Genomic DNA, 50,818 nt, shown 5'->3' on the forward strand with positions numbered 1-50,818 from the left:
CGCACGGTGCAGGGCGTCGAGGGCCTCCCCGAGGGAGGAACCGGGGGCGACGTTGAACGACAGGGTCGCGGCCGGGAACAGGCCCTGGTGGGTGACCGAGAGCGGGACCAATCGGCGCTCGACCCGCACGAAGGCGGAGAGCGGCACCGCCGCCCCGGCCTCGCGGTAGCCGGAGCCGAGGCCGTTGGCGGCATCGCCCGCGGTCAGCGCCCGCGAGGTGCCGGGGGTGACGTAGATCCGGTCGAGGATGTCGGGCGCCTGGCCGAGGGCCGGATCGACCCCGAGCACCACCCGATACTGGGTGAGCGCACCGTAGACGATCGCGATCTGGCGCTGGCCGAAGGCGTCGTAGAGGATCTGGTCGAGGGCGTCGACGGTGATGCCGTAGCGCGCCGCCACCTTGCGGTCGATGGTGAGCGCCAGCTGCAGGCCTTCGTCCTGCTGGTCGCTCGCCACGTCGGCGAGCGCCGGCTCGTCGCGGAGCGCGGCGACGAGGCGCCGGCTCCAGACTCGCAGCGTGTCGCCGTCGAGGGCCTGGAGGGTGTACTGGTACTGGGTGCGCGCGGCCCGGGTCTCGATGGTGAGGTCCTGCGCCGCCTGGAGGTGGAGGGCGATGCCCGGCACCGCCGCGACCGCCCGGCGAAGGCGTTCGATGACGATCGCAGCCGGGTCGCGCCGGTCGGCCGGGCCGATGTCGAGGTAGAGCCGGCCGGTATTGAGGGTCGGGTTGACGGTGCCGGCGCCGACGAAGCTCGACACCGCCCGCACCGCCGGGTCCTGGCTCACGATCGCGGCGACGCGGCCCTGGCGCTCGGCCATGGCCGGGAAGGCGATGTCCGGGGCCGCGTCGGTGGTGCCGACGAGGAGGCCGGTATCCTGCTCGGGAATGAAGCCCTTCGGGATCGCGGCGTAGGACCAGGCGGTGGCCGCGACGGTGACGGCGAACACCGCGAGCGTGGCGCGGCGATGGGCGAGGACCGTGTCGACGCCGCGCAGGTAGAGGCGCGTCAGCGCCTCGAACCCGGCCTCGCTCCAGCGGTAGAACCGGCCCGGCCGGTGGTCCGGCGGATCGCGGGTGAGGAGCTGCGCGCACAGCATCGGGGTCAGGGTCAGGGAGACGATCCCTGAGATCACCACCGCGAGGGAGAGGGTGACGGCGAACTCGCGAAACAGCCGCCCGACGAGGCCGCCCATCAGCAGCAGCGGAATGAACACCGCCACCAGCGAGACGGTGAGCGAGACGACGGTGAAGCCGATCTGGCGCGCGCCCTTCAGCGCGGCGGGCAGCGGCGCCTCGCCGGCCTCGATATGGCGCACGATGTTCTCGACCATCACGATGGCGTCGTCGACGACGAAGCCCGACGCGACCGTGAGCGCCATCAGCGAGAGGTTGTCGAGGGAATAGCCCAACAGCGCCATCGCCCCGAAGGTCGCGACGAGCGAGACGGGCAGCGCGACGCTCGGGATCACCGTCGCCCAGAGCTTGCGCAGGAACAGGAACACCACCAGCACGACGAGGGCGACGGTGAGGACCAGGGTGAACTGCACGTCGGCGATGGCCGCGCGGATCGAGACGGTGCGGTCGGTGACGACCGCGATCTTGAGCGAGGGCGGCAGGGCGGCGCGCAGCCTGGGCAAGAGGGCGTGGATCGCGTCGACGACCTCCAGCGTGTTGGCGCCGGGCTGGCGCTGGATGTCGAGCAGGATGGCGGGCCGGCCGTCGAACCAGGCGGCGAGGTCGGTGTTCTCGACCCCGTCGCGGGCGGTGCCGATCTCGTGCAGGTGGACCGGCGCGCCGTTGCGGTAGGCGATCACCACGTCGCGGAACGCCGCGGACTCGAGGAGCTGGTCGTTGGCGCCGACCTGGAAGGCCTGGCGCGGCCCGTCGAGGCTGCCCTTGGGCAGGTTGACGGAGGCGGCCGCCACGGCGCGCCGGACATCCTCCAGCGACAGGCCGAGCCCGGCGAGGCGGGCGGGGTCGACGCTGAGGCGCACGGCGCGGGTCTGGTCGCCCTCGACCGTCACGGCGCCGACGCCCGGCACCTGCGACAGCTTCTGGATCACCTCGGTCTGGGCGGCGTCGCTGACCTCGTGCAGCGGCAGGATCTCGGAGGTGAGCGCGAGGATCAGGACCGGCGCGTCGGCGGGGTTGACGAGGCGGTAGGTCGGCGGGCCCGGCAGCAGGCCGACGGGCATCCAGCCGGAGGCGGCGTTGATCTGGGCCTGGACGTCCTGGGCGGCGACGGCGATCGGGCGGGCGAGGTCGAATTGCAGCGTGATCTGGCTGGTGCCGGCGGCGCTGGACGAGTTCATCCGGGTCAGGCCGGTGATCTGGCCGAGGTAATGCTCCAGCGGCGCGGTGACCGACGTCTCGATCACCTGGGGCGAGGCGCCCGGATAGGTGGTGGTGACCTGGATGGTCGGGAAATCCACGGCCGGCAGCGCCGAGACCGGCAGGGCCCAGTAGCCGATGATCCCGAGCAGGATCAGCGCGAGGGTGAGCAGCGCCGTCGCGATCGGGCGCAGGATGAAGGGCGCCGACATGGGTCGCGGCTCTCAGCTCGGCCTGCGGGAGGCGGGCTCGGCCGGACGGGGCGGCGGCTCCGGCTTGTCGACGAGGGTGACCGGGGTGCCGTTCTCGAGCCGGTAATGCCCCTCGGTCACGACCCGCTCGCCGGCCTTGAGCCCCTTCTCGACGAGGACGCGGCCGCCGCTCGCCTGGCCGGGGGTGATGCTGCGGGTCGCGACGTGGAACCCGTCCTTGCGCCCGTCCTTCTGCCCCTCCAGCGCGACGAAGACGAAGTCGCCGCGCGGGCCGTGGCGCAGGGCGGTCAGCGGAATGGTGACGCCCTGGGGGCGGATATCGACGGTGATGCGGCCGTTGACGAAGTTGCCGGGCCAGAGGGTGAGCTGGGCGTTGGGGAAGCTCGCCTTGAGCTTGATCGTGCCGGTGGCGGGATCGACCTGGTTGTCGACGAGCTCGACCGTGCCGGCATCGAGCAGGGTGCGCTCGTCGGCGGCGAAGACCCGGACCGGCGCCCTGACCTCGCCGAGGCTGAGGCGGCTCCTGGCGACGGCGCTGGCCGGCAGGGTGAAGACGACCGAGATCGGCTGGAGCTGGGTCACCACCACGATCGCCGCGGCATCGCCGGCGCGGACATAATTGCCCTGGTCGACGAGGCGCATGCCGGTGCGGCCGGTGAGCGGCGCCGCGATGGTGGTGTAGGCGAGCTGGGTCCGGGCATAGGCGATCTGCGCCTCGTCGCTCTTGATCTGGGCCCGGTACTGGGCGACGAGCGCCCGCTGCTGGTCGACCTGCTGCTGGCTGGCGAAGCTCTTGAGGACGAGGGCCTCGGAGCGCTGAAGGTCGAGGAGGGCGCCGTCGAGCAGGGCCTGGTCCTTCAGCCGCGTCGCCTCCTGCTGGTCGAGTTGGGCCTGGAGCGGGCGCGGATCGATGATGGCGAGGGGCTCGCCGGCCTTCACGTCCTGGCCCTCGCGGAACAGGATCCGGGTGACCTCGCCGTCGATCCGCGAGCGCACGCTAATAGTGTTGTAGGCCTGCACCGTGCCGATGCCCGACAGGGTGATCGGCACCTCGCCGCTGCGCGCCGCTTCCACGGCGACGCGGGCCGGGTCGGCCGGGGCCGGCCGCGGCTCCGCCTCGCGCCCGGGCTCGCCGGGGGAAGGCCGCCGGGCGGCCCATCGCTCCTGCCACTGCGTCTGAAGCTGCTCCCGGACCGAGGCGAGGACCGGGACCGCCTGCGGCCACGCGACGAGCGTGCCGACCGCAACGGTCAGGCCGGCAACGAGACCCCAGGCGAAACCGCGCATCGTCTGATCCTGGAAGACAATTGGGCTGGAACGTGGGCTGGAACGATCGGCATCCGCCTGAGCGCTGGCTTCGATTGCAGTGTTTTGAAGCAACCTATGATAGCGTGCTCGACTGTCTTCCTGATCCCTTGGGGAATGCTACAGTTCATACTCACCTTACGCAAGTCAATTGTCGTGAAATTTTCGTTCTTCGCCGGAACGAGAAACATTTCAGACACGATTTGTTTGTGATTGCCCGATGTCGCCGGATGGTCGCCGCTGCCGAGCAGGACGACACCCGAGTGAACTGGACCGGGCCGGCCCGATCGCCGGGTTCGGCCTCGAAATGCCGGTGAACACCGTGCGACCGGCTTCGAAGGTGCACCATCCAGCGTTGGAGGGCGGTTTTTCCTTAGGGCCTAACGATCGAACCCGCGCGCCGGCGGAACGCCGAGACGATCGGGACAGCAGGTCGTGTCCCTGATCGGCAGGACCGTCTGATGGCAAACCCTGGAGGGTCCGCGCCGGGGCCGACACGCTCGCATTTTCCCCGGCCTGGAGCAGCGCCTGATCACGCTGCAACCGGGGGTATCCGAGGCGCGGTTTCCTGAAAGACGGAGGACGACAGCTCAGCCAGCTCCACCCACGTCGTCGGAGCGATGCGAACCCTAACCCAGCTCGAAGCCACCGGGACCCTTCATCGACGCGGCGCCGTTCGCGTCCGGCTGCGGCCCCAGCCCGATCGGCGATTCGGACGGCAGCCAGTGCCGCTACCGCCGCGATGCGCAGAGACGCGTGCGGATCCGAGCCGCACCCGAGCTTCATACACTTGCATCTCAGAAATTACATCTGTTAGAACGGGTCTGGGAAACGCAAGCCGGAGTGCCGATGAACGGCCCCACCCATCACGCCCTCTTCCTCCACGGTCCCTACGACGCACGCCTCGCGCCCTATACGCTGCGCGACGGCCGGCCCGGCGAGACCCTGCTCGATGTCGCGGCGGTCGGGCTCTGCGGCTCCGACCTGCACTACTTCAAGGACGGCGGCATCGGCGCGGCGACCATCGCGCAGCCCTTCGTGCCCGGGCACGAATTCTGCGGCCGGCTGACCTGCGACGACCCGGAACTCGGCCTGTCCCGCGGCACTCTGGTGGCGGTCGATCCCAACAAGGCCTGCGGCCATTGCGAGTACTGCGAGCGCGGCCACCCGAACCTCTGCCCGAACGTCGAGTTCATCGGTGCGCCGCCCTTCGACGGCGCCATGACCGAGCAGATCTGGGTGCCGAAGAGCCAGGTCGTGCCGTTGCCGCCGCATTTCACGCCTCTCGACGGGGTGATGCTTGAGCCTCTCGGGGTCGCGATCCACGCGGTCGACCTCGCCAAGCCGCGCCTGCTCGAGCGGGTCGCGCTGATCGGGCTCGGGCCGATCGGCCTCTTGATCCTGCAGGTGCTCAAGGTGGCCGGGGCCGGCGAGATCCTGGCGGTCGACCCCCAGGAGCACCGGCGCGACCTGGCCCTCCGCCTCGGCACGACTGCCGTCGGCGCCTCGGTCGAGGACATTCGCGGCTGGACGCGGAACGAGGGCTGCCCGCTGGTGATCGAGGCGACCAACGCCCCCGAGGGGTTTCGCGATGCGGTGCGGGCGGCCAAGATCGGCGGCCGGGCCGTGCTCGTCGGCATCCCGGACGGCGACGTCTACACGATGCCGGCCGCCGAGGCCCGGCGCCGCGGCCTCAAGATCAAGTTCGCCCGCCGGATGGGCGAGGTCTATCCCCGGGCGATCGCGCTGGTGGAGAAACGCCTCGTCGACGTCGCCAGCCTGGTCAGCCACCAGGTCGGCCTCGACGGGGCGGCGGCCGCCTTCGGACGCCACGCCCAGAACACCCCCGGCGTGGTCAAGACCCTGATCTACCCCAGCGGACAATAACCCAATACAAAAAACGCCATAACCGACGACGTCATAACAACAACGCCATGACGAGGGATCGATGAGGAAGCGCATGAGAGGCACCGCCGCGGCCCTGGCCGTCCTGGCGGGCGGAACCGTCGCGGGAGCGACCCTGTGGCAGGCCCCGGCCCGGGCCGCCGACTGGCTGGAGGGCGCCGCCGCCCCCCTCAAGGGGACGGCCGTCACCACCACCTTCCTCGACCGGCCGGGCTACCGCGCCATCATCAAGCTCTTGCCGGAATTCGAGAAGAAGACCGGCATCAAGGTCAACTACGAGATCGTCCCGTACGAGAACGCCCGCGAGAAGCAGGTCCTGAACTTCACCTCGCGCGGCGACCTCACGGTGGCGCTGGTCGACCTCGTCTGGATCGGCGAGTTCGCCGAGAACGGCTGGATCGAGCCGATCGACGGCCTCAAGGGCGACGCCAAGATCACCGATCCGAACCTGAACCTCCAGGGCTTCTTCCCGCTGCTCCTCGACGCCTTCGGCTCCTGGGGCGGCAAGGTCTACGGCCTGCCCTTCGACAACTATTCGGGCCTCCTGTTCTATAATTCCTGCAAGCTGAAGGAGGCCGGCTTCGACAAGCCGCCGGCGACCTGGGAGGCGCTGCTCAAGGACTACGCCCCGAAGCTGACCAAGGCCGACAAGAACCAGTACGCCTTCGCGCTGCAATCGCGCCGCGGCGAGACCCAGTCGGCCGACAGCTTCATGCGGGTGCTGTGGCCGTTCGGCGGCTCGCTGCTCGACAAGAACTTCAAGTCCAACCTGAACAGCCCCGAGAGCCAGGCCGGCCTTCAGTTCCGCCAGGATCTGATGAAGGTCATGCCGCCGGGCGTCGTCAGCTTCGACCACAACGAGGCGGTGAACGCTCTGGCGCAGGGCCAGGTCGCGATGATCACCGAGTGGTCGGCCTTCTACGGCACGCTCACCGACCCCAAGACCTCGAAGCTCGGCGATTGCCTCGCCGTGGCGCCGGAGCCGGAAGGCCCGGCCGGGCGCCTGCCGGCGCTCGGCGGCTTCTCCCTCGCGGTCGCCTCGCAGGCATCGGACGCGGAGAAGAAGGCGGCCTGGCTGTTCATCCAGTGGGCCACCTCGGAGGCGATCGCCCGCCCCTACGTCGAGGCCGGCGGCGTCTCGGGCCGCTCGGCGATCTACCAGCAGCCCGACATCAAGGCGTCGTACAAGTTCGTCGAACCGATGGTCGCCTCCTGGCAGAAGGGCGTACCGCAGTACCGCCCCCGCTTCCCGGCCTGGCCGGCGATCTCCGAGGTCGTGGCCGAGTGGGGCTCGAAGATGATGCTCGGCGAGACCACCCCGGCGGCGGGCGCCAAGGAGATCGGCACCCGCATGGAGGGGATCCTGGCCAAGGAAGGCTACTACTCGGGCAAGAAGGCGCTGCTGCAGTAGGGCGGCGGACGCGGCGGGGAGCCTGCGCTTTGACAGAAGAGCGCGGGTTTCCCCTCCCCTCTCTGCGGGGGAGGGTGCCCTGCGAATGCAGGGCGGGAGAGGGGACGCCGCTTCCGGAGAAATCGCGCGCGTCATGAAGGACGCCACCTGGAACAGCGTCGCGCTGCCCCTCTCCCGGCCTGCTCCGCAGGCCACCCTCCCCCGCAGAGGGGGGAGGGAAGAAACCCGAGCCACTCTTTATTCCCCGGACAGCCATACGCACGCGGGGAGAAGAGACATCCCGGCCCGCTTCAGGAGAAACGCCCGTGTCCACCCCCTACCGCCAAGCCCTCGCCGAACTGGAGCAGGTCTTCGACCGCCTCGACGACGCGGCCGTGGACGCGGCCGTCGCGGCGATCGCCGGCGCGGGACGGATCGCGCTCCACGGCGTCGGGCGCGAGGGGCTGCAAGTGCGCGGCCTCGCCATGCGGCTGTTCCACCTCGGGCTGAAGGCGAGCGTGGTCGGCGACATGACGACCCCGCCGATCGGGGCCGGCGACTTGCTCGTGGTCTCGGCCGGGCCCGGCGGTTTCGCGACCATCCAGGCGCTGATCGACATCGCCCGCGCCGCCGGCGCGGCCGTGCTGGTGGTGACGGCGCAGGCCGGCGGCGAGGCGGCGCGGCACGCCGACCACGTCCTCGTCGTCCCGGCCCAGACCATGGCGGACGACCGGGCGGACGATGGCGGCGGCACCTCGATGCTGCCGATGGGGTCGCTCTACGAGGGCGCCCTGTTCGTGCTGTTCGAGATCATGATCGTGAAGCTCCGCGCGCGAATCGGCGTCAGCCCCGAGGCGATGCGCGCCAACCACACCAATCTCGAATAATCCGCCTCGAATAACCCGCCTCGAATGACCGCACCTCTCGCAGAGACCCAGGCGACGCCCCCCGCCGACCCGGCCGCGCAGCGCCTAGCCGGCTCCGGCCGGCTCAATCCCGGCTACGGCCGGCTGACGCCGTTGTGGTTCCTGCTGCCGGCGGTCGGGACGCTCCTGGTGATCGGGATCTACCCGACGCTGTTCGCGCTCGTGACCTCGTTCCGGCGCTACAACCTCGCCCGCCCGCGGGACGGCTTCCCGTTCGTCGGATTCGAGAACTACCTCGGCGTCCTCGGCGACCGGTCCTACTGGGACTCGCTCCTCCTCACCGCCAAGTTCTTCCTGACCGTGATGCCGGTCGAGCTCGCGCTGGGCATCGCCATCGCGTTGATGCTGCACCAGCCGGGCCTTCCCTTCCTGCGGGCGCTCGCCCGGGTCTCCCTGGTGGTGCCGCTCGCCACCACCTTCGCGGTGGTCGGGCTGATCGGGCGGCTGATCTTCAACCGCGACTTCGGGGTCGCCAACCAGCTCCTCGGCTTCGTCGGGCTCGGCGGCGTCGACTGGCTCGGCTCCTCGGCCGGCGCCTTCGCGGCGATCGCCGTCATGGACATCTGGCAGTGGACGCCGTTCTGCGCCCTGATCTTCCTCGCCGGCCTGTCGATGGTGCCGGTGGAGATCGAGGAAGCGGCGCGCCTCGAGACGCCCTCGCGGCTCGCGCTCCTGCGCCACGTCCAGCTGCCCTACCTGCTGCCCGGGCTCACCTCGGTGCTGATCCTGCGCTCGGCCGACATCCTGAAGCTGTTCGACATGGTGTTCGTGATGACCCGGGGGGGGCCGGGCTCAGCCACCGACCTGATCTCGATCTACATCCAGCGGATCGGCTTCCGGATCTTCGACATGGGCACCGCCTCGGCCCAGGCGATCCTGCTCCTCGTCGTCACGATCATCCTGAGCCGGCTCTACATCCGCCTCCTCTACAAGGAGATCGACGCGTGACCGGTCGCTCCGCCCGCCTGCTGCACGCCCTCGGGCTCCTCGTCACCCTGGGTTTCACCCTGTTCCCGTTCTACTGGATGGTGTCGTCGAGCCTGAAGGAACAGGCCGCGCTCCTGGCCTCGCCGCCGGTCTGGCTGTTCCGCCCGACGCTCGCGAACTACGCCGAGATCTTCGCCGACCAGAAGGTCTCGGGCGCGATCCTCAACTCGCTGATCGTCGTCTGCACCACGACCTTCCTGGCGGTCTGCCTCGGCACGCCGGCGGCTTACGCGCTCGCCCGGTTCGAGTTCCGCGGCAAGCGCGACCTGTGGTTCTGGTTCATCTCGAACCGGATGATCAGCCCGATCGTGCTCGCGCTGCCAGTCTACCTGCTGGCGCTCCAGGTCAACCTGCTCGACACGCACCTCGTCCTGATCCTGATCTATCTCACCTTCAACCTGCCGATCGTGATCTGGATCTGCACCGACCAGTTCCGGTCGATCCCGCGCGACCTCGAACAGGCGGCGCGCCTGGAGGGGGCCGACCAGTTCACGATCTTCCGCCGGATCTACCTGCCGCTCGGCGTGCCCGGTATCGCGGTCTCGGCGATCTTCAGCTTCATCTTCTCGTGGAACGAACTGCTCTACGCCCTGGTGCTCACCCGCCGCCAGGTCCAGACGGCGCCCGTCGTCGCGACGAGCTTCATGTCCGGCTACGAGCTGCCCTGGGGCAAGATCATGGCGACCGGCACCGTCATCGTGCTGCCGGTGACGTTGTTCGCGCTCGCGGTCTCGCGCCACATGGTCCGCGGCCTCACCATGGGGGCGACGAAGTGACGAATCCAGGCGAAGTGACGACACCTAGCGAAGCGACGAGCCCTGCCGTCGGCATCAACCTGTCGTTCTGCGTCAAGCGCTGGGTCACGCCGGCGCTCTGGGCGCCGCTGGTGCGGGACGCGCTCGGCCTCGACCTCGTCCAGCTCACCTTCGACCTCGTCGATCCGCTCTGGCCCGACGCGGTGCTCGACGCTGCGGCGGACGACATCCGCGAGACGGCGGCCCGCCACGGGATCACCGTCCACAGCGCCTTCGTGGGTCTCGCCCATTACAGCTTCAACCAGCTGCTCCACCCCGATCCGCGCCTGCGCGACGTCGCCGAGCACTGGCTCGCCCGCGCCTACCGCTTCGCCGCCCGGGCCGGCATCCCCCGCGTCGGCGGTCCCCTCGGGGCGGTGGCGGCGCGGCCCGACGGGCACGAGCCGGAGGCGATCCCGCAAGCCGATTACCGCGACCTGATCGCCCGCATGCACCGCCTCGCCGAGGTCGCGGCCGCGGCAGGTCTCGCCGAACTGCTGGTCGAGCCGACGCCTTTGCGCCGGGAATGGCCCTGGACGGTGGAGCAGGCCGTCCGCATGGCCGACGACCTCGCGGGCGCAGCCCTGCCCTGGCGCTACTGCGTCGACTGGGGCCACGGCACCTACGAGCCGCTCTACGGGCGGGACCGGGCCGCGATGGAGCCGTGGTTCGCGGGGCTGGGGAACCGGATCGGCGCGGTCCACCTCCAGCAGACCGACTACCAGCTCGACCGCCACTGGGACCTGACGAAGCCGGGCCGGGTCGATCCGCCCGCGGCCATCGCCCTGCAGCGCCGCGCCGGCCTCGGCCACGCGCCGGTGTTCCTGGAGGTGTTCTATCCCTTCGAGCAGGACGACGCCTCGGTGCTCGACGCGGTGCGCCGCTCGGCTCTGCTGCTGCGCCAGGCGGCCGCGTGAGGACGGCGCCCGAGGCCGAGGCCGACCACGAAGGCGAGCATGTCCGCGCTCGGGTGGCCTGGTACTACTTCATCGCCGGCCTCAAGCAGCAGGAGATCGCCGACCGGCTCGGCATCACGCGCCTGAAGGTGAACCGGATCGTCGGCCAGGCCCGGACCGACGGCTCGGTGCGGATCGAGCTGCGGATGCCGCTCGCCCATTGCGTCGCCCTCGAGGCGCGGCTGCGGGACCGCTTCGGCCTCGCCGAGGCCGTCGTGGTGCCGGCGGTCGACGACCCGGCCGCCCAGCAGCGCGTCATCGGCGAGGCGGCGGGCGCCCTGCTCGACCCCCTGCTGACCGAGGGGCGCGGCCTCGGCGTCGGCTGGGGCAGCACGCTGTCGGCGGCGGCCCGGCGGATCAGCCCGCGGCGGCTCCCCGGCGCCTGGGTGGCGGCCCTGATGGGCGGCCTCACCCGCGGCTCGGGCACCAACACCTTCGAGGTGGCGACGGAATTCGCCCGGGCGCTCGGGGCCGAATGCTACTACCTCCCGGCCCCGATCTACTGCCCGTCGAGCGAGAACCGGCTCGCGCTGCTGACCCATTACGGCCTCGCCGAGGCGATGCGGCGGGCCCGCCAGGCCGACGTCGCCCTGGTGGCGGCCGGCGACCTCTCCGACCTCTCGCTGCTGGCCCGCACCCAGACCGTGTCGGAGAACCGCGCGGCGCTGGCGGCGGCCGGGGCCGTCGGCGACCTGCTCGGCGTCTATCTCGACCGCGACGGCCGGCCCGTCGACCATCCCCTCAATACCCGGGCGGTCGCCCTGCCGCCGGAGGATCTGCGCGAGGTGCCGTGCTCGATCCTCGCCGCCGGGGGCCTGCACAAGGCGGGCATCGTGGCGGCGGTGCTGCGGGCGGGATACGTCAACCGGCTGGTCACCGACGAGGCGGTGGCGGAGGCGATCCTGAACGAGGAGGAGCGCGCGTGAGCGGGATGAGCCAATGCCAGCATGCCGTGCGGTCCACCCGATGAGGTCTCCCCTCGTCCTCGCCGTCGATGTCGGCACCTTGTCGGCCCGGGCCGGTCTGTTCACCCCGGACGGGCGCTGCGTCGCGACGCGCCAGGCCCCGTTCCGGCTCCTGCGCCCGGCCGAGCACCATGCGGTCTACCGCATGGGGGAGATCTGGGCGGCGGTGGGCGCCAGCGTGCGGGACGCGCTGGCGGCGGAGCCCGGCGCGGCCGCGCGGGTCGCCGGCCTGGCCTTCGACGCCACCTCGTCCCTGGCGCTCACCGCCGCGGGCGCGCCGCCGCTCGACGGCGAAGCCGACGTCGTGTGCTGGATGGATCACCGGGGCGAGGCGGAGGCGCTGGAGATCGACCGCACCGGCCACCGTTTCCTCGACCATGTCGGCGGCGCCGTCTCGCCGGAGACGAACCTGCCGAAGCTGCTCTGGCTCAAGCGCCACCGCCCCGAGGCCTGGGCCCGGCTCACCGCCGCCCGCGACCTGTGCGACGAACTCGCCTTCCGGGCGACGGAGATCGACCGTCATTCGGTCTGCGGGCTGGCCTGCAAGTGGCCCTACCTGCCCAACGAGGCCGAGCCCTGGTGCCGCGACCTCCTCGATGCGCTCGGCCTCGACGACCTCACCCGCCTCGGGACCCTCGCGGCGGCGCCCGCCCATGTCGGCGCGGTGCACGGGCCGCTCTGCGAGGAGGCGGCGCGCCACCTCGGCCTGCCGCCCGGGCTGCCGGTGGCGGTCGGGCTGATCGACGCCGAGGCCGGCGCCCTCGGGGTGCTCGGCCGCGACTGCCGCACCCGCCTCAACCGGGTGCTGCCGATGATCGCCGGCACCTCGACCTCGTTCATGCCCTTCGCCCCCGACCCGCGCCACGTGCCGGGCGTCTGGGGACCGTTCAAGGACGCGGTCTTCCCCGGCCTGTGGATGCACGAGGCCGGGCAGAGCCTGTCGGGCGCCGCCCTCGACGCGGTGCTGGCCCATCACCCGGCGAGCCCCGGGCCGCCGACGCCGGAGCGCCACGCGGCGGCCGCAGCGGCGGTGCTGGCCCGCCTCGACGCCGAGGGACCGGCCTTCGCGGCCCGGCGCCACGTCGTGCCGGACTGGCTCGGCAACCGGGCGCCGCTCGGCGACGGGCGGGTGCGGGCGCTTCTCACCGGCATCGGCGAGGAAACGAGCGAGCGCTCGTTCCTGGAGGCCTATTACGCCACCGCCCGGGCGCTCGCACTCCAGACCCGGCACATCCGCGAGCACCTGAACCGCCACGGCTACGCTATCGACACGGTGGCGCTCGCCGGCGGGCACCGGCACAACCCGCTCCTGATGCGCCTCTACCGCGACGCTTTGGGCTGCACACTGGTGGTCGGCGCGGCGGCCGAGCCGGTGCTTCTCGGCACCGCCATGGTCGCGGCGACCGCCGCGGGGCTCGTCCCCGACCTGTTCGCCGCCCTCGACGCGATGGCGCCCGAGCAGGCGGCGCTCACCCCCGACCCGGCCTGGGCGCGGGCGCACGAGCGCGCCTACCGCACCTACCTGACCCTGTTCGAGGTCCGCAACGCGGTCGAGCGCGACGCGCTCTGCGCCGAAGCCGACCTCGCCGACGACCACGGATAGAGACCCCATGGCCTTTCTCAGCCTCGACGGCATCGTCAAACGCTACGGCGACCACACCGTGGTCGACGGCGTCGGCTTCCGCGCCGAGAAGGGCGAGTTCATCGTCTTCGTCGGCCCCTCCGGCTGCGGAAAGTCGACCCTGCTGCGGATGATCGCGGGCCTGGAAGAGATCACCGCCGGCACGCTGGCGATCGACGGGCGCGAGGTCACCCACGTCGAGCCCGCCGCCCGCCAGGTCGCGATGGTGTTCCAGTCCTACGCGCTCTATCCCCACATGAGCGTCTTCGAGAACATGGCCTTCGGCCTGCAGATGGCGAAGATGCCGGCCGACGAGATCCGCCGCCGGGTCGAGGAGGCGGCCACGATCCTGCAGATCGGGCCGCTGCTCCAGCGCAAGCCGCGCCAGCTCTCCGGCGGCCAGCGCCAGCGCGTCGCGATCGGCCGGGCGATTGTGCGCCACCCCAAGCTGTTCCTGTTCGACGAGCCGCTCTCGAACCTCGACGCCGAGCTGCGCACCCAGATGCGCATCGAGATCGCCCGGCTGCATCAGAAGCTCGGCGTGACGATGGTCTACGTCACCCACGACCAGATCGAGGCGATGACGCTGGCCGACCGGATCGTGGTGCTGCGGGCCGGCCGCATCGAGCAGGTCGGCACGCCGTCCGAGCTCTACGATGCTCCGGTCAACACCTTCGTCGCCGGTTTCATCGGCTCGCCGCGGATGAACTTCCTGCCCGCCACCGTGACCGAGGCGGCGGGCGGGCGCCTGACCCTGGCGCATCCGAGCTTCGTCGGCGGTCATCTCACCGCCGCCTCCCGCCGCGGGCCGGAGGCGGGGGCGAAGGTCGGCGACCGCGTCACGGTCGGGCTGCGGCCCGAGCACCTCGCCCTCGACGCCGCCGCCCCCTCGCTGCGCCTGCGGGCGGAGCTGACCGAGAATCTCGGCGGCTCGACCCAGATCTACGCCCGTCCGGCGGAGGGCGACGCCCTGTCGATCGTCGCGCCCGGACGCCCCGCCGTCGCCATCGGCGACGAGGTGCCGCTGCGGATCGCGCCCGAGCAGATCTACCTGTTCGACGGCGCCGGGCTCGCGCTCTGATACCAAATCCGGAAGATCACTTCCGGATCTGGTATCACAAGCCCGCGCGGCGCCTGAGCGAAGCCGAAATCCGCATTGCGCCTGCGATCCGACAGGATCGCCTGAAGCAATCAGTCGGATTTCGTATGACAGCGGGGAGAGTCCCCGCTCCCCTCCCCCGACGCCGTGACATCGAGCCATGACCCGACCCGCCCGCTTCCTCGGCATCGACATCGGCACCTCCTCGGTGAAGGCGGTGCTCCTCGACGAGAACCAGACCTGCCTCGCCGAGGGCGGCGCCCCGGTGGCGATCGACCGGCCGCGCCCGCTCTGGTCGGAGCAGGACCCGGAAGCGTGGTGGCAGGCGACCCTCGCGGCGGTGGCCGCAGCGCGCGCCCGGGCGCCGGGGGGCGAGCTCGGTGCGGTGCGCGCCGTCGGCCTGTCGGGCCAGCAGCACAGCGCCACCCTGCTCTCGGCCTCCGGCGCGGTGCTGCGCCCGGCGATCCTGTGGAACGACGGCCGCTGCGGGGCGGAATGCGCCGAGCTCCTCGCCCGGGTGCCGGACTTCACGGTGCGCTCGGCCAACGTGCCGATGCCGGGCTTCACGGCCCCGAAGCTGCTCTGGGTCGCCCGGCACGAGCCCGAGATCTTCGCACAGGTCGCCAAGGTGCTGCTGCCGAAGGACTACGTCCGCTGGCGGCTCTCCGGGGCCTTCGTGTCGGAGATGTCGGACTCCGCCGGCACGCTCTGGCTCGACGTGGCGGCGCGGCGCTTCGACGACACGCTGCTCGCCGCCTGCGGCCTCACCCGGGCGCAGATGCCCGACCTCGTCGAGGGCTCCGAGATCTCGGCCCACCTCTCGGCCGACCTCGCGGCAGCCTGGGGCCTGGGCGCTGACCGGATCCCGATCGCCGGCGGGGGCGGCGACAATGCCTGCTCGGCGGTGGGGATCGGGGCGGTGCGGGCCGGCGACGGCTTCCTGTCGCTCGGCACGTCGGGGGTGCTGTTCGCGACCACAGACCGGATGGTCTCGCTGCCCGAGCGCACCCTGCACGCCTTCTGCCACGCCCTGCCGGAGCGCTGGCACGGCATGGCGGTGGCGCTCTCGGCCGCCGCGTCCCTGTCCTGGCTCGCCGGGATCGTCGGAGAGACCGGCCAGGTCGGCGCCCTGATCGCCCGGGCCGAGGCCTTCGCGGCCGATGCGGACCGGCGCGCCCACGCGCCGGTCTTCGTGCCCTATCTCACCGGCGAGCGCACGCCGCACAACGACCCCGGCTTGACCGCCTCGTTCACCGGCCTCAGGGCCGAGCACGACCTCGACGCGATGGTCTACGCGGTGCTCGAAGGCGTCGCCTTCGCGATGGCGGATTGCCTCGACGTGCTGCGCGAGGCCGGGGCGGCGCCGCGCCACTGCGTGGTCGTCGGCGGCGGCTCGCGCACGCCGTTCTGGAACCAGCTCATCGCCGACACCCTCGACCTCAACCTCGCCTGCCCGCGGGGCGGCGAGCTCGGCGCCGCCTTCGGGGCGGCCCGGCTCGGCATGCTGTGTGCGGGCGGTACCGAAGCGGAGGTCTGCACCCGCCCGCCGATCCGGGCGGTGATCGCGCCGGACCGGACCTTCGCCGGGGAGAGCGCCACGCGGCGGCGCCGCTACCTGGCCGCGGGGCGGCTCTGAGCCGTTTTCGCAAAAGTGGGTGCCGGTTTTGCGACGAAGATCTGCGACACGACAATACGCCTGAGCGGACGAAGCGTCGGCCTGCCAATGCAAGCCTGATCAGGCCCGAGCGGGGGCGGGCCGCGCGCGGCACGCCGGCGCTGTTCCATGGAACGACGCGCAGCGGTCGGACGAGGAGCCCGGCCGCCGGCGCTGCCGCGGGCTCCCGCCCCAACGCTCAGCCGCCGCGCCCGCCTTCCGCGACGAGGCCGCGCTGCGCCTTCGAGCGCAGGCGCTTGTTCTGGAAGATCAGCGTGACGGTGGCGCCGCTGCCGCGGTTCGACCAGAGATACGTCTCGAAGGTCCCGAGCCCGGGGATCGTCGCGGTGCCGTCGAAGGTGCCGCGGCAGCCGAACAGGTCCTCGATCTCGGAGAGACGCATCTCGGCCTGGAGCAGCTCGAAGGCGCTCGGGCTGACCGCGCACTGCGTCCGCTCGATCGGCGGCCGGTGCGCGGCGACCGGTGCCAGCCTGGATCGGGGCGCAGCCGGGCCGGCATCGGCGGTCGGCGGCTGCGCACGCCAGGTCGGCACGGGCGGCGCGTCCTCCCACGCGTCGGGGGAGGCGTTCGGCACGGCGACGGCGTGTGGCGCTTCCGGGTGTGGAGCGTCGCTGGATGCCGCGACGGATCGCAAGCCTTCCGGTGCGGCTGCGGCGCTCCGCAGGGCCGGGGTGAAGGCTGGGCCTTGTCGCAGCCGGGCGGGACCGGTCAACACGCCACCGCGGTTGGACACGTGCGGCGCCCGCTCCTCATCCGCCTCGACGGGGGCGCGGGCGCGCCCGACGACGATGGCCCGGCGAAGGGCCGTGTCGAGGCCGCGAAGGTCGCGGGCGAGGCGGTCGCTCCACCCGGTGCCGGGCGGCCCGGAGCGGGTCTCGCAGGCCGCGAAAGCGGACAGGGCGTCGCGGATCTCGTCCTCGGTCCACTGCCCGGCCGGCTTGCCGAACAAGTCGGCCTCGCCCTGCGGCACGGCCTCCGCCGTGGCGGCGCTGAGCCGGCCGAGCCGCTCCTCCGCGAGGGTGCGGTGCGCGCCGCAGCCGCCGGCCGCCGCGAGGGCCGCGCGGAACGGCGAGGGTGCGGCGGCAAGGGAGGAGCCGCACGCGGCAGCGAGGAGGGCCGGGACGAGAAGGAAGCGCATGAGGGCGGATGCCTGGAGCTAGGTCATACCGCCTAAGCGAGAGGTTCGACGTGAACGAACTCTTACCGCGCGGACGGGAGCAGCCGGGCTTCGGCCGCCATACCTTACCGCCCGTTGACCATCTCGCTCGAATCGGCTGCAACCAGCGCGGCCGGTGACGGAGGCGCTCGCCCCGGCCGTCTCGATTTCCCGTGGGTTGCTTCGCAATGCAGGAATCGGCTTCGCTCACGTGTGTGGAGCCGGAGGCTCCACCGCGCGGGCTGGTAATACGATGTCCGAACTGATCGTGCGGAAATCGTATCAGGGAGGAATTTTCCGGCGATCGTATCACCCGCGAGCCAATCGATGATCCGGCGGATGTTGGGGGCAGCGGCATTCAGCAGGTGCCGGAGGTTGACCCTGGCCAGTCCGAGATGACAGGCCCTGCGCCGAAGCCGGGTCCACGGGCTCGGCGGCAGCGTCCCTCCGATGTTCGCCCGCCAGCGGTCCCGATCAACGAAAGCCCCACCGTTCCCTCGCGCCGTCAGACGACGGCTGGGTTTGTCAGCGATGCCGCGAGTGCCGCGGCGCTATCATCCTCGAACAGGAAGCCGATCCAACCAAGGCCGGGATGCCGTATCAGCAGAGGCCGCTTGCCGTCAGTCCGCTTGGCGAGAGCCGCCCAGACGGGAGAGGCTGTGCTCATCGTGATATCCGTGTCACGCGGCGTCGCAGGCACGGCGGGCGCCATCTGAGCCCGCAACACACTCACCATTTGGATGAGGCGATCGAGGTCATCGACGCTGTTGAAGATGATTGTCGCCTCTTCAGTTGGGCCCTGCGGGAGGGTAATCACTGCGGCCTGACCATCATCGCTGATGACACTACGCCAGTCCTGATCGGTCAAGTGAGCCTCCTCAACATTTGAGTCAGTTTAGATTGGTTAGTTTGAAAGAAGGGGTAGTCAGAGGAGCCATGCCCATGGTGGCCTCCCTGTATGTCGTCGCCGAGTGGCGTTCGGCGCCTTTCTCGCGGCGAGCGGCCGGAAGAAGGGGCAGGCGCCAATCATGGCGCCGTGCAGGATCGCTCATCTTAACTGACTGATTTAGCTGTACGCTAACGGGTACATTCCTTCAATGATTGTTATTTATCCACTTCAAAAAAGTGTTTGCGCGAAACGGGTTGGTATAATCTTCCTGCAAGTCGGGACGCTTGCGATAAATCTCGCGATGCTCGTATTTAATAGGGGTGCCGTCCGAATAAGAGCCATAGCCCCAGTATTTGGTTAAACGAGGATCTTCGAATTTTTTCAAGCTGGCCTGGTACCACCTGACAATTTCATAAATAGCCGTACTCGATCCGGAGTAACGCTCGATCATTGCTTCGCCGACATCGCTAATTTTTGTAAAGTGATAAAACCTCAAAAGTGCGTCGCCCGCGTGCAGCGTGCCCTCCGAGTCGAAGGTAACAGGCCGGGAACTGATATTCCAGCTTGCTACATTGTAGCCTGGATCTCTCACGATTCCGACCCCTTCGAAAAAAGCGGGTACCAGATCACACCAGCGCTGATCCGTATAGATACCTTCCGACGCTAGTTCGAAGCAGAAAAACTGAAGCCGTTCCCGCCACCACGCCGCAAACCGCCGGCCTTCTGCGTTGTTACAAACGCCCAAAAAACCTAAGTTGTACACGCCGTGCAGCAGAGCACTGCGCTCGTTTTCCCACATATATTTCGATTTTTCCTCAGGATTGATCAAATGAGGCGTCAAAATAATATTCGATATTTGCAATTTTTGGACCAGCGGCTCAAGGCTGTTGAAAATTGCAATATCTGGATCTATGTAAAATACGGTGTCAGCACCGGCTTCCATGATTTTTTCAAGGAAAAACCCTTTGACCGCAGTGCAAATTTCAACGATGTTGTGCCGAAATATCCAGCTTTCCAGCTTGTCGATCTTCAGATCTTTCAGCCAGAGCACATGATCAAAACCGTGATCGATCATGTCCAATTGATAATCAGGTGGCTCAAGATCCGATATACACAGCCACAAGGTCCAATCGGGGTGGTGCATTCTCAAAGTCTGGCTGAGCACGCGTGCTCGCGATAAATACGAGAAGGTTATGCTCGTGAAGCAATGCACTTTCGACATCTCAGTCTCCTAACGTTCAATATAAGAAGAAAATTCCGGGCCGGTCAATTCGATTGAACCAACAGGAATAGATCGCGATCGATAAATACGCAATTTCTCGTACGCGCTTCCAGAAGAAAAGAATTTGACAAGGTCCTTCTTGCTGTCCAGGAGAATACCGGACTGATAGTCCTCAACCATTTTGGCAGCGTTTCCACTGTCACGGCGACCAATGATATATGTGCCTGCCAGGACCGCCTCGAGGGTGCTGAATGAAAATGTCTCGAAGCAAAGAGACCACTGCACGACCATATCGATATCGTGCTCGATGAGAGCCGTAATCATCGCCAAAGAATTTTGAGACGTCACTGTTGTAGGAACAAAATGAATTGCGGGAGTCGGCTCGCTGGGGGATGTTGCAAAATGGAAAAAACTGTACCGTGGATCGCGACGGCATGTCTCGGCGAGCTCCTGGAAAACATGCCATCCCTTATGAGCGGAGGCCATGCCGACAAAGGCGACTTTCGCAGGACGCCCAACGTCTCGACTTCGGAACCGATCACCGAAGAGCGGACGAGCATGCGGTGATACGCTCAAGCTTCCCACGGTGAAATTGGATTTTTTGATCCAGAAATCACGCATGGTCTCAGAAGGAAAGATCACATCCGGTTTCAGCATCTCGAAGAGACGGCGCATCGCCTTGAGATGCTCGCCGCGCTCACTGCCATACACACAAACGGTGCATGAGGCCGACTCGAGCTTGGGAGCCCAGCAAAACTCTATATCATTACGCAATAAAGCGTAATTCGTGCATAACGTCGAACAATCATGAATCCATATTGAACTATTCCGAGGCCGAATGGTCTCATGCAAAGCAGTTATGAAGTCTAACGAAAATCCAAGAAATGAGTGAATAATTAAGCGATTATCGATACTTGATCCAGAGATACGCTTGGATAAACATGCAACTAAATCGGACTCCTTCGCGTGCCCGATTCGATCTCCGTCGATGACAATCGTAACGAGGGCTTCCTTTCGCCCATGGTCCGGGTCGAAGTAGAGCGTCGGACGCGAAGGAGAGAGGTGTACATAACTGACACCCATCGAATTCGACGCTCTTTGTTCTTGCCCAATACAATTTTGTATACCACCATAATTCCCGGTGTAATCGTCGTGGCTCAAGCTTATGATGACCTGAGTACGGCTACCAGGAATCAGTCGCCTCACGTATTCATCAAGGATACCCGGTTTGAGCGCGACGCGATGCGACGCGCCACTGAGATCCTGAGCAGCCCTTGCGCCCATAGAGCGCGCAGACGCGATGATCTTCGACTCTACGAAATGCTCGGATTTAGTCTGACGTCCTTCCGATTTCCCAACAACAACGTAGTGATAGAACGGATTGACACCCGCACTCTTGACGTCGGGATTTAAACGGAGGTACTCGCGAACATCGAATTGGGCGGTCGGATTGCGTCCCTCTTGCCACCCCTGAGCAACGAAATGGGCAAGGGGGTCAACCCCTGCAGAGGCGATGTCGGCGTAAGTCTTGAGATAATACTCTCGATCGAAATACGGCTCTATCTTAGAGCGTTGAAAGCTCAGTGCAGCAGCGTCGGCGGACGCAGGAGCACCGGTCGGCCTTGCATCAGTTGCATCATTCGCTTGATATTGTTGCCGCTCAAGAAGATAGTGATAAAATGGGTTAACACCAGCATAGGCGACGTCCGGCCGTGTTTTTAAGAACTCATCTATATCGAACCAGTCGGTCGGATTGCGCATCTCGCGCCAACCATACTCGAGAAAATGATCCAGGGGATCGACACCGCTCTCCGCAACATCGCCATTCCGAGCCAAGTAATATGCTGCATCGAAATGCGAAGCTACGACACTGCGGATGGCATCATCTTTATCGGGGCCAGGTGTATCTGCCACCTCGTCTCTATCATCTTCCGTTATGTGCTCCCGCTTGATAAGATAGTCGAAAAATGGATTGATGTCATTTTCAAGAAAATCCTTGTTCTTATCCAAATAATATTTAATACGAAACCACGAGTTCGGATTTCGTCCCTCACGCCATCCATATTGTAGAAAATGCTCAAGAGGATCGTGTCCAATCTGTGCAACGTCAGGATTCGTTGAGAGATAATAATTTGCGTCGAAGTTCTTGACGATGACTGAACGCTCTAGAGCCTTTTTGTCTATGGCTGGATTGCTTACGTCAGCATTATTTGCAACTTGCGATTTCTCTGGCTTCTTGCCAACCGTCCGGATCATGCGACTGATAAAATGTTTCATGGTCCACTGGCGCCCGCTAGTTACAACTATCGCGAATTATACAAATTCTTCTGAGAGAAGCGGCAATCGCTGTATTAGAAAAACAGAGATTCCTGAGGTGCAAGCGGTGCGATTAGCAGAACGCGACAATTTATCTGCTCGCCCCGGCTGAGATTTTTCGAGGTTCTCGTCACACCAATCCGCTCCGTGCGCCCGTCCACGGGCCTTCAATCCTACGAAGCTCTATTATTGTCAAGTCTGAAATATATCTTACATATTTTTATCACAAATTAAAAATATAATATTGATCAACCCTACAAAAAATCTGAATACTTCGGATCAAATCAACAATATTCACGGCAACAAATTGATATTTTTGATGTCTGAAGGCGATATCTTGCATCATATTTATTCGTTGGAACTCTGCTCATACTTGCAGTCGAAATTATTTTTTGCATCTACAAAATCGCCGAGGATTTTCTGTCGGTCAAAAATATAAAACATATCGATGCCATTCTGACTTTGGACAACAATCGTCTTTAATTCGCAAAACGCATGTACTCTTACCTCGATCGGAGGCTCCTAAAAATAGCTGGAACGAGAATGCAGAGGGCCAATCCCTGATGGGCCCCTGCCATTCACCAATCAACAAGTCGATCGAGAGTTCGGCGGCAGCACCGCAGCGGCACTTTGTCGGATGATGGTCAATATCTTTCCCAGTCGCGGCAATTAAATGTCGTTCTTGGTGAGCAACCCGGTCGAATTTTCCTTTGTACATTTGAATTTCTGATTTATAAATTCTATATAATTCTTCTTTTTGTTGGCTGTTATATATTTTATGAAATTATATTAGTAAGCAACATAAATTGAAGTATTTACTGATTTATCGGCGTTCCATTGCTCCAATATCTGCGCATGCGCCTCATGTATCGTGACGATATCGGTTACGGAAAAACCGCCTCTGGTTGCATCCTACCCGACGGCCCTGCCTCGGACAGACGCTCAGCGCAGCATAATCTGTGGCATCGCAATACGCTACGACAAGCTCGCCCGCGACCTTGCCTCCGCTCTCGCGCTATCCGCCGTTGTCGCCTCGTGTGCTGATCAGGTCTCGCCGCCAGCCCCTACTCGAAGCTCGTGCGCCGGCCGTCGCCGCGTCGCGTCGCCTGATAACGCTCGGCATCGCCGCGATATCGCCGATGCCGATCCCGCTTCGCGCCTGCTCAGTCCTCGTCCTGCCATCTCCGCAGATCCGTCTGGTCATGATAGCCCATCCGGTCGGGCGTTGTGATGAACTCCATCGTCGTGCCCCAAGGCATCCGGCAGTAGCACACCCTGTTTCCCGGCCCCTTCTCCGTCGCGTAGGGAATGGCGCGCGGCGCGGTCAGGGGCGTGCCGCCGGCCCGCTCGAAGCGCTCGACCGACGCATCGATGTCATCGGTGTAGAGCGCGAAATGCGTGATGCCGAAGTCGCTGGCCCGGATCGGCTGGGCCTGTTCGGGACCATTCATTTCGAACAGCTCGATGTCGGCTCCGGTCCCGATCTTGACCATCGCCTGGGCACGAACGACCGTTCCGGGGAACGCGCCGACAGCCCGCTCGAAGTCGGGCCCCTGACGCGGCGGATCCGGCGGTCCGAAGGACTGATAGATCACCTGGCCGTCGAAGGCGTCCACGAGGAACGATTTTGCCGCTTCGATGTCGGGTACCGTGATGCCGATATGGTTGACGCCGCGAATGACGGGTCGGGACATGATGGTCTCCTTGTGTTGACTGGGGTGAGCGCGCCCTCGAACGGACTTTGCCCGGAGGATCGCGGCAGGCCTGGCCCGCCTTGTCTCGCGGGCGCCGGTTTTCAGTCGGCCGTGAGAAAGTCGATCAAAGCGGCCGCGACGTCGTGCGGCCGCTCGTCGGCGACATAGTGGCTGCACCGCGCGATCGAGCCGCCCGTCACATGCGTGGCGAACTCTTGCAGCATCGGCACCATCTGCGCCCCGAACCGCTGGTCTCCCCCTAGGCCGAGCACCGGGATCTCCAGCGGTCGCGTCTTGTACGCCAGGGCAGCCGTATGATCGGCGTCGAGGGTACGATACCATTCCATGCCGCCGCGGGTGCGGCCGGGAAGCGCCATCGCCTTCGCGTAGATCTCGACGTCGACCGGATCGAACGTGCCGTGGTCGTAGAAGCGCTCGGCCATGAAGGCGGAAACGTAGTCGTATTCGCGACCGTGGATCAGGCGCTCGGGCAGATCCCGGTTCATGTGGAACCCGAAATGCCAGAGTCTCGCGGTCGTCGCCTCCCATCCGGTCCAGCCGGGAAGCGGCACGTCGAGCACGGCGAGATGCGTGACCGCCTCTCGATGGATCGCCGCCTGCGGCAGCGCCACCATGCCGCCGATGTCATGCCCACACACCGCGTAGCGGTCATGCCCGAGCGCGACCATGACCTCATGCGCATCGCGCGCCATCGTGGCCTTGTCGTAGCCGTCTAGGGGACAGTCGGAGAAGCCCGCGCCACGCAGGTCGATGGCCACCACGCTGAAATGCTCGGCCAGCAGCGGCATCACGTTGTGCCATTCCCACCAGGTTTCAGGCCAGCCGTGAAGCAGTAGGATCGGCGGACCGGCGCCCCCGGTGACGGCATTGATCTTGATGCCGTTCGCCGGCACGAGTTGCTGGGTGAATCCCTGCAAGGCCGCGATCATGATCGCACTCCGTTCAGATGTGAGCGTGAGAAGAGCGGTCGCCGCCACGAACCGTCATCTCGGCGATGATCGACCAGTCCTTCTCTCCGAAACCAGCCGCGACAGCGTGGCCGAGCCCGTCGCGGACCGCGTCGAGCAGCGGGAGCGTGCGTCCGATCTCGCGGCCGGCCTCCGTCGCGAGGCGCATGTCCTTGAGGGCGAGCCTGGCTTTGAAGCCCGGTTCGAACGATCGTTCGGTGATCTGCGCGCTGTAGCTCTCGTAGGCGCGGCCCGAGAACAGGGTGCCCAGGATGAGTTCGAAGAATTCCGCACGGTCGAGGCCGACGCTCTCGGTCAGCACGACACCCTCGGCCATCGCCTCGATCGCCATGGCGATCATCATGTTGCAGGCGAGCTTGGCCGCATTCGCCCGAGCGGGGGTCTCCCCCAATTTCCAGACTCGTCTGCTGAGGGGAGCGAGCAGCGGCTCGATCAAAGCCACGGCCTCGGCCTTCCCGGCTGCCAAAATGTTGAGCTGGCCGTTCGCCGCTACGCTCGGTCGTCCGAGGACCGGCGCGGACACGTAGCCGAGACCGGCCTCGTCGTGCAGGAGCGTCAATTCCCGCGCGAAGGCGAGCGAGATCGTCGAGGTGACGACATGGGTCAGCCCTGGTCGCGCATGCGCCAGCAGGCCGGCATCGAGGATCACCTCCCGAATGGCAGGGTCGTCCGACAGCATCGTGAAGACTGCCTCGCCCTCGAATGCTTCCGCCGCACGTTCGAGCAGCGTTACCCCGGGAACCCTCTCCTGGGCGACCTTGCTCCGGTTCCAGCTCCGGACGTCATGGCCGGCCTTCACCAGGTTGAGGGCCATGGCCGAGCCCATACTGCCGAGACCGATGAACCCGATCTGCATGGTCTAACTCCTGTTGATGCGATGACGGCGGGGCCCGGGACCGGATGCAGGCTGCCGGGCGATCGTCAGGCCGAGACCCGCGCCCGCGAGGTGGCCGACGGCGATGACGAGGCGAGCCACGCGGGCCTCCCCGCGCACGGCCGGGGTCACCCGAGCGGCCGCGCAGGTGGGTTGGGGGAAATCCGCAACAGGGGCGTCTCTCCCGGCGACGACGACAATCTATGTGCTTGGATTTGTTCGTTAACTGACATGAATGTACTCTCGCCGTTCATTTTTGTTCGGGTGGTCGCGATGGACTGGAGCGACGTCAGGATCTTTCTCGCCATCGCGCGATCCGGCACGCTCGGCGGCGCCGCGCGTTCGCTTCAGACAAGCCATCCGACCGTCGGCAGGCGCCTGCGCGCCTTCGAGCAGGCGATCGGTCACACGCTCTTCCAGCGCACGGCGGATGGTCTCGTTCTGACCGACGAGGGCCACGGGATCATCCCGCTGGCCGAGCAGATGGAGGAAGGCGCGCTGGCCATGGAGCGCCGGCTCGCAGGGCAGGAGCGGAATCTCAAGGGCAGTCTGCGTATCTCCTCAGCGGACTGGTTCGGGGCCTATGTCCTCCCTCCCGTCCTGGCGGATTTCTCGAAGGCCTACCCCCACGTCGACGTCGAGATCCTGACCGGTACGCGCCTGTTCAACCTTGCCCAGCGGGAGGCCGACGTCGCGTTTCGTATCGTGCCGTTCGACACGGCCGATGTGGTTCAGCGACGGCTGTTCAGACTCGAATACGGCGTCTACATCGCCGAGGACGCGGCAGACCCCGAATACGGCGACGGGACGGGCTACCGGCTGATCACCCATGACACGTCCACGGGCCGTTTCCCCGACATCGCGTGGCTGATCGAGAGTTTCCCCAACGCGCGACCGGTCCTGCGATCGAACAACCGCAACGTCCAGGGGCGCATGTGCCGGGAAGGCGTCGGCATCGCCGTCCTGCCGCGCGTGGTCGGCAACCAGATCCCGGGACTCCGCAGCCTGGACATGCCGACGCCGCCCCCCGCGCGCGACATCTGGATGGGATATCACCGGGACCTGCGGCGTCTCCAGCGCCTGCGTGCCTTCATCGCGACCGTCTCGGACCATCTCGTGAACGCGACCGCATGATGCCGACGCGGATACGCGCGGTCCGCCGGCGCCCCGCGGGATCAGGCAATCCGGTCCGTCGCCCCCTTCCGCACCGATCCGACGATCAACCACACGGCCGAGACCAGGAAGTAGAAGGCGCCGAACGCGGCGTAGGGAGCGATGTCCGCGATCCCGGGCGTCGAGGCACCTTTCGCCTTGAGTATGAAGAGGGTGCCCGCGAGGGCCGACTGGGCTCCGCTCAGGGCCATCGCCCACTGGGCGCCGGCCTGCCAGCGCCGCACGCCGGTCGCGAGTTGCAGCAGGCCGGCGAGGATGGCCCAGACCCCGAACACCGCCAGCACCGCGTGCGGGCCCCGACCGAGCGCGACCGCCACCGCGACGGCGACGACCGTGCTGGCCGCCGCGTTGAGGGCCTGGCTGGCATTGGCGGCCAAGCCGCCGCTGCGCCGCGCGTCGATGACGTTGGCGACGGCGTCCCAGGCGGGATAAGCGACCAGAAGCGCCGCCGCGGCCGGCGGCATGACCAGATGCGCCGCCGCAGCCGGCGGCATGGCTGCTCCGAGGGTGACGGCGGCCGCGACCCAGCCGGCGGACACCCCGGCACGGAGGAAGTAATAGGAACTCAGCCGGCGCGACATGTCACGGCCGGGATGGTGGATGGTCGTCATCGACGTGCCCTTCGGGTGCGCGACGCGGCGGAGGATCGGGACGACGGCCCATCACGCGGTGGACCCGGCGACCTGAACGCGGCGCTTGGTGAGAGCGGTGCGTGTTCAGAGGGATACGCATCGCTTCGGAAGGCAGGTTTACGATCGGACGCCGATGGCACCCATGACCGGATCGCTTGAAAACTTGACCGTTCTTCCGGACGGCGGACCGGGCATGGTCTCCGGCGACCTGCTCTCGCACGTGCTGGCGCAGATCCGGCTCACCGGGGACCATGTCCGGTCGCACGACGTCGCGCCGTCGACCCCTTTGGACCTGGACGCCGGGGCCGCCTACGTGCTGGTGGTCGCCGACGGCGCGCTCGCCGTAGAGGACGAGGCCGGGCAGCGCGACGCGATCGACACGGGGGATCTCGTGCTCCTGCCCCGCGGGCTCGCAGGCGCCCGGCTGGTCGCATCCGCCTCGCACGCCTCGGTGATCGTGTGCCGGTTCTGGTTCGATCCCCACAGCCTCCGCGGCATGATCTCGGCCCTGCCCGGGCGGATCCATATTCCGCGCGCCGAAGGCGCCGGGTGGCTGGACGGCATCGTGCCCTTCCTGATGGTCGAGGTGACCGACGACGAGCCCGGCGCGGCCCTGATGATCTCACGGATCATCGACGTCATCGTCATCCGCACCCTGCGGACCTGGGTGCAGCGTGGGCACACCACCGGATGGCTGGGCGGGCTGTCCGACACCCGCATCGCCCGGGCGCTGAAGGTCCTGCACGAGCGGCCGCTGCCCCGCTGGAGCGTCGAGGCCCTGGCCGACGCGGCCGGCATGTCCCGGTCGAGCTTCTGCGAGCGGTTCGCCGCCCTCGTCGGACGCTCGCCCCTGCGCTACCAGAACGAGTGGCGGCTCACGCTTGCGCGGGACATGCTGGTCGCCCGCGAGGCACGGGTCGGCGAGGTCGCGCTCCGTGTCGGCTACGAATCCGAAGCGGCGTTCAGCCGTGCCTACAAGGCGATGTTCGGCCATCCACCGAGGGACGAGCCTGCGCCGCCGAGCGAGCAGCAATCGCGGGCGTGACCCGTCTGCGTGGAACGGCAGGCGCGAAACGACCTTCGGCCGGTCGTCGCTCGACGGCATGGGCGCGATCGGCGCCCCTGGCGCATCCGTCAGGTCGTTCGGTTCGCCAGGGCCGTCGTCTCGCTCGGGGTTGCGATTCGCCTGGGTCCGCATCGGCTCTCCTCACGCCGCGGCTGACCCCATGCTCCAGCCTGACGACGCGCCCAGGAGCCGACTGTCGGCCATTGCTGACCGGTCGCACAGCGCTCTAGGATCGTAAAAACGCTCCGGCCCCTTCGAGCGGCCGGTCCCGGGAGGACGATCGTCATGACTGGAGCCCTGCGGCTCAAGCTCTCGCTCCTGCGGGGCGAGACGGCGTGCCCGTTGGATCTCGCCGATTTCGGTCGGCTGGCCGCGATCGACTTGCGCACGCAGACCAAATCGGTCCGCTCCGATCGCCTCGCGGTGGCGATGCTGGATCTGATCGCGTCCGGGCGCCTGCCGCCCGGCGCCCGCCTGCCTCCGGAGCGGCGCATCGCCGAGGCGGCCTCGGCGAGCCGGGTCTGCGTCCGCAGCGCCCTCGACCGTCTCAAGCTCGACGGCTACATCGAGGCCGTCCAGGGATCGGGGACCCGGGTCGTCGCGATCGAACGGGGCGGGCAACTGGCCGAGCTGCTCCGGGCCAACCAGGAGAACCTGGAGGATCTCCAGGATTTCGTCGCGTTCCTCGACCGCTGCGTCGTCGAGCAGCTCCTGCGCGATGCCTCCGACGCGGCGCTCGCCCGCGCCGCCGACCGCGTCGCGGCGGCGCCGCCGGACCGGGAGCTCCAGGCCCTGGCGGAGGACGAGGTCGGCTGGCGCCTCGCGCTCGCCGACGCCTCGCTCAGCCCGATCTACGCGATGATCGTCCGCCAGCTCGCGCGCGGGATCCGCAGCCTGTTCGGCAGCCTGCTCCGGGCCGCGGCCGCGTCGGGGCAGGCCGCCCAGGCGGACCCGCTTAGCCTTGGCCGCCGCACCCTCGCGGATGCGATCCGACGACGCGACAGGGCCGCCGCCCTGTCGGCCCTCGCGAGCCGCGCCGCCGCCTTTCGCGACCTCGACCGGTCCGGGATGGAAGGCGGCGAGCGCGGCCCGCGGAACGCGCCGGTTCCGCGGGACGACCTGATCCTGCGCGATCTCGCGGTGGCGAGCCCCGAGCAGCTCAAGGACCGGTTGACCCGCGAGATCGCCGGCATGATCGCGACCGGGCACGCGCGGGACGGCGCGCGCCTCCTCAGCGAGCGGCGGCTCGCGATGGTGTTCGGCGTGAGCCGGGCCTCGGTGCGCGAGGCCCTGGCCGCGCTCAAGGCCGACGGGACGGTGGTCGCCGACGAGCGCAGCGGCACGCGCACGGTCGATGCGCCGGTCGCGCTGACCTCGCTCGCCGCGGCCGACCTGTCACACTTGCAGACCATGTCGCGCCTGCGCGGCTACCTCGAGGTCTGGGCGGCGAGCCGCGCCGCCGAGCGCGGCAGCGAGCGCGACCTCACCGACCTGCGCCGCATCCTCGCCGAGATGGGCCGCTCGCATCTCAGCCCGCGACGCCGGATCGACCTCGATCTGCGCTTGCACCTGACCATCGCGCGGGCGGCCGGCAGCGCGGTCCACCTCTACATCACCGAGGTGCTGCGCGACCTGACGACGGCCTATTTCGACACCTCGCTCACCGCGCCGGCGATCGGCGGCGGGCGCGACGCCATGCTGCTCGCCCATCACACGAAGATCGTGACGGCGATCCTTGCCCGTGATCCCGTCGGCGCCGGCCGCGCGATGGCGGAGCATTGCGGCGCCTTCAGCGACCGCTACGCCCTGCTGGCGGAGGGCGAGATGCTGCCCTGCGGCCTCGCGACGGATCTCGCCCAAAGGCTCCCGGCCTTCGGCTGAGCGGAGGGCGGCGGCGCGCGAGGCGGGCCGCCGCTCGAGGACTTCACGATCGCGTTGCCGTCGCGAAGCTCTCCACGCCTCTGATTTTGCCGCATTTTCTTCGACGAACCGGCGTCCGCTTCGTCGGAAAATGCTCTACGCCTCGGGAGGCGTCTTCGCTGCCAGTTCCTCGAACAAGGCGACGAGCGCAGCACCGATCGGGCTGCCGAGCCCGGTACAGGCGTTCCAGCCCGGCCCGGCCCGGTATCCCGGCGTCGTTCCGACCGCATTGGTGCCGCTGACGATGCTGCGGAAGCAGTGCTGCCGGGCCGTGTCACCGTAGAGAGCCGGGTTGACGAACCCGACCGGCATGCCGAGCGTCTCGTTCACGAGCGCGAAGAGCCCGGCCCATAACGGCGCGACGGCGCTCGTTCCCCCGTGCACCGTCATCCACGGGTAGGAACCGACGAGCACGTAGTAGCCGAGCGTGTCCCGGTCGGCGCAGCCGGCGACGTCGGGCACGCCCCGCCCCGGTGGCGCGCCGGGATTGACCGACGCGACCGCGGCGACGGACGGGTCCTGGTAGGCCGGAGGCGGGAACACCGCGCTGATGCCGCCGCCGGAGGCTTGGACGCCGGAATTCCAGACCACCTCCGAGGCGATCCCGCCGCCGGCGCCGCGCGTGACCGATGTGCCGCCGCAGGAGAGGACGAACGGGCTCGACGCGGGAAAGTGGACATGGGCGGTGCCGCCCGGGTTGGTCGCCGTATCGGCCGACCCGTAATCCCCGCTCGACGCGCAGACCGTGATGCCGATTGCGGCCGCCTCGTGCATGGCCTCGTTCATGGCGTCGAGATAGGCCGCGTTCACCGTCGATTCGGGCATGCCCCAGCTGATCGAGATGATCGAGTTCGGGTTGTCCTGATCGTGAATGGCCGTTTTCACCGCGAGCAGGAAGCCCTGCAACGTGTTCTCGGCGAAGTAGACGTTGATCCTGGCATGGGGCGCGATCGTCCCCAGGACCGCGATGTCGAGGTAGACTTCCGCCGCGTCGCGACCGAGCGGGTCGTTGGTGCCCTGGCCGACCGTGATCGCCGAGACCGCCGGCAGAGGGACGCGCGCGTAGGTCTCGAAATAGGTCTTCAGCGTCTCAAGGTCGAACCCTCCTCCGAGCTCGATGAGCGCGACGGACTGCCCGGAGCCGGCGGCGGCGCTCGGAAATCCGTAGAGACGGGCGATGTTCATCGGATAGTCGCCGTTCGGCGGCAGGTCGTGGGTGCCCTCCTCCTCGTCCTGCTCCACCGCTTCCGCTGCCGGCGGCCGCGCCCCGCCCGGCCTCGCTCCGGGGACCGTCGGCGCGGTCTGCACGCCCTTGGTCGGCACCTGCGACCCGGACCGTCCCACGACCGGACCCCGCGTCGCCGCCTGGCGCGTGCTCAGGCCGAACACCGCCTTGACGATGGTCTTCAGTTCGGCCGGAACCGAGACCTGTCCATCGTAGGAGCGATAAGTCCCGGCATCGGACGCGTAGGTGTGGAGGGTGACGCGGAACGCGGCATTGATGTCGCCTACCGATCCGGCGAGCCGAACCGTCCTCGAAGACCGGTCCACCGCCTCGACCCGCAGATCGTGGCTGGCCGCAAACGCTTCCACTGCGGCGACGTCCGCCGGATCGGCCTGGTAGGTCCGGCGATAGCCGGAATGGCCGAGCCCGCCGCCGAGACCCTGGCCGGACGACAGCGCGTCGAGAGAGGGCAGCGCCGCGGCGGAGGCCGGCAGGCGCAGCAGCACGGTGACGATCACCTCCTGGTCCGCGACCACCGGCTGCTCGCGCACCGCCGACGACAGCTGGACCGGTGCGCTGCCCTTCAGCGCCTCGTAAACCTGCGCGGCCATCCGTGCTTCTCCTCATCCCGACGGGCACCGGAATCGAGCCTGCGATGCCGCGCCCGCGAGGAACGACCGCCGAAGACCGGGCGGCACGCCGCGACGATCAGCAGAGCGACGATCAAAGATAAATGACGCGACTTTTCTTTCGAAAGAGGTCATGTCGTATGCATGTCGACGTCTTCGGATGAACGCCCCATCGCTGCTTCGCTCATACACCGACAAGATGCACCACTGCAACGGCAAAAATTAATTGACATCGGCCCAAAAACGCGGCTGCAATGTATTTGCCGAGAAGGGGCGAGGAGACTAGGTTCGCCATGTTCAACCAGCATCAATTCTCTACCAATTATGGAAAACTCGTTTCCAAAATATGGGCCGATCCGTCTGAGTTCGATAAGCTTAAGGCCGACCCCGCGGCGACGCTGAACAGCTACGGAATCAGCACGGTCACCGGGGCGAAGATCTATGTCGTGCGCGTCGATCCGACCGGTCAAGGCGATGTGGAGCGGCAGGTGACCGACTGGCAGAAGGGCAACCAGGACGGGTCGTACTATCTCTGGATCCCCAACAAGCCCGACAACCTGGGCGGTGCGGCGGTGGCGGACGACACCAGCACCACCTGCACGCCCTGCACCACCTGCACCTGACCGGGCCGACGGAGGGTGCGGGGCGGTTCCGTCCGCCCCGCGCCCGCATCCGCACGAAACATCCGCGCGAAGAAACATCCGCGCGAAGCCGAAATCCGCGTCGCGGACGCGATTCTCGCAGGAACCGCCCGAAGCCGTCGAAGGGCTTCGTACGACAGGACCGGACGATCCGGCCCGGATTTGGAGGGGCTCAGGTGGTACAGTTACGTCGGACCGTTGGCCTGTCCCGACGCGATCGTCCGGTCACGGTCGGCGTCGTGCAGATCGCCCAGGTCAACTGGTCCCATCGCAAGCGCGAGCGCTTCACGGTCGAGGACGGCGTGATCGTCGCGCAGGCCGGGACGTGGTCGAACGCTGCGCCGTCCTTCAGCTACATTCCCTACGCGGTCGGCACGCTCCAGGCCTTCGTCCAGGCCCATGCGCGCGACCCCGACCGGTACCGATGGCTGCTGCCCGTCTACAAGCGCCTGCCGATCGGGGAACTCGTCGCCGCGATGGCGGAGGCCGACGTGGTCGGCTTCAGCAGCTACATCTGGAACGTCGAGCAGAACCTCGCCGCCGCCCGCGAGCTGAAGCGCCTGCGGCCCGACCGGCTGATCGTCTTCGGGGGACCTCAGGTTCCGGCGCGGGCCGAAGCCTTCCTGCGCCGGTACCCCTTCGTCGACGTCGTCTGCCACGGCGAGGCCGAGCGCGCCTTCCTCCAGATCCTCGAAGCCCACGAATCGGGCGACTGGTCGGATGTCGGCTCGATCAGCCGTCTGGCAGAGGACGGGCGCTTCGCGACGGCGCGCAGCCTCGGCCGCGCCAAGGATCTGTCCGCGTTCCCCTCGCCCTACCTGTCCGGCGTGTTCGACCCGCTGATCCGCGCCAATCCCGGGCAGGGCTGGATGGCCATGTGGGAGACGAACCGCGGCTGCCCCTACTCGTGCACCTATTGCGACTGGGGGTCCGCGGTGGCCAGCAAGGTCCACCGCTTCGACATGGACCGGCTTCAGGCCGAGATGGACTGGTTCGCCAGGAACAAGATCCGGTTCCTGTTCATCTGCGACGCGAATTTCGGGATCTTGCCGCGCGACGTCGAGATCGCCCGCTACCTGGTCGATACCTACGAGCGGCACGAGAGCTTCGTCAACATCAGCATCCAGAACGCCAAGAACCAGGTCGAGCGGACCTACCAGATCCAGCGGATCCTGACCGACTCGAAGGTCGCGACCTTCGGCGCCACGATCGCCATGCAGGGCGTGGCCGAGCAGACCCTCAAGGCCATCAAGCGCGACAACATCTCGATCTCGTCGTTCAACGAGCTGCAGCGGCGCTTCAAGCGCGACGGGCTCGATACCTACACCGACATCATCGTCGGCTTGCCCGGGGAAACCTACGAGTCCTTCGCCAGCGGCATCGACCTGATCATCGCCAACGGCCAGCACAACCGCATGACGTCCTACAATTGTTCGGTGCTGATCAACGCCGAGATGGGCGACCCCGCCTACATCGCGCGGTTCGGCATCGAGTCGGTGCCGTTGCGCATCATCTACCAGCACGACGACATCGCGATCAGCGAAGGCGAGGACGTGCACGAATTCATCGACACGATCATCGCGACGAAGTCGCTCGATCGTGCGGACTGGCGGCGCGCCCGGGTCTTCGCCTGGCTCGTCGAGCTGCTCCACTTCAACCGGCTGCTCCAGATCGTCTTCGTGACGCTGAACCGGGCCTACGGCTTCTCCTTCCGCGAGATGGTCGAGGCCTTCACTGATGCCGAGCCGGAGCGCTACCCCGTCCTGTCCGACATGGTGGCGGTGCTCGCCGGACAGGCGGAGCGCATCCAGGCCGGCCACGCGGAATTCATCGCCGCTCCCGACTATCTCGGGATCTGGTGGCCCGCCGACCAGTTCGCGTTGCTGCGACTGGTCGGGCGCGGCACCCTGCCGGCCTTCTACGCGGAGGCCGAGGCGCTGCTGGGGGCGTTCGTGGCGGGGCGGCGGCCCGCCGACGACCTGTCGCTGCTGCGCGACGCGCTGCGCGTCAACGCAGCGGCGTTCCGCATCCCCGAATGCTTCGAGGACACCGAGGTCGTCACCGGGCACAACGTCGTCGAGGTCTACCAGGGCGTCCTGGCCGGCGAGGACGTGCTCCCGGTCCGGGGCCGTCACCGCTACCGCGTCGACCGCACCGGCCTGGTGTGGCTGTCCTTCGACGCCTGGGCGACGGACGTCGTGCTCCAAGTCTACCAGCGGGGGCAGTACGTCTATCCCCTGACCGTGGTGGAGGCGCCGGGCATCGAGGCGGAGCGGACTGCGCGCGCCGAACTCCGGGAAACCGCGTGATGGAGGATTCCGGCCGACCGCTGCTGTGGCGCGGGGACTGCGTCGTCGAGGTCGTGGAGCCCGACCAGCTCCTCGTCCTCTCGGAGGACCGCTACCGCCTCTTCAACGGCCGGGCCTTCGCGGCGGCCGCCCCCCTGCTCGACGGAACGCGCGGCCTCGACGAGGTCTGCGCCGTCCTGGCGGATCGCGTGCCGCTCGCGGAGAGCTATTTCGCGCTCGGGGAACTCGGCCGGTCCGGCCTGCTGAGCCGGAACGACCCGGACGGTCCGGCGGGCGCCTGGTGCGACGCGGCCGGCCTTGATCAGGCCGGTCTCCGCGCCACGCGCGTCCGGGTGCTCGCCGGACGAAGCGAGGAGGCGGAGGCGTTCGAGGAGGCGCTCGCGCGCTCGGGCGTCGCGATCGCGGACGGCGAGGCGGACCTGTCGGTGGTGCTCGTCGACGACATCCTCGACCCCCGCCTCGAGGCGATCAACGCGGCGCGCCTCGCCGACGGCCGTCCCTGGCTGGTCGTGAAGCCGGCCGGCCGGCCGGGCTGGGTCGGACCGCTCTTTGCTCCCGGAGACACCGCCTGCTGGGCCTGTCTGGCCCACCGCGTCCGCGAGGCCCGTCAGGCCGAGACCTGGATCGGGAGGCTGCGCCGGGGGCCGGCGCCGACGGCGCCGCCCTCCGGAACCGCCACGACCCGCGACCTCTGCCGCCAGATCGCCGTCGCGGAAGTCCTGTCCTGGATCGGGGGCCGCCGGCCGGGTCGCCTCTTCGGGCGGATCCTGACGGTGGATGCCGCGGACCTGAGCACGCGCCTGCACGAGGTCGTGCGGCGGCCGCAATGCAAAGCCTGCGGCACGCCTGACTTGGCCTGCGGCACGCTTGACTTGGCCTGCGGCACGCCCGTCCCGCACCCGCTCGCGCGGACCGCCCCGGGCGGCGAACCGACGGCGTTGTGGGAGCCCGACGGCGCCGACCTCGACCGCTTCGTCGACGAGATCACCGGCGTCGTCCAGCGGGTCGAACCCGGGCTCGAGAGCCCGAACCCCCTCGTCCATACGGCGATCGCCGTGCACTTCTTCCCGATGTTCAAGGACGACCTCAAGGTCCTGCAGCGCAACCTCATCGGCCGCGGCGGCGGCAAGGGGCGGACGCCCGCCCAGGCGCGGTGCGGGGCGATCGGCGAGGCGCTGGAGCGCCATGCCGGAATCTGGCAGGGCGACGTCGAGCCGGTCCTCCGGTCCTCGGCGCGGCGGCTCGGTGCGGCGGCCCTGCACCCCTCGGCCTGCCTGCTGTTCAGCGACGCGCAATTGGAAGGCCGGCGGGCCTGGAACCGCGCCCTGCGCAGCCCGCACCAGGTCGTGACCGAGCCGCTCGACCCCGACGACGAGATCGACTGGACGCCGGCCCGCAGCCTGACCCACGACGAGATCCGCTACCTGCCCGCCGCCTATTGCTGGTACGGCCATCCGGAGCTGGCGCGCATGATCTGCCTGGCGGACAGCAACGGCTGCGCGGCGGCCGGGGCGCCGGACCGGGCGGTCCTGGCCGGCCTCGTCGAACTGATCGAGCGCGATGCCGTGGCGATCTGGTGGTACAACCGGCTGTCGCGGCCGGCAGTCGACCTCGCGAGCTTCGGCGACCCCTACATCGACGATCTCTGCCGCCGCTACCGCGACCTCGGGCGGGAGATCTGGGCGATCGACGTCGGCGCGGATCTCGGGGTGCCGGTGATCGTCGCCCTGTCCGCCCGCACCGACCGGGCGGCCGAGGACGTCATCTTCGGGTTCGGGGCCTCCCTCGATGCGCCGCGCGCCGTCCTCCGCGCCCTGACCGAGCTGAACCAGTCCTACGGCTTCGTCTCGGCCACCGAAGCCGAGGGCCGGACGCAGTACCGGGCCGAGAACGCGGAGATGCTCGACTGGCTGCGGAGCGCCACCCGGGCGTCCCAGCCCTACCTCGTGCCCGACCCGGCCCTGCCGCCGCGCCGGGCGGCGGACTTTCCCGCACCGCCCTGGGAGGATGCGGGCGCCGCGGTGCGCGGCCTCGTCGCGCGGCTGGGCGAGGCCGGCCTCGAGGCCTTCCTGGTCGACCAGACCCGGCCCGATATCGGCCTGCCCGTCGCCCGCGTGGTCGTTCCCGGCCTGCGCCACATGTGGCGCCGGCTCGCCCCGGGGCGTCTCTACGACGTGCCGGTCGCCCTCGGATGGCTCGACGCCCCGCGCGCCGAGGCGGATCTCAACCCCTACTCCATCTTCATATGACCGCACCGACCATCCACCTGACCCTCGTCCCCGGCATCGCCCTCGCCGAGGCGGACGGATCGCTCGCGGTCAACGGCCGCCGCTTCGACCTGCCCCTGACGGGCCTGACGCCCGGGAGCATCGCCGCCCTGCGGAGCCTGGCCGACGGCCCCGTCGAGGAGGACGCGCTGGCCGCGCCCGTGGTCGCGGCCGAAGGGCTGCGCGGTCTCATGGCCCTCGAACGGGCCAAGTTCCAGCTGCACGAGCTCGGCCTCGTCCGGCGCACCGCGCTCCACGACGGCGTCCCCCTGGCGACTTTGCACCCGATGACGCCCGGGCCGGCCTTCGTCTCCGGCGCCGTCGTGCCCGGGCGGCTCTACGCGCTCTCGCGCTTCGCCTGGCTGCGCCGGGGCGAGGGCGGCCTCGAGCTCGAATGCCCGCTCTCGACGGCCCGCCTCCTCTGCCACGACGGCCGCGTCGCGGCTCTGGCCGCCGCGCTGGCCGTGCCGAGGAGCGTGGAGGAGGCCGCCTCGCTCGCAGGGCTGCCCGACGCGGTCGCCGCGGCGCTCATCGACATGTTCCTGCACGTCCGCGCGGCGGCGGCCGTGGGCAACGACACGAGCGCGGAATCCGATCTCGCGCACCCCCTCGCCGGGTGGGAGTTCCACGACCTGCTGTTCCACGCGCGAAGCCGGCAGGGACGCCACGACGCGCCGTACGGCGCCACGTTCCCGATGAAGGGACGGGTGCCGCCGCCGCCCCTCTCCGCCCCGCGCCGCTGGGCGCACGACATCCCGCTCCACATGCCGGATCTCGACGCGCTTCGCGCGCGCGACCTGCCCTTCGCCGAGGTGGTCGAGCGGCGCCGGTCGGTGCGCCGTTACGCCGAGGCGCCGGTCACCGTCGCGCAACTCGGCGAGTTCCTCTACCGCACGGCGCGCGTCAAGCACGTCCTTTCCACCCCGCCCGGGGAGATGGAGCTGAGCCTGCGCCCCTATCCCGGCGGCGGCGCCATCCACGAGCTGGAGATCTACGCCGTGGTCGGCGGATGCGCGGGGCTGGAGCGCGGCCTCTACCACTACGATCCGGTCGGGCACCGCCTCGGCCTCGTCGTTCCGGAGAACGGGCAGACGGCCGAACTGCTCGAGATCGGCTGGCGCACCGCCGACCGCCAGTCGAGGCCGCAGGTCTTCTTCGTCATCACGGCGCGTTTCCGCCGCCTGCAATGGAAGTACCAGTCCGTCGTCTACGCGGTGATCATGAAGAACGTCGGCGTCCTGTACGAGGCGATGTACCTCACGGCGACGGCGATGGGCCTGGCGCCGTGCTCGCTCGGCGGCGGGGTCGTCGATCCGTTCTGCCGGGCCGTCGGCCTCGACCCGTTCGAGGAGGCCCCGGTCGGCGAGTTCATGCTCGGCAGCACGGAGAGGGCGGCGTGATCCGGGACGTCGCGACCGCGTTCTACGCGCTCCTCAATGCCCGGGCGTTCGACCGCCTCGGCGAGGTGATGGCCGCCGACTGCCGGACCGGCGTGCCCGGCCTGGCCGACGGCCCGGACGCCTTCGGGGCGATGGCCGCCGGCTACGCACAGGCCTTTCCGGACATCGACCACGCCGTCCTCGACACGGTGCGGGAGGGCGACCGGATCGTCGTCCTCACCCGGACCTCGGGCACGCACCGGGCGCCGTTCCTGGGCCACCCGGCGACCGGCCGGCGGTTCTGCGCCTCCGGGATGGACCTGCTCGGGTTCCGCGGCAGCCTGATCGTCAGCCGCCAGGCCGTCTTCGACACCGTGACCATGCTCCGGCAGCTCGGGCTCTACCGGTGACGGCCCCCTCGCCTCCCCCCGGGCCGGGCCGGGCCCTGATGCTCGACGAGATCCGCGAGGAGCCCCTCGCCTTCCTGGCCCGGATGCGCCGGCAATACGGCGACGTCGTCGGATACGGCACGGACGCGTGGCGCGCGGTGCTGATCAGCCATCCCGATCACATCCGCCACGTCCTCGTCACCAACGTCCGCAACTACGCCAAGGAGGGCACCCCGGACCTGCGGATGCTCAAGCCGATGCTGGGGGACGGCCTGCTGACCAGCGACGGCGAGACCTGGCGGGCCCAGCGCCACCTCCTGGCCCCCCTGTTCCGCCGCAACATGGTGGAGGCGTTCGGTCCCCTGATCGTCGAGGCCGCGGTGGCCGTCCGGGGCGACTGGGCGGCGCGGCCGGGCCGGGCGATCGAGGTCGGGGCCGAGATGAGCCGGCTGACCCTGCGGATCGTCGCCAGGGCCCTGTTCGGCTACGACCTGTCCGACGACGCCGACCCGTTCACCGACGCCGTCGAGATCCTCAACGAGGCGATGGGCGGGCTAACGCCCCGGACGGGCGACGCCCGCTTCCGCTTCATCGGCGCCCTCGCGGTGATCCACGATGTCGTGGAGCGTGCCGTCGCGGCCCGCCATGGGAACGGGCATGCGGAAGGGCTTGCGGGCGGGCCAGGGGGGGTCGACGCCCTGTCCCTCCTGCTCGCCGCCCGGGACGGGCGGGGGCTGCCGGCCATGACCGACCGGGCCCTCATCGACCAGAGCGTCACCCTGCTGCTGGCCGGTCACGAGACGACCGCGAAGGCCCTGACCTGGACGTTCCACCTGCTGGCGCGTCACCCGAAGGTGGAGCGGCGCGTCGGCCACGAACTGGCGCGGCTCGGCGGATGCAGGCCCACGGTCGAAGACCTGCCGTCCCTCCCCTACCTCGCCGCCGTGCTGCGCGAGGCCATGCGGCTGTTCACCCCGATCTGGATCGTGTCGCGCATCGCCGTCGGCGACGACGTCGTCGGCGGCCACCACGTCCCGGCCGGCACCCTGGTTCCGATCAGCCCCTACCTCGTCCACCGGCACGAGGCGTTCTGGCCCGAGGCCGAGCGGTTCGACCCGGACCGCTTCATGCCCGAGCGGACGGCCGGCCATCACGCGCATCAGTTCCTGCCCTTCGGAGCCGGGCCGCGCCACTGCATCGGCGAGCACTTCGCCATGATGGAACTGCAGCTCGTCCTGGCGACGCTGCTCCAGACCTGCCGCCTGCGCCCCGCGGACGACCGGGCAGTCGTGCCGGAGGCCCTCGTGACGCTGCGCCCCCGCGGCGGCCTCCGGATGATTCCGGAACCGTGGGACGGGGCCTCGCCCGCCTGACCGCCCGCCTCCCTCCCGTCGATCCCGTGCCCGCGGCCACCCATCACCCCGAGAGCCCACCCGAATGTCCTACCGCGCGAAACGCGAGAATGCCGGCCTCGAGGCCGAGCTGGCGCGCCTCGAAGCCCAGGCGGCCCTGAGCTGGGTCGCCGAGGCGCGGCGTCTGCGCGGGCTCGGCCTGCCGGAGCGACCGCGCATCCTGGAGCTCGGCGCAGGCCCGGGCTGCGTGACGACGCGGCTGCACGACCTGTTTCCCGGCTGCACGATCACGGCGCTCGACGACGACGAGGACATGCTGGAGGTCGCGAGAGCGCGGTGCGCGGGCCGCCTCGGCATCACGCTGACGCGGGCCGACGCGGCCGCGACCGGGCTCGCGGAGGCGAGCTTCGACCTCGTCCTGTCGCGCTACCTGTTCCAGCACCTCGCGCGGCCCGACCTCGTCGCCGCCGAGGCGCTGCGCGTGCTGCGTGCGGGCGGCGTGCACGCCGTCATCGACATCGACGACGAACTCTGGGGGCTCGCGGAGCCGCGCTTCCCGGCCCTGCAGGCCATCCACGCGAAGGCCTCGGCGTCGCAGACCGGGGCGGGCCGCAACCGCCGCGTCGGCCGCGCGCTCCGGTCCATCCTCGACGACGCCGGCTACGCCGACGCCGCGCTCGACGTCTTCTGCTACGGCAGCGACTGGCTCGGCCTGGAGCCGTTCGGGGCGCAGATGGACCCGGCGCGGCTGCTGCCCCTCCTGCGCGACAAAAGCCTGTCGATGAGCGACTACCTCGCCGCGCAGGCGATGACGGACGCGTTCACGGCGACGCCGGGCGCGCGCGTGCTGCTGATCGGCTTCATCGGCACCGGGAGGCGCCCGTCGTGACCGGCTTCCCGCCACGGCCGGTCCTGCGGCGCGACCTCCACGCCGAATGCCTGCCCCTCGGCCTGATCCTGCTCGGCGAGCGCCGCCGGCACGTCCTTCCGGGACGGGCCTTCTCGGCCGTCGCGCGGCAGATGGACGGCGCTCGCGATGCGGACGGCATCGCCGCGGCCGCCGCGGCCGAGGTGTCGCTGCCCGAGGCCTGGTACGCGCTCGACGCCCTGCTCGCCGGCGGCCACCTCGTCGATACCGCCCCCGCGATCGAGCGGGCCGAGGCCGCCTGGTGGGACGGCCGGTCCGTCGAGCCGCGGCGCGCGACGGAGGCCCTCGCCGCCCTGAGGGTCCGCGTCGACTCCCTGGGACCCGATCCCGCGCCGGTGCGCCGCGCCCTCTCGGGCATGGGGATCGGCACGGGTTCGGGGATCGGCGACGGCGAGCCGGACATCCGCGTGGTGCTGACCGACGACTACCTGCGCGGGGAGCTGGGGCGGATCAACGCGGAGCGGCTGCGGGACGGGCGGCCCTGGGTGCCGGTGCGCCCCGTCGGCGCCACGGTCTGGATCGGTCCGGTCTTCCGGCCCGGGATGTCGGCCTGCTGGGCCTGCCTGGCCGAGCGCATCGCGCTGAACCGGCAGGTCGAGCAGTTCGTCCTGCGCCGGCGGGGACGGACGGCGCCGCTCTTTGCCGCCCCGCCGAGCCTGCCGGCGACCGAGCAGGCGGCCGCCGACCTCCTGGCGACGGCGATCGCCGACTGGGGCGCCGCCGGCGGCAGCCGCCTCGACGACACCCTGGTCACCTTCGACTTCTCGACCCTGGCGACGCGCCGCCACGCCGTGATCCGCCGCCCCCAATGCGAGGCCTGCGGCGACCCGGCCCGGTTCGGGACCGCGAAACCCGTCATCCTCGGCAGCGTGCCGGCGCTGACGACCGCCGATGGCGGCCACCGCAGCGTCTCGGCCGAGGAGACCCTCGCCCGGCTCGCCCACCACATCAGCCCGATCACCGGCGTCGTGACGTGGCTCGAGAACTACGTCGGGCACACGGAGGACCTGATCTACAGCTACACGGCCGGGCACAACTTCGTGATCGGCCACGACACGCTGCGCTGGCTGCTGGAGGGGTTGCGCAACCGCACCGGCGGCAAGGGCATCACCGACGTCCAGGCGAGGGTGAGCGCGGTCGGCGAGGCGATCGAGCGCTACAGCGGCGTGCATCGCGGCGGCGAGCCCGCCGTCAGGGCCTCCCGCCTCGATCTGGGCGAGGACGCGGTCTCGCTCGAGCGGTGCCTGAACTTCAGCGACGCGCAGTATCGCGGACGCACGACGACGGACGACGCGTCGAGCATCCTCCATCGCGTGCCGAACCGGTTCGACCCGACGCTGGTCGTCGACTGGACGCCGCTCTGGTCGATGACGGAGGAGCGCTTCCGCTACCTGCCCTCGGCCTATTGCTGGTACGCCCATCCCGAGTCGCGCCGGCACTTCTTCTGCGCCGGCGAGTCCAACGGCTGCGCCTCCGGCGCGACGCTCGAGGAAGCCATACTCCAGGGCTTCTGCGAACTCGTCGAACGCGATGCCGTGGCGATCTGGTGGTACAACCGGATCGGGCGGCCGGGCGTGGATCTGGCGAGCTTCGCATCGCCCTACCTCGATCGCCTGAGCGCGCATTACCGCAGCCTGCACCGCGACCTCTGGGTGCTCGACCTCACGACCGATCTCGGCATCCCGACCTTCGCGGCCTTGAGCCGCCGGACCGACCGGGCGGTCGAGGACATCGTGTTCGGGTTCGGCGCCCATCCCGACCCCGACGTGGCGCTCCTGCGCGCGGTCACCGAGCTGAACCAGTTCCTGCCGGCGGTGGCGCGGTCGGATGCCGACGGGCGCACGGTCTATGCCTGGCCCGAGGACGACGCGATCCGGTGGTGGCGATCCGCGACCGCGGCGCGGGAAACCTGGCTCCTGCCCGACCGGGCCCTGCCCGCGCGCAGGCGCGGCGACTTCTCCTACGAGCCGAGGACCGACGTCGCGGACGCGGTCCGCGACTGCGTCGCGCTCTGCCGCCGGCACGGCCTCGAGATGCTGGTGCAGGACCAGACCCGCCCCGACATCGGGTTGCACGTCGCCAGGGTGGTGGTTCCGGACCTTCGCCATTTCTGGCGCCGCCTCGGTCCGGGGCGCCTCTACGACGTCCCGGTCCGGCTCGGCTGGCTCGAACGGCCCACGCCCGAAGCCGCGCTCAACCCGATCCCGGTGTTCATATGACCTACGCCCACGGCTGGTACTGCCTCGCGTTCGAGGACGAGCTGACTTCGCCCCTGACGCCCGTGACGGTGGATGGACGGCGCCTCATGATCGTCCGCCGCGATGCGGGGATCGAGGTCTTCGACGCCGATTGCCCGCATCGCGGGGCGCATCTGGCGGTCGGCGGCCGCCTCGAGGACCGGCACGTGGTCTGTCCCTATCACGCCTACCGCATCCGGCTCGGAGGAGAGGCGGCGGGATGGTCGGTCCGCCGGTACGAGAGCCTCTTCCGCGCCGGGGCGGTGTATGTCCGCCTGTCGGAGGCTGAGGACAACGGCTGGCCGGCGACGCTCGACGGGCTTCTGGAGGACCACGACGTGACCCCGGGTCTCACGATCCCGCTCTCGACCACCATGGAGGCGGTGATCGAGAACGGCTTCGACCGGCTGCACTTCCACGCCGTCCACCGCCTGTCGGTCCATTCGTTCACGGTCTCGCCGGCCCCCGACGGCGCCCTGACGGTGCGCGGGCGCTTCTCGACCCGCACCCGGGACGGCTCGCCCTCTGACCTGTCCTACGACGCGCGGGCGTTCAGTCCCGGCCTGATCCTGGTGCAACTCGGAGGATCGGCGCCCTACGGCGTGATCACCGGCGCGATCACGACGTCGCCGACCACCTGCACCGCCCGCCTCTCCTTCGTCTTCCCGAAAGGCACGCTGGCCACGGCGCAAGGGCAGCGGCAGAAAGCCGGGCTCGCGGATTACAGCCGCCAGGGACTGACCGACGACGACCGGGTGTGGCGGAACGTGTCGCGGTCGGCGGTCCCGCACTGGAGCCCCGACGACGAGTCCGTGAGGGGGTTCTACGCGTTCTGCCGCAGGTTCGAGAGCGGGTCCGCATGACCGGTCTGCCGGAATCCCTGCACCTCGCGATCCGCGTCGAGGGGCATGACGGGCCGTGCGTGCTCTGGATCCACGGGTACACGATCGATTCGAGCCTGTGGCGCGGCCTCTGGGATGCGTTGCCGGGTTGCCGGCACCTCGCGGTCGACCTGCCCGGCCACGGCGCCTCGCCGCCGCTCCGGGCGGAGGAGACCCTGGCGACGCTCGGGCGGCGGCTCGCACGCTGGGCCGTCGCCGAGGGCGTCCGGCACGTCGTCGGGCTCTCGCTCGGCAGCACTGTCGCCCTGCAGGTCGCCATCGAGGCGCCGGACGCGTTCGAGACGCTGACTCTCGGCGCACCCGCCTTCGGCGGCGGCCCGGTGGAGGGCGAGGTCGGACGGCGCTACGCGGAATTGCGCCACCTGCACCGAGATCTCGGCCACGGTCCGTGGCTCGCCGATCGATGGATGGTGTCGCCGCCGGACCTGTTCACCGCCGCGAAGGGCAAGCCGCTCCTCTGGCCCGACATCGCCCGCGTCGTCCGGCGCCACCGGTGGGAGGAATTGCCCGATTTCGCCATCGCCCGGATCGCGACTTGGCCGCAGCCCCTGGCCTCCATCCGGAGGATCCGCGCCCGCGGGCGGATCTTCATCGGCTCGTCGGAGATGCCGGCCTTCGTCGAAACCGCCTTCATCCTGGAATCGGCACTGGAGCAGGCGGAGATCGTCCGCCTGGACGATGCGGGCCATCTCTGCATGATCGAGACTCCCCTGGCGGCCGCGGAGACGCTCCGGCTCGACTGGGGGCTCTGCTCCTGACGTCGTCGCCCCGTCCGACTACGCGCCTGCGTTCGGGCGGTCGGCCGCCAGGGTCCGAAGCTCGACGGCGCAGGCCATGGAGATTGCGGCCTTTCCCGCCCCGACGACGATCGTGCGAACGCGGGGCGGCTCCGGCAGGGCCTTCGCCAGGCTGACGGCCGGATCGGCCGCGAAGACCTGCCGCAGGCGGTCTCATGACTCGGTCACGGCATCCCTTTACTCGTTATCGCCCTGGATCGCAGCGATGACCGCATCGGTGACCTGGCGGGTCGTCGCCCTGCCGCCGAGATCGGGGGTGTGCAGGCTCGGATCGGCAGTCACCCGCTCCACCGCGCGCATCAGCCGGTCGGCTGCCGGCTTCTCGCCGAGGTGCTCCAGCATCTGGCAGGCGGTCCAGAACGTCGCGATCGGATTGGCGATGCCCTTGCCCGCGATGTCGAAGGCCGAGCCGTGGATCGGCTCGAACATCGACGGGAACTTGCGCTCCGGGTTGATGTTCGCGGTCGGCGCGATGCCGAGCGAGCCGGCGAGCGCCGCGGCGAGGTCCGACAGGATGTCGGCGTGCAGGTTGGTGGCGACGATGGTGTCGAGGGTCTCGGGCTTGATCACCATGCGCATCGTCATGGCGTCGACCAGCATCTTGTCCCACGTCACGTCCGGGAACTCCTGCGCCACCTCGGCGGCGATCTCGTCCCACATCACCATGGCGTGGCGCTGGGCGTTCGACTTCGTGACGACGGTCAGGAGCTTGCGTGGGCGGCTCTGTGCGAGCTTAAAGGCGTAGCGGATGATGCGGCTGACGCCGGTGCGGGTCATCATCGAGACGTCGGTGGCGACCTCCTCAGGGTGGCCCTGATGGACGCGCCCGCCGACGCCGGCATACTCGCCCTCCGAGTTCTCGCGCACGATGACCCAGTCCAGTTCGGGGCCCGAGACATGGCGCAGCGGGCTGGTGATGCCGGGCAGGATCCGGGTCGGGCGGACATTGGCGTACTGGTCGAAGGGCTGGCAGATCGCGAGTCGCAGACCCCATAGGGTGATGTGGTCCGGCACGTCCGGCGCGCCCACGGCGCCGAAATAGATCGCATCGTGGTTCCTGATCTGCTCCCGGCCGTCCGCCGGCATCATCACGCCGTGCGTCTTGTAATAATCGGAGCCCCAGTCGAAGTGGTCGAACTGGAATTGGAACGTGCCGGTCTTCCCGGCCAGGACGTCCAGCACCTCGATGCCGGCGGCGATGACCTCGATGCCGATGCCGTCGGCCGGGATCGCGGCGATTCTGTAGGTCCTGGTCATGACAGTGCTCCGTATGGGATGAAGGATGTGGAAGGGTCAATGCGCGGATACATATATTATATTATATTTGGAGCGACAGAATAAGGAGGAACATGGATCGCTTTAATTTTTTTCCGATAAGGCAATAAGTAATCTGAATATATATCTTTGCCAAAATGCACCATATCCTCGACCGCGAAGCCCGTTTGACGTAAAATACCCGCCCAAATTGATCCATCGACACACAGACCCTGAATCTGACTGGTTGTAAAACAGTAATCAGCCTTACTCAATCCAAGTTTTATTATGACGTGATCCATCCAAATTTGATCGTAAGGACATTCCGCAACAACAATGATTTTCTTGCCGGCGGCTGCCGCTGATTTATAAATCTGCCCCATGCGCGTATCTAATTCGAGACAATCGGCGGCAAAATCCGCCTCTTGTTCCAACGCCAGGGGATCATCGATGCCAAATTCACTCGCAAGCTGCGCAGCAATTTCTTGAAGACTTGCATTGCCAGCGTGGCGATGATCGAAGCGCGACTGCAACTCGGTTAGCTCTCGCCGAGCGACGTAAAGGGAACCTACGCCCCCGATCCGGGACCGAAGTAAATTTTTCGATATCTTTTCCAACGCGAGTCTTTCGGCCTCTTTCTTTGTTTTGTGTGTCAATGAAAATAAATCAAAAGATACGCAGCGGGATACAGACATATATTCAGAGATGTAGTGAGTCGAGAAATTAGGATCATATCTAAATTCTCGAACATCGACTTTTTCGTAGATTTGACGCGAAGGATTATAATTATAATGCTGGAAACCGTTTGACGTAGTGATCGCTCCGATCAGGCGCTCCACGGCGTGATGCATCGTTCCATCAGGCTGGGCGTATTCCGACGGAAAAAGACTGTAACTCCAATCGTGATCCAACAGCTGATCAATCGCGATAGGCCTGACCCAGAACATCCCTCCGACGGGATATCTGACGAACCCCGGCGAAAATCGCAATCCATGCGACTGTCCCCATTCCTGCGCTATCGCATAATTGCCGAGCCAATGCTCGCTCCAGAATGGCAGCGGCGCATAGGTCTGCGGATACGCCAATCCACAGTTCGGATTTCGTTTGAATAAGTCAATCGTCGATCTCCACAATGCAGGGGTTCCGATCGAGTTTTCAATCAGGTATTCCCCCCAGCCCGCGAATAAATCACCACGGATAAGGGATTTTTTTGTATGAATATGGCACATCAAATCGTATTTTCTTAATTCATCTCTAAACTCCACCAAGAATTGGGCAAAATTTCTACCCCTATTTGGACCGACAACAATTTGGCACGAGCCGAAATTGCCCATTGTGTCAGCCTTTGAGGCGATAGTCTCAGCGATCTCGTCGTCGCTTGTTGTAACAAATATATCGAATTCGAACGGAGCGAGAGAAAGACGACAAAATATTTTTTCGGCGATGTCAAGATAATGACAATGGATGACGACAGCAATTTTCATTTCTTCACCTTACGTATTCATCCAAAAATTTTTCCATTCGGTTGCAATAGCAAATAACAATTTGCAATGTGCGTCTCGCTCAACCTCCATGCCAATTTCCCAGAACAATATTCGCCGAAATTCTGTTTCGTAAATCCTCGGTCATTCGCGCAACGAGGCTTAGGGTGCTAGTGAGGACCAAGGGGCATGCGCTGACAAGATGATCGTCTCGCGATCGCGCACCTACTGACCGAAAAGGCAAGACATCTCCCCAGAATCTGCGCCGTGCCATTTCGACCATTCTCAGGCAGCCTCCGGACCGCGCTGCCTTGCGCACCATCCTGGCCGAATCAAGCCCCTGGTGGAAGGCCATCCAGATCTTCATCCGCTGGACGCAAGCCGGCCCCTGGGAACGCTTCCTTTCGCGCAGACCCGGGTCGCTGCCCTCGGCACGGTGTTCTTCGACGGCATCAGCCTCCGCGGCCACAAGCAATCAGCGGAGACGTCGAGATCCGGGGGAAATGCCTGCGGCCAAGCCATCGGGACGTGGCGCAGACCGAGAGCGGTGCGCTTGGACGCGCCGAGGCGCCTTCTCGACGAAGGCCGAATACGGCGGCCCTACGCATCGTCGCCGACGACGGGACGGGCGGGCTCGAACGCGTCGCCATCCTTGGACAGATCGGCGAGGGGCTGGAGCGCCTTGCGGAATGGGTGAGCAAGGACGAAGAGGACCACCAGTTGCAAGGTGGTCTCGCAAGGTGGTCTCGCCGGTCGATGATCGGGTGTAACGGTTTAGACACACTCTGCATTAACTTCAGCCGCATGACGGCGGTTGAGACGCTAGGGAAAATTTTTGGAACTCTCAGGCTGGCGAGAAGGCCGTGTCATGTGATAATCGACGTCCAAGCATAACCAATGCGGGCGCTCACTGTTTCAGTATAGGCGTGCATCCTGCATACCGTCGTTCTCAAAACGCATAAAAATCCAAATATTGGGGTCTAAGATGGCAAGCGTTACAGCAGGCACCCGCGACCAAGAAGTGTCTTTCATCTCCGGCGTGAATGCCGATGGAACGCTCGCCGGCCCCGCCTTCGCGACTTACAACGGCGATACACCGGATACGTACGGAAACACGTCTGGCCAATTTCATTGGGGACCAGTGAATACCGCAGGGACTGGTGGCGGCCTGCTGAATTATTATTTCGATACGAATGCAGGCTGGAACGCCAACGAGCAAGAATCGCTCGTCTCCGGCCTGAATATGTGGTCTGCGATTGCGAATATTTCTTTCCAGCAGACAACTATCGCTGCGGACGCCAACATTACATTTACCCGTAATGCGAATGGCGATGCGTTTGCGCAATCGAGCTCGCAGCAACACGCTGTTGGCAGCACCATCATCACACCGCCCGATGGGAACAGCGTCACGATCTCAATGGATATCGGTGACAGCACGAGGCGTGTCGGTGGCCACGGAGCGCTGGGGGACTTCCAGAGCGGAGGCTATGGCGTCAGTACCGTTCTGCACGAGGAAGGCCACGCTCTCGGCCTCGGCCATGGTGGACCATACAATGGGAACAACGTGCCGAGCCAGCAGCTGGGTGCTTACGACAACCAGATCTCGACGACCATGTCGTACTTCAGTCCCCATGGCTCGACGGCATATGACAGTCCGGTCGGCGCAACCAACTGGACGACAGGCGGCACTCAATACTACCCTACGACCTGGATGCCCCTCGATATAGATGCGATCCAGCGGCTGTATGGCGCCCAGACGAACGGCCCGCTGAACACTGCCCAGACTTTTGGATACAATACCACGATTACCGGAAGCCTTAAGCCTTATTTCGATTTTACGATCAATACCAGACCGATTCTCACGCTCTACGATACGGCCGCAAGTGGCAACACTCTCGATCTGTCGATGAGCAGCGATGCGGCGACGTTGAATCTGAATTCCGGCACTTATAGCAGCGCCTTTGGAATGACGAACAACATCGTCATCTATGACAAGACCTATATTCAAAATGTGTACTGCGGAAGCGGGGACGACATATGCACTGTAAACAGCGATAAGGGAAATACGATCGACGGCGGCGCGGGCAACAACAAGGCGATATTTTCTGGAAATCGCGCCGATTATGTGATCACCGAGAAAAATGGATCGACCCAGGTATCGCAGGCGTCGAAGCCCAATGGCCCCGTGAGCACATTGAGCAAGATTCAAACATTGCAGTTCAACGATCAATCCGTTGCTGTATGTTTTGCCAGCGGCTCTCTCATCTTGCTGGATCGTGGCGAGGTCGCTGTGGAGCGCTTGCGCGTCGGCGATGTCGTGGTGACCGCCTCCGGCGAGCAGCGCGCGATCCGCTGGATCGGCCACCGCACCATCGACTGCCGCAACCATCCCAATCCGCTCGCCGTCCTGCCCGTCCGCATCGGCAAGGACGCTCTCGGCCCGAACAAGCCCGCCCAGGACCTCTGGGTCTCCCCCGGACACGCCATCTGCCGGGACGTGGACGGCGAGGCGCTCATCCCCGCCTCCGCCTCGTCAACGGCGCCGCCGTCACTCAGGTCCCGGTCGACACCGTCACCTACTGGCACGTCGAACTCGACAGCCACGACCTGCTCGTCGCCAACGGCCTGCCCGCCGAGAGCTACCTCGACATGGGCAACCGCCGCTTCTTCGCGCAGGAGTCGGTCGTCGACCTCGCGGCACGCCCCGATGCGGATGCCGCGTCCCGCACCCATGCCGATTTCTGCCGGCCCTTCGTCGGCAAGGGTCCGCTCGTCGACGAGGTCCGTGCCCGCCTTCGCACCCGGGCCCTCGAGAACGGCTGGACGCTCGAGCAGAACGCGATCGCCGAGCTCCATGTCGGGGTCGGCGGGCAGGTGATCCACCCGGTCCTGGACGGCGCGACGGCGCGGTTCCGGTTGCCGGCGGGTTG

At 67.6% G+C, this 50,818-nt stretch carries 37 protein-coding genes and 1 pseudogene (1 of these 38 only partly in view); 25 read left to right on the forward strand and 13 right to left on the reverse strand.

The window, feature by feature from the left end; translation table 11 throughout:
- Positions 1–2,544, reverse strand: partial view of an efflux RND transporter permease subunit gene (locus BM430_RS10745; protein WP_093567245.1) — the 5' portion only. 618 nt of this gene lie to the left of the window's left edge; 2,544 of the gene's 3,162 nt are visible here — the first part of the coding sequence; the start codon lies at positions 2,542–2,544; its stop codon lies off the left edge, out of view.
- Positions 2,545–2,556: 12 nt separating this feature from the next.
- Positions 2,557–3,831: an efflux RND transporter periplasmic adaptor subunit gene (locus BM430_RS10750; RefSeq protein ID WP_093567246.1), complete on the reverse strand. Its 1,275-nt coding sequence runs from the start codon at positions 3,829–3,831 to the stop codon at positions 2,557–2,559.
- A gap of 867 nt (positions 3,832–4,698) precedes the next feature.
- Here BM430_RS10750 and BM430_RS10755 point away from each other — a divergent pair.
- The 10 genes from BM430_RS10755 (at position 4,699) to xylB (ending at position 16,128) form a co-directional block, all read left to right on the forward strand.
- Positions 4,699–5,736: a zinc-dependent alcohol dehydrogenase gene (locus BM430_RS10755; RefSeq protein ID WP_093567247.1), complete on the forward strand. Its 1,038-nt coding sequence runs from the start codon at positions 4,699–4,701 to the stop codon at positions 5,734–5,736.
- A 73-nt stretch (positions 5,737–5,809) separates the two neighbouring features.
- A complete protein-coding gene (locus BM430_RS10760) occupies positions 5,810–7,165 on the forward strand; it encodes an ABC transporter substrate-binding protein (RefSeq protein ID WP_244539435.1) in 1,356 nt (451 codons plus the stop codon).
- A gap of 305 nt (positions 7,166–7,470) precedes the next feature.
- A complete protein-coding gene (locus BM430_RS10765; protein WP_093567249.1) occupies positions 7,471–8,031 on the forward strand; it encodes an SIS domain-containing protein in 561 nt (186 codons plus the stop codon).
- Between the two features lie 24 nt (positions 8,032–8,055).
- On the forward strand, positions 8,056–9,018 hold the full coding sequence (locus tag BM430_RS10770) for a carbohydrate ABC transporter permease (RefSeq protein ID WP_093567250.1): 963 nt from the start codon (positions 8,056–8,058) through the stop codon (positions 9,016–9,018).
- The gene (locus BM430_RS10775) at positions 9,015–9,833 is read left to right on the forward strand and encodes a carbohydrate ABC transporter permease (RefSeq protein WP_093567251.1); all 819 of its coding nucleotides are present in this window, start codon (positions 9,015–9,017) and stop codon (positions 9,831–9,833) included. Before BM430_RS10770 ends, BM430_RS10775 begins: the two co-directional genes overlap by 4 nt.
- A gap of 14 nt (positions 9,834–9,847) precedes the next feature.
- Positions 9,848–10,768 (forward strand): TIM barrel protein, encoded by a 921-nt coding sequence (locus tag BM430_RS10780; RefSeq protein ID WP_093567252.1) that lies wholly within the window; start codon positions 9,848–9,850, stop codon positions 10,766–10,768.
- On the forward strand, positions 10,765–11,733 hold the full coding sequence (locus tag BM430_RS10785; protein WP_093567253.1) for a sugar-binding transcriptional regulator: 969 nt from the start codon (positions 10,765–10,767) through the stop codon (positions 11,731–11,733). The genes BM430_RS10780 and BM430_RS10785 overlap by 4 nt, the downstream gene beginning before the upstream one ends.
- A gap of 40 nt (positions 11,734–11,773) precedes the next feature.
- Positions 11,774–13,375, forward strand: coding sequence for an FGGY-family carbohydrate kinase (locus BM430_RS10790; protein WP_177303015.1), 1,602 nt, complete (start codon positions 11,774–11,776; stop codon positions 13,373–13,375).
- A 7-nt stretch (positions 13,376–13,382) separates the two neighbouring features.
- Complete coding sequence (gene ugpC, locus BM430_RS10795; protein WP_093567255.1) at positions 13,383–14,474, forward strand: ABC transporter ATP-binding protein; 1,092 nt, start codon at positions 13,383–13,385, stop codon at positions 14,472–14,474.
- 178 nt (positions 14,475–14,652) lie between these two features.
- Entirely contained in the window at positions 14,653–16,128 is a 1,476-nt protein-coding gene (gene xylB, locus BM430_RS10800) for a xylulokinase (RefSeq protein WP_093567256.1), read from the forward strand.
- Between the two features lie 217 nt (positions 16,129–16,345).
- Here xylB and BM430_RS10805 read toward each other — a convergent pair whose 3' ends face one another.
- From BM430_RS10805 to BM430_RS10830, 7 genes are all read right to left on the reverse strand, one after another.
- On the reverse strand, positions 16,346–17,305 hold the full coding sequence (locus tag BM430_RS10805; protein WP_093567257.1) for a hypothetical protein: 960 nt from the start codon (positions 17,303–17,305) through the stop codon (positions 16,346–16,348).
- A 523-nt stretch (positions 17,306–17,828) separates the two neighbouring features.
- A complete protein-coding gene (locus tag BM430_RS10810; RefSeq protein WP_093567258.1) occupies positions 17,829–18,191 on the reverse strand; it encodes a hypothetical protein in 363 nt (120 codons plus the stop codon).
- Between the two features lie 226 nt (positions 18,192–18,417).
- Entirely contained in the window at positions 18,418–19,377 is a 960-nt protein-coding gene (locus BM430_RS10815; protein WP_210188431.1) for a hypothetical protein, read from the reverse strand.
- 66 nt (positions 19,378–19,443) lie between these two features.
- Positions 19,444–21,711 carry a hypothetical protein gene (locus BM430_RS33895; protein WP_143132000.1) on the reverse strand — a complete coding sequence of 756 codons (2,268 nt, stop codon included), beginning with the start codon at positions 21,709–21,711 and terminating at the stop codon, positions 19,444–19,446.
- Between the two features lie 1,202 nt (positions 21,712–22,913).
- Positions 22,914–23,444, reverse strand: a complete 531-nt coding sequence (locus BM430_RS10820; RefSeq protein ID WP_093567260.1) for a VOC family protein — start codon at positions 23,442–23,444, stop codon at positions 22,914–22,916.
- A gap of 101 nt (positions 23,445–23,545) precedes the next feature.
- Positions 23,546–24,394: an alpha/beta fold hydrolase gene (locus tag BM430_RS10825; protein ID WP_093567261.1), complete on the reverse strand. Its 849-nt coding sequence runs from the start codon at positions 24,392–24,394 to the stop codon at positions 23,546–23,548.
- Between the two features lie 13 nt (positions 24,395–24,407).
- Positions 24,408–25,289: an NAD(P)-dependent oxidoreductase gene (locus BM430_RS10830; protein WP_093567262.1), complete on the reverse strand. Its 882-nt coding sequence runs from the start codon at positions 25,287–25,289 to the stop codon at positions 24,408–24,410.
- Positions 25,290–25,580: 291 nt separating this feature from the next.
- Between BM430_RS10830 and BM430_RS10835 the strand changes: the two genes are divergently transcribed.
- The gene (locus BM430_RS10835) at positions 25,581–26,441 is read left to right on the forward strand and encodes a LysR family transcriptional regulator (RefSeq protein ID WP_093567293.1); all 861 of its coding nucleotides are present in this window, start codon (positions 25,581–25,583) and stop codon (positions 26,439–26,441) included.
- Between the two features lie 41 nt (positions 26,442–26,482).
- Here the strand turns inward: BM430_RS10835 and BM430_RS10840 are convergent, their stop codons facing one another.
- Positions 26,483–27,091, reverse strand: coding sequence for a DUF308 domain-containing protein (locus BM430_RS10840; RefSeq protein ID WP_093567263.1), 609 nt, complete (start codon positions 27,089–27,091; stop codon positions 26,483–26,485).
- 163 nt (positions 27,092–27,254) lie between these two features.
- Between BM430_RS10840 and BM430_RS10845 the strand changes: the two genes are divergently transcribed.
- Positions 27,255–28,157, forward strand: a complete 903-nt coding sequence (locus tag BM430_RS10845; RefSeq protein WP_093567264.1) for an AraC family transcriptional regulator — start codon at positions 27,255–27,257, stop codon at positions 28,155–28,157.
- A gap of 306 nt (positions 28,158–28,463) precedes the next feature.
- Positions 28,464–30,059: a GntR family transcriptional regulator gene (locus tag BM430_RS10850; protein ID WP_093567265.1), complete on the forward strand. Its 1,596-nt coding sequence runs from the start codon at positions 28,464–28,466 to the stop codon at positions 30,057–30,059.
- 135 nt (positions 30,060–30,194) lie between these two features.
- Here BM430_RS10850 and BM430_RS10855 read toward each other — a convergent pair whose 3' ends face one another.
- On the reverse strand, positions 30,195–31,934 hold the full coding sequence (locus BM430_RS10855; protein ID WP_093567266.1) for a S53 family peptidase: 1,740 nt from the start codon (positions 31,932–31,934) through the stop codon (positions 30,195–30,197).
- A gap of 311 nt (positions 31,935–32,245) precedes the next feature.
- Here BM430_RS10855 and BM430_RS10860 point away from each other — a divergent pair, with 311 nt between their 5' ends.
- The 10 genes from BM430_RS10860 to BM430_RS10910 all read left to right on the forward strand — a co-directional run bounded on the left by BM430_RS10860 (position 32,246) and on the right by BM430_RS10910 (position 45,114).
- Positions 32,246–32,575, forward strand: a complete 330-nt coding sequence (locus BM430_RS10860) for a hypothetical protein (protein WP_093567267.1) — start codon at positions 32,246–32,248, stop codon at positions 32,573–32,575.
- Between the two features lie 194 nt (positions 32,576–32,769).
- On the forward strand, positions 32,770–34,902 hold the full coding sequence (locus BM430_RS10865) for a B12-binding domain-containing radical SAM protein (RefSeq protein ID WP_143132001.1): 2,133 nt from the start codon (positions 32,770–32,772) through the stop codon (positions 34,900–34,902).
- Complete coding sequence (locus tag BM430_RS33900) at positions 34,902–37,151, forward strand: TOMM precursor leader peptide-binding protein (protein ID WP_177303016.1); 2,250 nt, start codon at positions 34,902–34,904, stop codon at positions 37,149–37,151. Before BM430_RS10865 ends, BM430_RS33900 begins: the two co-directional genes overlap by 1 nt.
- Positions 37,148–38,569: a SagB family peptide dehydrogenase gene (locus tag BM430_RS10880; RefSeq protein ID WP_177303017.1), complete on the forward strand. Its 1,422-nt coding sequence runs from the start codon at positions 37,148–37,150 to the stop codon at positions 38,567–38,569. Before BM430_RS33900 ends, BM430_RS10880 begins: the two co-directional genes overlap by 4 nt.
- Complete coding sequence (locus tag BM430_RS10885; protein ID WP_177303018.1) at positions 38,566–38,958, forward strand: ester cyclase; 393 nt, start codon at positions 38,566–38,568, stop codon at positions 38,956–38,958. Before BM430_RS10880 ends, BM430_RS10885 begins: the two co-directional genes overlap by 4 nt.
- Positions 38,955–40,310, forward strand: coding sequence for a cytochrome P450 (locus BM430_RS10890; protein ID WP_093567271.1), 1,356 nt, complete (start codon positions 38,955–38,957; stop codon positions 40,308–40,310). The genes BM430_RS10885 and BM430_RS10890 overlap by 4 nt, the downstream gene beginning before the upstream one ends.
- 64 nt (positions 40,311–40,374) lie before the next feature.
- Positions 40,375–41,178 carry a class I SAM-dependent methyltransferase gene (locus BM430_RS10895; RefSeq protein WP_093567272.1) on the forward strand — a complete coding sequence of 268 codons (804 nt, stop codon included), beginning with the start codon at positions 40,375–40,377 and terminating at the stop codon, positions 41,176–41,178.
- A complete protein-coding gene (locus tag BM430_RS10900; RefSeq protein ID WP_093567273.1) occupies positions 41,175–43,436 on the forward strand; it encodes a TOMM precursor leader peptide-binding protein in 2,262 nt (753 codons plus the stop codon). The genes BM430_RS10895 and BM430_RS10900 overlap by 4 nt, the downstream gene beginning before the upstream one ends.
- Positions 43,433–44,317 carry a Rieske 2Fe-2S domain-containing protein gene (locus BM430_RS10905; protein WP_093567274.1) on the forward strand — a complete coding sequence of 295 codons (885 nt, stop codon included), beginning with the start codon at positions 43,433–43,435 and terminating at the stop codon, positions 44,315–44,317. Before BM430_RS10900 ends, BM430_RS10905 begins: the two co-directional genes overlap by 4 nt.
- Positions 44,314–45,114 (forward strand): alpha/beta fold hydrolase, encoded by an 801-nt coding sequence (locus BM430_RS10910; protein WP_093567275.1) that lies wholly within the window; start codon positions 44,314–44,316, stop codon positions 45,112–45,114. Before BM430_RS10905 ends, BM430_RS10910 begins: the two co-directional genes overlap by 4 nt.
- A gap of 216 nt (positions 45,115–45,330) precedes the next feature.
- Here the strand turns inward: BM430_RS10910 and BM430_RS10920 are convergent, their stop codons facing one another.
- Together BM430_RS10920 and BM430_RS10925 are read right to left on the reverse strand one after the other, a co-directional pair.
- Entirely contained in the window at positions 45,331–46,410 is a 1,080-nt protein-coding gene (locus BM430_RS10920; protein ID WP_093567276.1) for a tartrate dehydrogenase, read from the reverse strand.
- 56 nt (positions 46,411–46,466) lie between these two features.
- Positions 46,467–47,891: a rhamnan synthesis F family protein gene (locus BM430_RS10925; RefSeq protein ID WP_093567277.1), complete on the reverse strand. Its 1,425-nt coding sequence runs from the start codon at positions 47,889–47,891 to the stop codon at positions 46,467–46,469.
- A 471-nt stretch (positions 47,892–48,362) separates the two neighbouring features.
- On the opposite strand from BM430_RS10925, the pseudogene BM430_RS35235 reads away from it, so the two are divergent.
- Positions 48,363–48,557, forward strand: a pseudogene (locus BM430_RS35235) (hypothetical protein); the annotation flags it as partial.
- A 316-nt stretch (positions 48,558–48,873) separates the two neighbouring features.
- Positions 48,874–50,766, forward strand: a complete 1,893-nt coding sequence (locus BM430_RS10935; protein WP_093567278.1) for a Hint domain-containing protein — start codon at positions 48,874–48,876, stop codon at positions 50,764–50,766.
- Positions 50,767–50,818: the final 52 nt, after the last annotated feature.

The organism is Methylobacterium sp. 174MFSha1.1 (assembly GCF_900116815.1).
Classification (GTDB): Bacteria; Pseudomonadota; Alphaproteobacteria; order Rhizobiales; family Beijerinckiaceae; genus Methylobacterium.

Bases quoted from the DNA above. Each gene is read 5' to 3' on its own strand.
- BM430_RS10755 (WP_093567247.1), top strand. From the start codon at position 4,699: ATGAACGGCCCCACCCATCACGCCCTCTTCCTCCACGGTCCCTACGAC.
- BM430_RS10895 (WP_093567272.1), top strand. From the start codon at position 40,375: ATGTCCTACCGCGCGAAACGCGAGAATGCCGGCCTCGAGGCCGAGCTG.
- BM430_RS10910 (WP_093567275.1), top strand. From the start codon at position 44,314: ATGACCGGTCTGCCGGAATCCCTGCACCTCGCGATCCGCGTCGAGGGG.
- ugpC (WP_093567255.1), top strand. From the start codon at position 13,383: ATGGCCTTTCTCAGCCTCGACGGCATCGTCAAACGCTACGGCGACCAC.
- BM430_RS10825 (WP_093567261.1), bottom strand. From the start codon at position 24,394: ATGATCGCGGCCTTGCAGGGATTCACCCAGCAACTCGTGCCGGCGAAC.
- BM430_RS10920 (WP_093567276.1), bottom strand. From the start codon at position 46,410: ATGACCAGGACCTACAGAATCGCCGCGATCCCGGCCGACGGCATCGGC.
- BM430_RS10905 (WP_093567274.1), top strand. From the start codon at position 43,433: ATGACCTACGCCCACGGCTGGTACTGCCTCGCGTTCGAGGACGAGCTG.
- BM430_RS10845 (WP_093567264.1), top strand. From the start codon at position 27,255: ATGACCGGATCGCTTGAAAACTTGACCGTTCTTCCGGACGGCGGACCG.
- BM430_RS10860 (WP_093567267.1), top strand. From the start codon at position 32,246: ATGTTCAACCAGCATCAATTCTCTACCAATTATGGAAAACTCGTTTCC.
- BM430_RS10770 (WP_093567250.1), top strand. From the start codon at position 8,056: ATGACCGCACCTCTCGCAGAGACCCAGGCGACGCCCCCCGCCGACCCG.
- BM430_RS10750 (WP_093567246.1), bottom strand. From the start codon at position 3,831: ATGCGCGGTTTCGCCTGGGGTCTCGTTGCCGGCCTGACCGTTGCGGTC.
- BM430_RS10790 (WP_177303015.1), top strand. From the start codon at position 11,774: ATGAGGTCTCCCCTCGTCCTCGCCGTCGATGTCGGCACCTTGTCGGCC.
- BM430_RS10855 (WP_093567266.1), bottom strand. From the start codon at position 31,934: ATGGCCGCGCAGGTTTACGAGGCGCTGAAGGGCAGCGCACCGGTCCAG.
- BM430_RS33900 (WP_177303016.1), top strand. From the start codon at position 34,902: ATGGAGGATTCCGGCCGACCGCTGCTGTGGCGCGGGGACTGCGTCGTC.
- BM430_RS10925 (WP_093567277.1), bottom strand. From the start codon at position 47,891: ATGAAAATTGCTGTCGTCATCCATTGTCATTATCTTGACATCGCCGAA.
- BM430_RS10840 (WP_093567263.1), bottom strand. From the start codon at position 27,091: ATGACGACCATCCACCATCCCGGCCGTGACATGTCGCGCCGGCTGAGT.
- BM430_RS10880 (WP_177303017.1), top strand. From the start codon at position 37,148: ATGACCGCACCGACCATCCACCTGACCCTCGTCCCCGGCATCGCCCTC.
- BM430_RS10935 (WP_093567278.1), top strand. From the start codon at position 48,874: ATGGCAAGCGTTACAGCAGGCACCCGCGACCAAGAAGTGTCTTTCATC.
- BM430_RS10805 (WP_093567257.1), bottom strand. From the start codon at position 17,305: ATGCGCTTCCTTCTCGTCCCGGCCCTCCTCGCTGCCGCGTGCGGCTCC.
- BM430_RS33895 (WP_143132000.1), bottom strand. From the start codon at position 21,711: ATGAAACATTTTATCAGTCGCATGATCCGGACGGTTGGCAAGAAGCCA.
- BM430_RS10850 (WP_093567265.1), top strand. From the start codon at position 28,464: ATGACTGGAGCCCTGCGGCTCAAGCTCTCGCTCCTGCGGGGCGAGACG.
- BM430_RS10820 (WP_093567260.1), bottom strand. From the start codon at position 23,444: ATGTCCCGACCCGTCATTCGCGGCGTCAACCATATCGGCATCACGGTA.
- xylB (WP_093567256.1), top strand. From the start codon at position 14,653: ATGACCCGACCCGCCCGCTTCCTCGGCATCGACATCGGCACCTCCTCG.
- BM430_RS10835 (WP_093567293.1), top strand. From the start codon at position 25,581: ATGGACTGGAGCGACGTCAGGATCTTTCTCGCCATCGCGCGATCCGGC.
- BM430_RS10760 (WP_244539435.1), top strand. From the start codon at position 5,810: ATGAGAGGCACCGCCGCGGCCCTGGCCGTCCTGGCGGGCGGAACCGTC.
- BM430_RS10830 (WP_093567262.1), bottom strand. From the start codon at position 25,289: ATGCAGATCGGGTTCATCGGTCTCGGCAGTATGGGCTCGGCCATGGCC.